This is a genomic window from Paraglaciecola sp. 25GB23A (genome assembly GCF_040012495.1).
Taxonomy (GTDB): Bacteria; Pseudomonadota; Gammaproteobacteria; order Enterobacterales; family Alteromonadaceae; genus Paraglaciecola.
The window spans coordinates 1-57,671 of sequence record NZ_JBDYKM010000012.1; the positions used below are offsets into that span (position 1 = coordinate 1).

Here is a 57,671-nt window from a genome sequence, read left to right on the forward strand (position 1 = left end):
GCGGGTAATATTTTTCAATAATTTGATAAAGAAGGGTTTGCTCTGGTTTATGACGTTCATACTTTACCGTCCCCTCTTTTCTGGCATCCTTTACAAGAGACATATATCACACCTATGCTGTAATTATATACAGTATAGGTGTGTTTTTTTTATTGTAGGTATGCTGATACTTTATAGCGCAAAAATATGGGCATTAACTGTTGAAAAACTAATTAGCCCACCGACCGCTTTTCGCTCAAAGCAGTCATAGCATAAAAACCCTCACAGTCCGCTTTTTACTAATTTCTGCCAGTTTAATAGAGCTTAATTGACTGCACTGAGATGTTAGAGCTTCGAGCTAAAAACGGAATCGTAGCTGTTTAATTCTTTAAGACGGATGAACATGTGATATTAAGAGTATATAATTTGTGACCTCTAAATATCCCAGAACAATACTGGGTGGGCAAATGGAACAACCTTGGTATAGAAATAAAACAGTTTATTTTCCGATGCTATCTGTCGTTGTCGTCGCTTTGCTCGCCGCCTATTTAGCTGAGTTGTACGACAACAAATATTATCATTTCATTTTTTTCTATTATTCAATATCGAGCCTTTTTGGTTATGACGCATATGAAACTGCATATTTAAATAAGCGTCATGAGTATCCGGTATTATGTTCAATAGCTTACGTCTTATTCTGGGTGCCAAAAAAGTTGCTCTTTATTTTTAAGTAATAGCCTCTCTTTTGACAACTAAATTTTGAATGTTGACCTTGAATTTTTCTGCGATCTCAGAAATTATATTAATTGCTTTTTGTTCGATTTCGATGAGCTTTTCTTCATCTAAATACTGAAGAAACATCGCTCTTTTTCTTTTTGAGACAGTTCCGCCACCTGATTAAGAAATGTGTAGCCTACTGGATTCATTTTTTATTTTATCTCAGTTAGATGCTATATTTTTAAAGCGAGATGATGCATATTGAGGCTCAAAGAGGCATAATCACATGTTAGTTATTCAGTATTTTCACTTACATTTCCAGATTTGACTTACAATTTCTGAAATCCACTTAAAAATCAAAATTTCACTTATAAATTCCAATTTCTAGTTATTAATCCAATAACTACTTATATGTCTTGCTTGTACTAAATCGAGCAACAATCTAAAATTTTTTTAGAAGTAATATTCGCTTCAATTATGATGACTAAAACCAATCTTCTTTTGTCTCACAACGCTTTGATATAAAGATACAGAGAATTTGGTCAGTCCTGTTACAACATAGTGTTTTAGGTGAGACGATTTTTTGTTTTGTGACAAGTGTTTGTCACAATGTCACAAAATAAAAAGTCAATAAAATCAATATATTGGGTCGTTTGATGCGCCAAGATCAGGATTGAAAATCCCCGTGTCGGTGGTTCGATTCCGCCTCCGGGCACCATTATACTTAAGGCCTACAAGAAATTGTGGGCCTTTTTGTTTTCTGATATTCAATAAAATTTAGTCTTTACAGACGGTGGGTCAGAATATGGGTGCCAGTGACTTAGCCAAGTGCTACTTTACATGAGGCGCTTAAAGCAAGTTTCACATTCATACTATCGAGGTAATAACCAAACTTAGTCGTATTTTCTATTAGTAACTGTGAGCCAAAAGGTGATTTACCCTTAGGTGAAAATTTTCGATTTACCGTTTTAATTTTGCTAAGCACCTAATTAAAAGGTGAAATTTGCTTAGCTTGGTGACTAAATAGTTGTTCAGCAAAGATTAGTCGTTATAATCTGATCCAGAATTTTGCTGGCGACGTTTTAACTACGTCAACTCTTATGGAGAGAATCGTGAAAATTAAAAGTTTGGTTTATATGTTTATTGGTTTGTCATTAGCCTTTACTGCACAATCTCAGGATGCGGCTAGCGATGATATTAAATCGCGTATTCAGCCATTAGGTAAAGTGCACATTGCAGGGGCTAAAGCTGAGACTGCGTCTACAGGGCCGCGTAGTGGTACACAAGTTTATAATAAAGCCTGTGTTGCCTGCCACAGTGTGGGTGTTTTAGGTGCGCCTAAACCCAATGATGCAGCGGCTTGGGCACCGCGTATCAGCCAAGGATTCGACACCATGTGGCAAAATGCAATTAAAGGATATAACGCCATGCCGCCAAAGGGCACATGTGGTGATTGTACTGATGATGAAATTAAAGCAGCAATAGAACATATGATTGAAGGTATTTAATTATAACCTGAGGCAGTTTATTGTTTAAATTAAGGCCACCTAGTGTGGCCTTTTTGATCTTTATAGTTTATTTTATGCTACTAATTTTTGCCAAAAAACTAACTATAAGTGCGTAAAAATCCATAGAATGGCTGATTCTAATATTACTGTAGAACTTTCTTTAGAAGAATTAAGAGAGCTGGTTCCGCAGTTACAACAGGTGACTGAAAAATATAAGCGTTCTGAAGCGATTCAGAAGGCCTTATTTGATATTTCAGAATTAGCTAGTTCAGTGAATGAACTTACCCGCTTATATCCAGCGATTCATGAAATTATCGCCGGTTTTATGCCGGCTAGAAATCTCTATGTTGCGTTTTATGAAGAAGAAAATGCCATTATAGATTTTGCCTATTTTGTTGATGAGTCTGAGGATTTAGTAGAACGGCAAGTACCCGCTGAAGAATTAAAAAACAGTTTAACTGGCTATGTTTTATCCAGTGGTCAGTATCTATTTTTAGTCAAAGAAAATTTTCAGCAACAAATTGATGATTTAAAAATTCAATATTTTGGCCCTCAACCAGTTGATTGGATTGGTATCCCATTAAAACGGGGAAATCAAATAATTGGTGCTTTAGTGGTGCAAAGCTATGACGAAGCAGTGCGTTATAAACAAGAAGATCTTGATGTACTCCTTTTTGTATCACAGCACATCGTAAACTGTTTGGATCGGGTTAAAAGTCGCGAACTCACTGAAAAAACGATTCGCCAGCGCACCAAGCAACTTCGTCAGATGAATGATGAGTTGCAAGAAGAAATTTCTGAGCGACAAAAAATTGAATCGCTGCAACAAGCCTTATTTGAAATCTCTGAATTATCAGCCTCGATCGAAAGTGATATGTCCTTATTTTATTCTGCCATTCACGATACGCTTTCACGTCTGATCGGTGCACCAAACTGCTATGTCGCTATTCTTGATAATCAGACTAACTTCTTAACTTTTCCTTATTTTAAAGATGAATTGAACACGCGAGCTAAACCACGACCTATGGGCTTGGGTTTAACCGAATATGTTATTCGTCAGGGGCGAGCCGCATTAATTGATTCGAGCAGAGTCAACCAGTTAACTGAAAACCATGAATTAGATCAAAAAGTCGCAACAGCTATGATTGCGTCAAATAATTCTTGGTTAGGCGCACCGCTGGTGATTGACGGCGATATATCTGGTGTGATTGCCGTGCAAAGTTACGGTGGTAGTCAAAAGTATTCGCTTAAAGATTTGGAATTTTTGCGTTTTGTATCACATCACATTGCTGTGGCACTGGGGCGTAAACGTTCTAGTGAAGCGATTCAAACCTATAATCAGCAACTGACCGAGAAGGTGAGGGAACGCACCGAAGAACTCAATCAAACCAATTTGTACCTGCAAAAGCAAATTGAACAAAGAAAACAAATCCAGCTTAAACTGGAGCATGACGCCCACCACGATGCGTTAACGGGGTTAGCCAATCGGGTGCTGTTTAATAATCGCTTAGAATTGGCCTTAGCGAATAAAATGCGTTATGCCCATAACAATTTTGCTGTGGTTTTTATTGATTTAGATCGCTTCAAACAAATTAATGATTCTCTTGGCCATCACGCTGGCGACTCCTTCTTAAAAGAGGTGTCACGACGGATTACTTCTTGTATTCGAGGACATGATTTACTTGCCCGCTTAGGCGGTGATGAGTTTGTTGTATTGTTTGATAATTTTGAATTGGCTAGTGATATAGAAGAAATATCTGCACGTATAATTAATGCCATTGCTGAGCCCTTTGTTATCGAGAAAAAAGAAGTCTATTCAGGTGCAAGTATTGGTATTGCTTATATTGAAAGCGGCTATCAAACCGCTGACGAAATTTTACGTGATGCCGATGCCGCAATGTATCAAGCGAAAAGTTCCGGACGGGGTTGTCACGTCATCTTTGATAAAACGATGCGTGAAAAACTGCTTGAAGAGCTTGAGATAGAAGCGGAGTTTAGACAAATGCTCAAAGCTGAGGCATTTGAATGTTACTCTCAACCTGCATTTAATTTATCTAGCGGTGAACGTATTTATGAAGAGTGTTACATCAGATGGGAGCATTCAAGTTTAGGTAAAATTAAACGCGAGCAGTATTGGCAAATCGCCGAACAAAGCGGCCTAACCGTGGAAATGGATAAATTCATGCTCGGTAAGGCCTGTCATATTCTTCAAGCTTGGGCCCAAAGTGAAACTGAGCAACAAAATTATCGATTAGCGATCAATTTGTCGATTCATCATCTGACTCAAACATCTCTTGCTAGCCAATTGGTTGATAAAATTAAAGATGCTGGCGTTGATCCAAAAAAATTGGTGATTGAATTTGATGAAAATGATCTTAATCGTCGTTCGCAATTTATGTTGCCGGCGATTAAGGTGCTGAAACGTGCAGGTATAACTTTAGTATTGGATAACTTTGGTAGTGGTTTGGCCTCCTTAAGTTATTTGTACTCGTATCCTTTTGACTTTGTCAAAGTTGACCATCGGTTTGTTAAAACCATTCCTCGCTCTGAACGTAATTTGAAATTAGTCCAGTCAGTCTTATCTATTTCTTCGCACCTGAAATTTCAATTAATAGCAGAAGGTATCGAAACTGAAGAACAATATCAGGCGCTAGTGGCAGTGGGCTGTGAATTTGGCCAAGGTAAGTATCTACATCCGGCTGCACCATTAGAGTTAGAGCAAAATTGTTCGTCTTTACCCTTTGGAAATGCCTCAGCTTAATCAAGAGGGAGGTATCATCGTTATTATTTTTTTGCCAACATATTGCGTAAATTAGCGATACCGACCTGGCCTTTCTGCTGACGCACGTCTGCACTGTCTTTGTTTTTCTTCTGTTCCCACAATACATCATCTTGTGGTAACTCATACAAAAAGCGACTGGGTTCAGGATTGATTAACTCGCCAAATTGACGACGTTCTTTGACTAGGGTAAAAAATAAATTACGCTGGGCTCGAGTTATGCCTACATATGCTAAACGTCTCTCTTCATCAATATTGTCTTCCTCTATGCTACTTTTATGTGGCAACAGGCCTTCTTCCATGCCCACCATAAAAACATAAGGAAATTCTAAGCCTTTGGAGGCGTGTAAAGTCATTAATTGCACTTGATCCGATTCATCTTGATCTTCGCCACGCTCCATCATATCCCGTAAAATAAGCCGATTAACCACCTCCTGCAAAGACATTGGCGGGTCAAGCTCTGTACCCTCGAGCATATCGCTTATCCAGCCGAAAAGAGTACTGATGTTGGCCATGGCCATTTCAGCGGCTTTAGGGCTCGTACTCGTTTCATACAGCCACTCTTCATAGCCCATGGTTTTAATCATGTCGCGCACAGTTGCAATGCCATCACCGCGATGAACCTGATCAGACAATTCGACTATCCAACGACTAAATTGCTCGATAGACACCAGTGCTTTGCCGCTCACATGTTCTTGTAATTGGGCGTCGAAAGCGGCGGCAAACATGGATAGTTTATTTTTATTGGCTAAATTACCCAGCTTTTCTAGGCTGACTCGTCCGATGCCACGAGTAGGCGTATTAATCACGCGCAGTAGAGCATTATCGTCGTCTTGGTTAACTAACAGACGTAAGTAGGCCATGATGTCTTTTACTTCGGTACGGCCAAAGAATGACATGCCTCCACTAATTTTATAGGGAATTCGGTTACTCATTAAAAACTTTTCAAAAACTCGAGATTGAAAGTTTCCTCGATACAAAATGGCGTAGTCTTTAAAGTGCGTCGCATTCATGAATTTGTGCGCTAACATTTCGGCTACCACTCGCTCTGCCTCATGTTCTTCATTTTTGGCAATGATGACTTTTAATGGCTCACCATAACTCAGTTCAGAAAAAAGCCGCTTTTCAAATACGTGGGGATTGTTTTGAATCAAGATATTAGCGCAGTGCAAAATTCTGCCTGAAGAGCGGTAGTTTTGTTCTAATTTAATGACTCTTAAACTTGGAAAGTCTTTTTGCAATAGTACTAAATTTTGTGGTCTGGCGCCGCGCCACGAATAGATAGATTGGTCATCGTCGCCTACCACAGTAAAACGCGCGCGTTCACCCGCTAATAAGCGCACTAGCTCGTATTGGCTAGTATTGGTATCTTGATATTCATCAACCAGCAAATAGCGGATCTTCATTTGCCATTTTTGTCTGACAGTTTCATTCGACTTTAATAATAAGGTGGGTAGTAAAATTAAATCATCAAAATCAAGGGCATTATAAGCCCGCAAGTTATTATGATAACGTTGATAAAACTCAGCAAATTCTCCATCACTGGCAGATAGACTGGTTTTTGCCAAATTTTCAGGAAGGATAAGATCGTTTTTCCAAGAAGAGATACGACTTTGCAATAAATTGAGTAGCTCTTTATCACCATCTAATTCAGTGGCGGTGAGATCTTTGAGTAAAGCTAAACTGTCCTTGTCATCAAACAGTGAAAACCCAGGTTTTATACCAAGGGTTTTTACTTCGGATTTAATAATATTCAAACCTAAAGTATGAAAAGTAGAAACTTTGAGCCCCCGCGCTTCTTTTTTACCGAGTGTTTGGCCCACCCGTTCTTTCATTTCACGGGCCGCTTTATTAGTAAATGTTACGGCAGCAATGTAGCGCGCAGGTACATCACATTGCCTGACTAAATAGGCAATTTTATTGGTAATAACGCGAGTCTTTCCGCTACCGGCACCTGCTAAGACTAAACAAGGCCCTGAAATGTAATTTACCGCCTCATTTTGGCCAGGATTGAGTTTCATGCTTGCTTGGCTCTTGCCTATTTACTTCTTGGGCTGGCGATTGTAAGAAATTATCATTGCCTTGACTATCAATACCCGAATTCTTTGCTCAATCAGCTGATCATAATGATGGTTTATACTTTCGCTTTGGTTACAATAAGTTTTTAACTAAAGGACAATACGCATGTTAAATCCCAAAAAATTGGAAGAAATAGCCAAGCAAATTTCTGATTCCGTCCCACAAGGTATGAAAGATATGGCGGAAGGCGCGGAAACACGAGTGAAACAAATTCTGCAAAGTCAAATTAGTCGGCTCGATTTTGTCAGCCGTGAAGAATTCGACGTGCAAACTCAAGTATTGATCCGCACCAGGGAAAAGCTAGCGGCGCTAGAAGCACGCATCGCCAGTTTAGAAAAGAGTTCTACTGGGGACTGAGCCAATATTGCAGCATTATTCCCAAAGCCATCACCAAGCCAAAATAATGATTATGTAAAAAGGCTGCAAAACAGGCTTCACGAACCCGATCTTTGATCAGGTATTGCTGGTATAAAAATAAGCCTAATCCGATGCTTAAAGCGGTGTAAACGGGCCAGTCAAAATGTAAATTGATACTGACCATCATCAATGCCGCTAGGGTGAGCAGCTGCAATATGAAAATAATAAGTTTGTCGAATTGACCAAACAGTATGGCGGTTGATTTAACCCCAATACGGATGTCATCATCGCGGTCGACTATGGCGTATTGGGTATCATAGGCGACGGTCCAACACAGGTTTGCCGCATACAGACACCAAGCAATCCAACTAACGTGGTGGGTTATTGCCATAAACGCCATAGGAATAGACCAACCAAATGCCGCGCCAAGTACCACTTGAGGAAGATGGGTATAACGCTTCATAAAGGGATAGAGAGTTGTTAAGGCCACGGCCCCCACAGATAATAAGATGGTTTGCCAATTCAGCCAAAGTACCAACAAAAAAGCGATAAACAACAATAGGAAGAAACAAGCTAATGCTTGTTTACCGCTAAGCTCCCCTGTCGCCAAGGGGCGCTGTGCAGTGCGCTTTACTGCGCCATCAACCTTCCTATCAGCAAAGTCGTTTATAACACAGCCAGCAGCCCGCATAACGACGACACCTAATACAAATACAAGTAATATGTCTAAGGGGGGAATACCTTCGGCTGCTATCCAAAGTGCCCAAATACAAGGCCACAGTAAAAGATAAATACCGATGGGCTTGTCCATTCGCATCAGGCGCCAATAGGCTGAAAACGACTTAATTTGCATTATGTGTACTCACTTGACTCAGTGCAGCATAGGCGGGTGATAAAGGTAAAAACAGTTCAGCTACTGACAATGCTAAACCGCCAAACTGAAATACAGAACGCCGCGCCCATAAGGAATGTTGACTAGGCAAGTTGAGGCTAGAGGTGATTGGATGGCTGGAACTAATTTGGGTGATTTGGAAGGGCATACGCTTAAAGCGCGGGTCATTAAAAATAAGTTTACCCAAGGGCTGGTTACCTAAACCGGCAAATTCTGCCCGACACATTTGTTCTGGAAGAATAGAACGGGCAAATACCCAAGGTTGATTGTTGCCCCATAACAATACTTCTCTGACCTGCCATTTTATATCCCTGCTGACAGCTGAAAAACGAGCTAACTGTTGGATTTCTTCAATACTGACTTCAGTTTGCCCTTGACCTAAGACTTGTACGCGAAAATCTCGACAATGTGACTGCAAACGTTCGGTGAGTGAGCCGGTATCTAGCAACCAGTTTTTCAGTTTTGCATCCGCTATGCCTTGCTTATCGGGCTCTTGCCAATTAGCCGCAAGTCCTATGGGAAATGAATTGCTCGTTTTCAAATTGCGTTCTTTTTAATATCTGTAACTTGCATAGTATCAAGTGCAAGGAAAAGACTAAATATAGTTTTATGTAAACTTAATAAGTTTGTTAAACTAGAATGCATATTTACCTAGGTAATTCAAAATCATATGTTTAAAAGTATGCCTAAAATCTGTTTATTGTTTGTGTTGTTACTTAGTGGACAAGGTCTGCTAAGCGCTCAACAAATGACTGGCAATAATTTTGCTTACTTCAGTCTTGAACCGGATATTGTTACCAATTATCTAGGCGCTAATGCGAGAAAATTAGGTTACGTGCGGGTAACGATAGAATTAATGTTAGAAGATGTTGAATATCTGGAAGCGGCTGAACATCATTCGCCCTTATTACGCGCCATCACCATCGAAATTATTGGACGTCAAACCGAAGAGCGAGTCAAGTCTTTGACAGGACGAGAAGATATTCGACGCGCATGCCTCGAAAATATGCGCCAAGTAATGAAAAAAGAAACTGGGCATGAAATGATAAAGGACGTTATTTTTACTAAATATCTTTATCAGGGCTAGGATTTTTTAACTGAAAACGGCTCAGTATTAACGCAAATAAACAGCCCGATATCAGCCCAGTAGTATGCGCAGTATTAGCCATATGCATGGGTAAAATGTCGGCAAAACCTACCACTAACCACAGCAATAAAAAAATAATAATGGGCTTAGGGAAACCGATGCCCCAATTTGGTTTTAACCACCCCAACCACCATACACAGCCCACAAGCCCATAAACCACACCAGAAAGCCCGCCAAAATTAGGTCCATCAATAATGAGTTGGGCAACATTTGAGGTAATGGCAGTAAACAAAAAGAGTAAGACTAAACTGCTTAAACCAAAGGTCTGTTCAATTTGCTTGCCCAACATCCACCACCACAATACATTAAAGACGATATGTAAGGTTGAAAAATGAATAAAAGCCGGCCCTAATAAGCGCCACCACTGGTGGTTATCAATTAGTGTTGGTAATGGCAAAATTCTTAGCCATTCATAAGGGCTTGAGATCCCTATCAAAGCTAAGGTGTAGGTCAGTAAACAGATGACTAGTACAAGTGATGTAAATGGTGATTGTCTAAGGGCATTAAAAATCACATCAACTGAAAACCAACTACTTGCTGGTAATGTGACCGTATTACCTGTTTGCCAAGCCGCTTCTTGATATTTTAGCGCTGTGGGATTGGCAATAAATTCATCCGCAATATTTTTAGCATTTTGCCAATGCTGGTATTCCAACAGTTCCACGCCATGGCGAGTACCTTCACTGACAACTATGTACTGGGCGTTAATTCCCTGACTTTGCAGATAATCCGCCAGTAATCTAGCGGGACGCTCTTTAGAAAAGGCGACTAATAGAGATGATTCTGAAATAGCTCTTTCCTTTCTAATTTATTAATTATTCAGCTTCACCTTGGGAGGTCGTTTGACTTAGGCTCCACGCGGCGAAGCCCCCATCTAAACTATACACTTCCTCAAAACCTTGATGGATCAGAAATTGAGCCGCTTGCTGGCTACTAATGCCATGATAACAACAAACAATCACGGGGGTAGAAAAATCCGTATCGGCGACAAATTGTTGCAGGGTGCCATTACTGAGGTGCTTGGCCTTGGGAATATGCGCTGTAACAAAAGAATGTTCATCGCGAATATCCACTACTTTAGCGGCGCCACTGTGTAATTTTTGCTGGGCATCTAGCACTGATATATGGGCGAACTGCTCCATCATAGTATGTTCCTACTCTGTCTTAGTCTGTAACTGATGGCATCGCCATCGCTCAACCTTACTATTGCCAATTGAGAATAACTTTACCTGATTGTCCCGACCCCATGGTTTCAAAACCTTGTTGAAACTCGTCTATTGAAAACTGGTGAGTAATAATCGGGCTTAAATCCAAACCACCTTGGATTAGGCTGGCCATTTTATACCAAGTTTCAAACATTTCACGACCATAAATGCCTTTTATTGTTAAACCTTTAAAAATAACTTGAGTCCAATCAATGGCTACATCGCTAGGAGGAATGCCTAACATTGCAATCTTACCGCCATTATTCATGTGGGCGAGCATATCCCGCAGAGCAGTGGGTACGCCAGACATTTCTAAGCCGACATCAAATCCCTCTGTCATACCGAGATCGCTCATTACTTCTTTTAAACTAGTGTGATTGATATTAATGGCTCGGGTGGCGCCCATCTTTTTTGCCAGTGCTAAGCGAAACTCATTGACATCAGTGATGACAACGTTACGCGCGCCAACATGTTTAGCAACGGCAGCTGCCATAATACCAATGGGACCAGCGCCAGTGATCAATACATCTTCGCCGACTAAATCAAAGGATAAGGCCGTATGCACAGCATTACCAAAGGGATCAAAAATGGCTGCTAAATCACTGGATATATTGTGTGGTATTTTAAAGGCGTTGAAGGCAGGAATCGCGAGGTATTCTGCAAAAGCGCCTTGGCGATTTACGCCAACACCAGTGGTGTTGCGACACAAATGTCTGCGTCCTGCTCTGCAGTTACGGCAATGCCCACAGGTTATATGACCTTCACCTGATACTCGGTCTCCGATGGTAAACCCCCTGACCTCTTGACCCAAAGCAACTACTTCTCCAACATATTCATGACCAACGACCATAGGCACGGGGATGGTCTTTTGCGACCATTCATCCCAATTATAAATATGCATATCAGTACCACAGATCGCGGTTTTATGGATTTTTATCAACAGGTCATTGTGGCCGACTTCGGGAATATCGCATTCGGTTAACCAAATGCCTTTTTCTTTATGTAATTTAGCTAAGGCCTTCATGCAATGACTCCTAATTCTTTGCCAACAGCAATAAATGCGTCTATCGCCTGGTCAACTTGTTCTAGACTATGGGCCGCCGACATTTGGGTACGAATTCGAGCTTGCTCTTTGGGGACCACTGGGAAGGAAAAACCCACCACATAAATGCCTCTTTGTAACATGCGCTCGGCCATCTCGCTAGCAAGTTTAGCATCGCCTAACATGACTGGAATGATTGCATGATCTTTCCCGGATAGACGAAAACCTGCATCACTCATGCGCTGTCTAAAATGGCTACTATTACGATTTAATTGAGCTCTCAAGGCTCGGCCATCACTCATCATATCAAAGACTTTGAGGGAGGCCGCGACAATAGGAGGTGCGACTGAATTAGAAAAAAGGTAGGGACGTGAACGCTGACGCAACCAACTGACGACTTCTTTTTTACCTGAAGTATAACCGCCAGAAGCGCCGCCTAATGCCTTACCTAGGGTGCCGGTTAATATATCAACTCGGCCCATGACATTACAATATTCGTGACTTCCTCGGCCATCTTCACCAACAAAGCCGGTAGCATGGCAGTCGTCGACCATAACCAGAGCTTGGTATTTGTCGGCTAGATCACATATCGCTTTTAAGTTGGCGATAACTCCATCCATAGAAAAAACACCATCAGTGGCGATAAGTTTAGTACGTGCACCGTCTGCGTCGGCCTGAATGAGCTGAGCTTCTAACTCTTGCATATTGTTATTGGCGTAACGGTAACGTTTGGCTTTAGACAAACGCACACCATCGATAATACTGGCGTGGTTTAATGCATCTGAAATTATGGCATCTTCGGCGTCTAAAATTGTTTCAAACAAGCCGCCATTGGCATCAAAACAAGAGGGGTACAAAATAGTATCTTCAGTGCCTAAAAAGTCACTAATTTTAGTTTCTAATTGTTTATGAATATCTTGGGTACCACAAATAAAGCGTACCGATGCCATACCAAAACCATGAGAGTCTAAGCCTTCTTTGGCAGCGGTAATTAAATCTGGATGATTAGCTAAACCCAAATAATTGTTAGCACAAAAATTAAGAACTTGTTGTGTGCCATTAACGGTAATGTCAGCTTGTTGACTAGAATTGATAACACGTTCAGTTTTATACAAACCTTGGGCTTTTGTATCCATGATCTGTTTTTGTAGTCGCTCAAAAAAATCTTGCTTCATCATGCTATCCGTCAAAGTGAAAGGGCAATATTCTACTGGTATTCGCCCAATATAAGCTAATCCAAGTTTAAAATTAATTCTTTAATTAAAAGCTCTACTGTCACTAGAATTTTACAAGGCATTGACTGATTCTATTTCGTTGTATTTGCATCAGTAAACCAAACTTCATGGTGTTGAGCATATCCAACTGTGCCTCGGTTTCTATGCAGTCTGCGATCAACTGCATACCGAGGTTATTTACCATGACGATAGTTGAGGAGCCGATTTTCATTTCAGCAACATTGTGCTACATCTTGCAAGTAAAACTGGCTAAAAGATAAATGAACCGCCACTTTTTGGCCGAGCATTGCAATCGAATCTAACTGTTCCAATATGATAACACCCTGTGCCAGTCCTCAGTATCCTGTGTTAATCGTACCTTATGGGTTTTCAATTACTGGATAAACTCACTGAGCGCAATGTTCTCGTTTTTGAGGCTAAGCCCCCTTCACAGTCGCAGGCAAGAGTTGCAGCCTAGTTAAGTACAAAAAACGAACTAAAAAATCCGCGTTTTTATCCATTTAAATGACACTCAAGTTTTTCGCATCAAGTCGTTCGACTTAAGCGATATAATCCAATAGTTATCCTGCGTTGAAATCTGTTAAAGTTTACCTTGGTTTCCTTGGCTCGCATTCATAGGTAAAGATTGATTAAATTAAGCATAAAAGAAGAACTTAGCCGCTATGTGTATTCATTTGTATGGCTATTATTATTGCCTGTTTTAGTCGTGAATGGGCTAATTAACTTTGCTAAATTTAACCGTGTGGTGGCTAAAGAATATTTGTCGCGTTTTGGTCTGGGTCATAAACACATCAAACAAGGTGGATTTTGGCTGCACTGTGCCTCGGTGGGTGAGGTCGTAGCAGCACAGCAATTGGTCGAGCGCTTGTTAGTCAGTCACCCTGAGGCTGCTATTACGATTAGCACCAATACGATGACAGGTCGTGAGCGGGTTAAACAATTATTTGGGCAAAAAGTGCAGCATCTTTATTTACCCTACGATTTTCCGCTATTCATCCACGTTTTATTAAAAAAAATACAACCCCGCATGATGCTTATTACTGAAATGGAACTGTGGCCCAATCTTTGTCATTATTGCTGGCGTAAACAAGTGCCTATCTTTTTGATCAATGGCCGCATGAGTGAAAAATCGACAAACTCCTATTTAAAACTTGCCTGGTTGATACAGCCCTTATTGCGCAAACTATCTGCAATTTGTGCCCAAGGCCAACGAGATCTAGACAACTACCTAAGGCTTGGGGCCAATGAAAAAAGCGTAATACTCACCAATAATATGAAGTTTGACTTGGCAATCAGCGCCAATGACCTTGCTGAAGCCACCAAGATCAGCAACAGGTTTCATCTGGAAAATCGTATACTTATTGTTGCTGGAAGTACCCACGAACCCGAAGAGCAACTAATGCTCGATGCCTTTCTGCCTTTAGCCAAACAGCAAGATAATTTATTATTAGTTATTGTTCCCCGTCACCCACAACGTTTCGCCGTCGTTAATGAAATGCTCGTAAAACAAAATATTGCTTTTGCTCGACTCAGTTCTGTAGCAGAGCTAGAGGGTGAAATGCCCCAAGTCCTATTGGCTGATCAAATGGGCGTTTTGCGCGCATTATACTCATTAGCTAAGATTGCTTTTGTGGGTGGTAGCATTGCCCCTCGTGGTGGACATAATGCTTTGGAGCCTGCGGCTTTAGGTGTGCCTGTATTAATGGGGCGGTCAATTTACAATAATCCACACATCTGTGAGACCCTGCAGCAAGCAGGGGCCTTAGTTTTGATCGACAATAGCAAAGAATTGCAAGAGCAATGTAAGCAGTGGCTGAATGATGAGTCTCAGCGTCAGCAGGCAGCTGAGGCTGGACAACGAGTAGTTAATCAAAATAAAGGCGCGATTGATAATACCCTAGCGATATTAGGTTTATTGTAGGGTACGAAAGTAATCAAGCAATCGTTGGGCCTCATGTTCAACCCCATATTGTTGTTCTACATTGCTTCTGCCATTGCGCCCAAGTTCTAACAACGTCTCAGGATCAGCCAGTAGTAGGTTCATTTTATCTATGACGGCTTGTGGGTCGTTAATCGGCACAATATAACCGTCAATGCCAGGACGAATAATATCTTCCCACGCACCTGCTTGAGTCGCTAATACTGCTGCGCCACTGCTCATGGCTTCTAATACGGTCAAGCCAAAACCTTCGTTATCACTTAATGCGCAAACCAGACTCAATGCACTGAATATTTTAGGGATTTCTTCAAAAGCAAGTTCATCGGTAAAGGTGATACGCTCGCTCAAACCAGCCGCCTCAATCTTAGTTTTCAGTTGGCTGACAAAGTCTTTATTGCTGCCAGAAATAGCCCCCACAATTACCGCATTATAATCGGGGTATTGTTTAAGCACAGCAATACAGCCCTCAACAAATAAATGGACCCCCTTTTGTTTACGCACTCGGCCCAGAATGCCTATACCGTATTTGCCACCAAAGCCGAGCGCTTGCCACGCCGCTAATTTATCATCAGCAGGCACGTAGTCGTTAATTTGCACACCATGGGGGTTGACCATGGCAGGGGGGTCTACTAAATAAGAGGCTGAGCGATTACTCACTGCAATAACGCCATCCATCTGACGTGTTAGCCACAAGGTTGAACCAGAGCGATGGCGTTGTGCTGCTGAGCTGAAAACCAGTTTTATTTTGGCTCTAAATAGATACTTAAGAATTACACCCTGAATCATTTCATCGACACGCCGCGCATGGAAAATTCGCCATTTTCCATTGCTCAGAGGTTTACGGCACATTAAGGCAGTTTGCCAAAAACTGATGGCCAAGGCCGGATCAGTTAAAAAATGCTTACCCATGACACGCAGCTTGATCATTTTGCGTTGATAAGACAAAACCTGCAGCATAGTGGAGGTAACACCTGAAAAGTTAGCATTCGAATTGCCAATAATTAATTCAACTTCGTCAGATGACGCTGCCCCGTGTTTTATTTCACTCATGTCGTATTATCCTGCTTATTGACCTAAGCCGAGTTCAGATGGTTTAAAATTTCCAGAAAATCGAGACTATTTTTGTCATTAATTTACAATAAGGCTCTTTTTATTGGGAATCTGCATAATAGCATGTCAAACATTGAGCAAAAAACTATTGGTGACAGTGTCTTACTGTTTGAACAAAATTTATTAACTAATGTTTCTATTGCTATGTTTAGTCCTCAATATTGGCAAGACCAACACAAAGTTATCGGTCAAGCTATGGGCCGCGGCGTAACAACATTTTTTCAAGAAAATGGCCGTGACTTTGTACTGCGCCATTATCGTCGTGGCGGTTTAATTGGCAAACTGTTAAGCAATCAATATCTCTACACCGGCTTGCATCACACCCGGGCTTGGCAAGAAATGCAACTTCTCAATACTATGTATAGTTGGGGCTTACCGGTACCTAGAGCGGCTGCAGCAAAGATAAACAAACGTGGGCTGGTGTATACAGCAGACATTATTTTAGAAAAAATTCCTGAGGCACAAGATGTCTTTAATGTGTTGAATGGCCAGCCACTGAGTTCAAGTATTTGGCAGCAGATTGGTGCTGTGATTAAACAACTGCACGACAAACAGGTTTTTCACCATGACCTGAACATTCACAATATTATGCTCGATAAATACAATAAGGTATGGTTAATCGATTTTGATAAATGCCAAATACAAGCTGGTGAGTCTTGGAAAGCGCAAAATTTGCAACGATTGCTGCGCTCTTTGCGTAAGGAAAAAAATAAAAACCCCAGTTTTTTTTGGCAGGAAACTCAATGGCAATGGTGTATGGAAGGGTATCATTCTATCAATCTGTAACAGAATTTTGGCAATTCAATTTAAATAAATTGGCTTAGTGGTAGGTCTTTAAGTTAGCCTAAAGGCTACTTATCGTTGTTAATAGTTTTTATATGCATACTAAAGCCATTTATCCAGGAACATTTGATCCCGTCACTAACGGCCACGCCGATTTAATTGAGCGTGCGGCCAATATGTTTACTCACGTCATTGTAGGTATTGCGGCTAATCCGAGTAAAAAACCTTTATTCACCCTTGATGAACGCGTTGCTCTGATTAAACAGGTTACTCATCACTTGCCTAATGTTGAAGTCATTGGCTTTAGAGGTTTATTGGCTGATTTTGCCGAAAACCAGGGTGCAACGGTTCTGATCAGAGGTTTACGCGCGGTATCTGATTTTGAATATGAGTTTCAATTAGCCAATATGAACCGCCGTTTAAATCCAAATTTGGAAAGTGTTTTTATGACTCCATCGGAGGAGAATTCTTTTATCTCGAGCACCCTAGTAAAAGAAGTGGCTCTGCATCGCGGCAAGGTTGAGCAATTTTGCCATCCTTGCGTTCAAGAGGCTTTGAGCAAAAAATTAAAAGGTTTACAGCAAAATATAGCTACAGACAATGTCACCTAAATCAGAGTAGTGATGTTTAAAAAGTGTGAATTGAGCTTTTGATGATTAAGGATTTAATACAAACTCATCTTTCCTAAAAAATAGGACATCACCAGAGGTGAATTGTTTGTGCAAAATATCAACAACATATTTTGACATGTGTTGGCAATCCATGGCGCTAGCATTCGACAGATTTAACTGATCTCGGAACTTGGTATTAATCGCACCAGGGCATAAACAATAAGCTTGGTAGTTATCATTTGCTAAACATTTAGTGAAGGTAATTACCGCCGCTTTTGACGCGCAATAGGCAGACCAGTCCGCATAAGCATTGAAGCCTGCTGTGGATGAAATGTTGATGATTATGGTTTTAGGATTGGCGTGTAGTGCCTGTTTCGATATTAAAAATGTACCGATAAGATTAACGTTTATATCATTAATCCATGCATCTATTTCAGCATCTAAAATCCGTTTAGGGTGAATACATCCGGCGTTATTAATCACTACGTCGAAATTTTTTCCCTTAAAAAAATGAGCCACACTTTGAGGATCGGTAACGTCAAGTTCCTGTCGACCCGCTGTGGTGATTGAGTATTCATGCCCGAAGTCTGTTTGAAAACTAGTTGCCCAGTCGCCTTGGCCCCCCGTAATTAGGATTTTAGTCATGTTTGATGACATCGGGGATAGAGTGTTTGTCAGATGAGCTAATTAATTCTTTATATTGTGTATAAATCTGTTTTTTAAGTTTGGTGCTACTCACACCTGAACCGTAAGGAAAATAAAATACTTTAACGCCCAACTCTCTCAAATAATCATATTTTCCTTTCCAATCATCGCCTATGACAAAAATATCTATATTAAGATCTTTGACTCTTTCCGTGTGCTCAAGTGAGCGTTGTGGGATAACTACATCCGGATATTTTAATGCCTCGATAATCGCTATACGCTCTTCAAAAGGGATAGAAGGAGGTTTTTTATACGAACAAACCAATTCATCGGTGCTTACTCCAACGATTAAAGTGTCGCCCAAGCCAGCACCATATTCGATCATTTTCAAATGATTTCTATGGAACAAATCAAAGGTTCCGGATACATATACAACAGTAGACATATAATTTTCCAACAAGAAACGATGCAGGTAAAAGAAAAGCGGTTTCTTTTTATTACAGCGTTAACACAACATGAGTTAATGAGTATTTAAAAATACGGCGAAAAACCCAGCCTTAACAATGAGTTTTTGGTTTATGAGCTCAACAGTAAACTACCATTTTCTTGTCTTTTGGCGCAAGGCAATAGTCAATTTGAGTCAGCGTCATTATTGTAGAACAACTGTGACACATGTAAATCTCTTGATATCAGCTTTATCTTTTTGCATGATGGCTTTCTGAACGACGAAGGAGCCTCGTTGCATTTATACGCCTCGTTATTTTAATGACTACGCTTTACTTTGACCTCCAGTTAACTTGCTTTAAGGAAATGCAGTGAATCATTATTTGTTTTACATTGGTCAAAACTATTCCTTTGAAATCCTTAGGCCGCTACAACAAGAAATTCGACAGCGAAATGGTAAAGTAGCTTGGTTTATAGAGGGCTCAGAAGTCGATAGTAGTAAATTTCACGCTGATGAAGTTTTACTATCTACAGTGCAAGAGGTCATTAATTTTGACCCTATCGCGGTATTTGTGCCCGGTAATACCGTTCCTCGCTTTATACCAGGGCTAAAAGTACAAGTTTTTCACGGCTTTGAATGGAAGAAAAAGGGCCACTACAAAATTCGAGATTGTTTTGATCTTTATTGTACGCAAGGGCCACAATTTACCGAAGAATTTAATAAAATCAGAGCGATAAGTAAAAATAAACATTACGAGATAAAGGAAACAGGTTGGCCTAAAATAGATGTACTGTTCAATGCGATAGCCTATCAATGGCCGTCGAAAAGACAAGTACCTACCTTGCTTTACGCCCCCACATTTTCGCCGGCTTTTACCTCTGCACCGGACTTATATGATGAAATTAAACGTTTGGCTAAAGAGACTAAGTGGCAATGGTTAATAAAATTCCACCCCAAAATGCCTCTCGAGTGGATAGAAAAATTCAGTGAGTTGAGCTCAGATAATATTCATATCGTCGATATAGAATCTCTTGCTTCGGTTTTGCAAGCGGCAGACGTGATTATTTCAGACACTTCATCGATTATTACTGAGTTTGCCTTACTTAACAGACCCGTTGTAACGTATAGGAACTCTGTTCCCGAAAACCACTTGATTGATATTCAGCAAGCGCACGATCTAGAAAAAGCAATTGAGCAAGCCTTAACACTCTCAGATGAACAGATGCAAAAAATTCAAGACAATGTGGCTAAGCTGCATCCTTATCGAGATGGCCGTTCAAGTGCGCGGTTGTTAGATGCAAGTTTGGAATTAATCGCTAAAGGCCTGTCGCATCTGGACCGCAAACCGACTAATTTTATTAGGGAGTTTAAAATGCGTATGAAGCTCTCATACTGGGGTTTTTAAGCTTTAAATACTGTGGATTTAAGACTGGCAGTGATCACAAAAGAAGGTATTACGCTGGCCAATGGTTACCGACTGAATGGGTTTTGTGCAATTAACGCAGGCTTGATTAAGGCGTCCATACACTTTAAGTTCTTGGGCAAAATAACCGGGCTTGCCATCTGCTTGGGCAAAATCTTTTAGGGTGGTACCGCCTTGCGCTATAGCATGTGCCAGTACTTGTTTGATGATTTGACCTAAGGCTAGATAGTCTTTTTTCTTGACTTTATCAGCACTTTTTCTAGGGTCGATACCCGCTATAAATAATGATTCATTAGCGTAAATATTACCCACGCCAACCACAATTTTATTGTCCATAATGAAGTTTTTCACTGCAACACTTTTACCTCTAGAGCGTTCATATAAGAGTGTGCCGTCAAAGTCGTCAGTAAGGGGTTCTGGCCCTAAGGTTTTAAACACACTCAAAGCAGGTTGACCAAGCCCTTGCCATAAACATGCGCCAAAACGTCGAGCGTCGTTGAGTCGTAGGCAGTAACCACTCGCTACCACAATATCTACGTGATCGTGCTTTTTAACCGGTGTATCACTGGGTAAAATATGCAATCTGCCCGACATGCCTAAATGAATAACAATGCTACCGAGTTCGGTATCGAGTAATAAATATTTGGCACGTCGGCGAATAGATTGAATAATCAAACCTTCAGCCAAATGAATATCCTGAGGAATGGGCCAGCGCAGTTGACGATGGCGCACGATAATTTTTTCAATCCGCTGATTTTCTAAATGAGGTGTAATGCCTAAGCGGCTAACTTCAACTTCAGGTAATTCAGGCATCGTTGTCACTATCAATAAATAAACGGCTAAAAGCAGTATTCGTAAGTTGATACAAACGTTGTTGGCTCAATACTAGGGTTTTATCCGCTACTTGAAATATTTCGAATTTAAGTGGGACTTGTTGCCCGACTAAATTAACTACAACACGGCGGCTATCTGTAGCCTGTGAAATACTGAGCTCAGTTTCTGCCGTATCTAACCTAGCGTCTATCCAAACCTGATTCAGCCTAATCAGTTGGTTTTCTGAAGCTTTAATTCCCAGAGCACGCCAACCTTGGCCAATACGTTCTACCTTAACATCATCAAACTCCAAACTTGCGATCACTCCACCTGTAGGAATTAAACCCTCTGGTTGTTCACTGTCTGCGCCACCAGTAAGAAAGTTTGATGTTGAGTTAAACAAAAAAATTAAAATCAACATACTGAATATGATGACGTTATTCCAGGCTTTACGTGACAATTTAACCATGATTTGGGGGTCTTAAGTGAATTTTACAGCGATTATGACATATTGCTAAAACGCAAAAAACCCAGCGATAGCTGGGTTTTTCAGGAGACAAAACCAGTAGAATTACTTAATTTTGGCTTCTTTGAACAAAACGTGCTGACGAATTTTAGGATCAAACTTTTTGATCTCCATTTTGCCAGGCATATTACGTTTGTTTTTATCGGTAGTGTAGTAGAACCCAGTACCTGCAGTAGAAACTAATTTAATTTTATCACGCATGATCTGATTCCTTAGATTTTAACGCCATTGGTACGCAGATCAGCCAAAACTGAATCAATACCTTTTTTATCAATAATACGCATACCTTTAGTAGATAAACGTAACTTCACGAAACGGTTTTCACTTTCAACCCAAAAACGGTGGGTTTGCAAGTTTGGCAAAAAGCGACGACGGGTCGCATTTTTAGCGTGCGAACGGTTGTTACCTACCGCTGGGCGCTTGCCAGTAACTACACATACTCTGGACATCGTATTGTCTCCAAACAATCTAAAATTTTAGCTCTGACAAGAAACAATAAGCAACATGCCAGCTAATTCACTATTAACAAGAGGGCGCATTTTATACAGCAATCCCCATATTAGATCAAGAATATTTGTAGAAAAACTAAACTTTTGCTATTCCATAGGGGGTTTTAGTGCACTTATTTAGTTTTGTTGCTTTTCTGATCAACAAATTGGCCTCTATCATAGTTTGTTCAACATATTCTCTGTTGTGGTCTAAATGTAAACAAATTGCTGAATATCTTATTTGCTTTGACCTTATGCCGAAGTTTTTAAGGCGCTCACCCAGCTCCCTATCTTCACCACCATATTGCATTCTTTCATCAAAACCGTTGACCGCAAAAATATCTTGGCGCCAACCCGAAGCATTGTGACCATTCCAAGTCGCTTTGGTCGGAGTTAATTGATTTAATAAAAATTGCTGCATGCCTCGCGCCTTTAATTTCATATTTTTGTGGCTTGATTTTAGGCCATGTTCTGCCAGCCAATTTATGTTAAAGGCATCGCCAGACGCAATATGCGAGGGTTTAATCGCCTGACTTGTTTTCATCGGCAGTTTAAAATAGCCACCTGAAAGAAATTTACCAAGCTCCCTATTTTTATGATGTACAGCGAGAAAGTCGCTACGAGGAATACAGTCCCCATCAGTAAACACTACATAGTCATATGCACATTGCGCGAGGGCCTTATTTAATATTTGGGTTTTTTGGAAGCCCTTATCCTCTTGCCAAATATGTTTAATGGGCATGCCTGTTTTTTTTGCAAAATGCTTAATGCAGGCGCGAGTTTCATCGCTGGAGCCGTCGTCAGCGATGATCAGTTCAAATTGGGTAAAGGTTTGGAAATAGAATCCCCATAGGACTTTTTCTAGCCACTGGGGAGAGTTATAGGTGGTGAATATCACTGACAATTTCATGGGGTAAAAATGCTCAATTCGATAGCTAGCATTAGTTTATCGCCCCAAAATTGACAAATTGATGACGTAAAAATGAACCTTTTACGGCATTAAATTAGCCCTCGTTGCGCGAAAGACACGGCTACACCATCACCGATCACAAAATGGTCGAGGACACGAATATCGACCAGTGCCATGGCATCTACAATACGCCGAGTGATATGTTGGTCAGCTTGACTGGGTTCCGCCACACCAGAAGGGTGGTTGTGCGCCAATATGACAGCAGCTGCGTTATCGTCTAAGGCTTGTTTCACTAAAACTCTCGGGTAGACACTGGCGCTGTCGATAGTGCCAAAAAACATCGGGCGATATTTAATCAAACGGTGTTGGCTATCGAGCATCAGCACGGCAAACACTTCTTGTTTTTGATCGCGTAATTTGGACAACAAAAAAGTTTGCGTTTGTTCGACCGAGTTTAGCGCATCGACTTTATCCATTTTTTCAGCAAGATAACGTTTAGACATTTCAATACTGGCTTGGAGTTGCACAAATTTAGCTTGACCTATTCCTTTGACTTGGCAAAACTCGGTTTGTGTTGCGCTAAGTAAACCGCGCAAACTACCAAAAGTGGATAATAAATTACGGGCTAAATCTACTGCGCTGCAGCCTTGAATACCGGTGCGTAAAAAGATGGCTAATAGTTCGGCATCAGATAAAGTTTCAGATCCTAGCTTGAGTAGTTTTTCTCGAGGTCTTTCATTAATGGGCCAATCGGTAATTTTCATGCATCCTTGCCTACTTGTTTGAATTGAGACTCAATTCACTATCTGGGTAAAATAAGCCTAGCAAAAGGTCACAGTTCCAGCCAATATTGTTAGCAGTTTTAGTGGTTAAACCAAGATAAGTTCCTTATGTCGATAAACAAGAAAAACATATTGCTTGGCGTTACCGGCGGTATTGCTGCCTATAAAGCGCCTGATTTAGTCAGAAAATTGGTAGCCTTAGGCGCCAACGTGCGGGTGGTATTGACAAAATCAGCCTTAGAGTTTGTCAGTCCCTTGGCCTTACAAGCTGTCTCGGGCCATCCCGTGTCTGACGATTTACTGGATAAAGACGCTGAAGCTGCAATGGGCCACATAGAACTAGCAAAATGGGCAGATATATTACTTATTGCCCCTGCCACGGCAAATTTCTTAGCTAAGCTCACACATGGTTTGGCTGATGACTTGTTGTCTACCTTGTGTCTGGCCACAGCCTCGCCTATCGTGGTTGCGCCAGCCATGAACCAGCAAATGTGGCATGCCCTTGCAACGCAACATAATTTGGCTGTTTTACAGCAGCGTAATATTCGATTTTTAGGGCCTGCTGCGGGTGAACAAGCTTGTGGTGATGTGGGACTGGGTAGAATGTTAGAGCCACAAGATATTGCTAACTCATTAGATGAAGTAATGCCGCAGCAGGTTTTGCAAGGTAAAAAAGTACTGATAACGGCAGGGCCAACGCAAGAAGCCATTGATCCGGTGCGTTATATTTCAAACCATAGTTCTGGCAAAATGGGTTATGCCCTCGCTAAAGCGGCTAAAGCCATGGGTGCCGAGGTTATTTTAGTCAGTGGCCCCACCAATCTTAAGCCACCTGCAAATGTCACGACACTCCCTGTGACAAGTGCGGCGCAAATGCACCAACAAGTTATGGCACAAGTCAGTACTTGCGATATATTTATCGCCTGCGCCGCGGTAGCTGACTATCGACCTGCACAGATTACACAGCAAAAAATTAAGAAAAATGACCAAGAGTTAACGCTTACTTTTGTGAAAAACCCTGATATCCTTAGCGATGTAGCACATTTGCAACATCCCCCTTTTACCTTAGGTTTTGCCGCAGAAACGCAAAATATAAGAGAGTATGCACTATCTAAGATGACGCGAAAGAAACTCAATATGATTGCCGCTAATGACGTGTCTGATAGCCGTATTGGCTTTAATAGCGAGCAAAATGCCTTAACGGTATTTTGGCCAGAGGGTGAAGTTAACTTGGCTATTGCCGATAAACAGCAACTGTCCATGCAATTATTGCAACTGGTGTCAGAACAACTTAAACCGTAAAACAACAGTCATGTAGTCAATGCGAGAGCTAATTAGGATCGAATAATGCCAGCAACAAAACGCCCAAATCGCCGAGCCCAAATACTTCAGGCCCTTGCCAGTATGTTACAAACTAACCCAGGGCAAAAAGTCACGACAGCCAAGCTGGCAGCACATGTGGGGGTTTCAGAAGCAGCCTTATATCGCCACTTTCCTAGTAAAGCGCGTATGTTTGAGGGACTCATTGAGTTTATTGAAGAAACCTTATTTTCTAGAATTAATAAAATACTGAATGAAGAAAAAGATACGGCGACCCGCTGCCAATTAATTTTGCATCTTATTTTAGGTTTTGCTGAAAAAAATCCTGGTATCACGCGCATTTTAAACGGCGACGCCTTAATGGGGGAGCAAGACAGGTTACGTGAACGTATCGCACAGTTATTTGAACGTCTTGAAACACAAATGAAACAGGTATTACGCGAGCGTAAATTGCGAGAAGGGAAAACATTGCCAGCCGACGAAGGCTTAATTGCTAATATGCTAATTTGTTATGCCGACGGCAGAATAAACCAGTTTATTCGCAGTGAGTTTACTCGGCGCCCTACCGAAGGTTTTGCAGAGCAGTGGGCGTTTATTAATAAGCAGTTTTTTAATTAGACGCTTTTTAATATACCTTCAGGCAAAAGCCCGCTAGTTCAGCGGGCTTTTTAATTTCAGCGCATAAAACAATTATTTAGAAAAAGTATCACCAAAAAAGTCATCTTTATTCCAGCTTGAGCGCTTCGCTTGATTCGCTAGGGTCAAACCAATTTGGTAATTTACTTCAGCAAATTTAGTCGCCGCCTTCCAATTAAAGGCCTGACTAAAGTCATCCCCAGGCTTGTGGTAATTGGTAGCAATAAATTTATTAAACTGCTCGCTACCATCAATATTTGGATCCGCAGACTGTAAACCCGGTACTAGGAACACAGAGGGAATCCCTTGTTTAACAAAACTATAGTGATCAGAGCGAGTAAATAAGGCTTGTTCTGGCCAAGGATCGGGGCTCAGGCTTAAACCGATATCTTGTGCAGCGCTAGCCACTGAAGCTTTTAAATCGCTGTGGTCTGCGCCAAAGGCAATAACATCGGCGAACTCGTAGGTGAGTATAGGCATATCTAGATTCACGTTGGCTACCAAAGAACTCAGTGGCACAGTCGGGTTTTGTGCAAAATAGTCAGAGCCCAATAAACCTTTTTCTTCCCCCGTGACAGCTACAAACAAAATAGACCGTTTAGGTTTGGTTTCAAGCTGGCTAAATAAACGCGCGGTTTCCAGTAATACTGATGTGCCGGTGGCGTTGTCCATTGCACCATTGTTTATTTTATCTTTTGCGACAGTTTTTGCAAAACCGATATGATCAGAGTGAGCTGAATAAACGATATACTGTTTTTTCAACTCTGGGTCAGAGCCCTCTAATATCGCTACAACATTGGGGCTTGAGATGGTTTTGTGCTCACTACGTGACTCAAGTTTTATGCTTAGAGGAATATTAAAACCCTTGGGCGATGCGTCTTCTTCCAATAAGGCATATATCTGTTCAAGATTTTGTGGGGCCTTAGCAAAAACCAATTCAGCCGCTTCCTTACTCAAGTAAGCGCTACCTTGTAGTTGTGGGAAAACACTGGCCGGTTGACCACTGGCATCTAACCAACGCACACTTGGGGTGTGCAAATAATTGAGTAAGTTTTGATAAGGTCGCACTTTTTCTGCTGTAGGAGTACTTACCGTGATAAAACCGATGGCACCGTGTTCAGTCGCGTGTTTTTGTTTTTCGAAACTAGAGCCAAAATGAGCGCCTTCTTCGCTGGGGAAAGACTTCGGTTTACCCGATAAAGCGACTACAACCTTACCTTCAACGTCTAAGCCTGAATAATCATCATGGCTCAGTTCAGGCGCGACAATACCGTAACCAACAAAGATGAGTTTACCTTCCAGTAATGCCTGTTCTGTAACCGGATTAGCCCCGCTTAAAAATTGTTTTGGATAAGATAATTCAATATCGCCTTCTTCACCGCTTAAGGTCAGGTGAATAGAAGATTGATCGACATGGGCCTGTCTAAAATTGATGCGTTGCATGTAGGTTCCGTCATCACCGCCCGGTTTCAAACCATACTTTTCAAATTCAGCAGCGATATACAAAGCAGCTATTTCATGGCCTCTAGAACCAGTATCGCGACCCTCTAATAAGTCGTCTGCTAAAAAGCGTAAATGGGATTTAATGCGCATTGGATCGGCATGTTGTTCGGTCTTTGGGATGTCAGCCTGACAGGCTGCTAGTATAATAGTGCCTGCTAATAGGCCCATATATCTGCGTAACGTCATCGTAGTACTCGCTATTATTATAGTTAAATTGATCGGGCTTACATTAAGTGAGTTTGGATCAAAATGCCATCTTGACAGAACAATTTACTCAGCTAACCTGTTGAGAACATTTGTTCTGAAATCAGATTTATTATGCCTCGTAAAGCGCAGTACGATGTGGATGCAGTATTAAGCCAAGCCATTGATGTTTTTCTTGAACATGGCTATCACGGTACGATCATGGATGAAATTATCGCTCGGGCTGAATTTAACCGCCGCGGCTTTTATCTTGAATTTGGCAGCAAGCAAAATTTTTTGTACCAAGTGCTGGCGCATTATCAGCAAACCTACCTTAAAACGATCATGCTGCATCTTGAAAGCAAGCAAGGTTTGGCGTCTATCACAGCCTTTTTTGCTGCCTATGTAAAACATGTTAAAGGTAAAGGCTGTTTATTAATTAACTGTGTGGCAGAGCTGGGCTTTGACGACCCTAAAATTCGAGAGATTGGGCGTCATTATCTGGACCGTTTACAAATTAATTTTATTGGCTGTTTAGAAAAAGCACAGAATCTTGAACAGTTACACCCACAAACCAATATTGAGTCCACTGCCTTGCAACTAACCAGTTATGTACAAGGTTTTGCTATTAACGCCATTTTGGCCGGTGATACCGATGAACTGCAGTTAGCCACAGAGGCCTTGTTAGGGCCCTTAGCAATCCATAATTCCATTTAATTCGTATATTTTGATTTTTTGTGAAGCTATTTTCATGTCTCGAATGTTTTTGGTTCTTGTATTAATTTGTTGCTGCGCTTGCACTGCTCAGCCAGTGCCATCCGAGGTCGACTTACCGGCACATCACAGCAAGACGGGTTTCACTAATCCATATATTGAGGAAGCTGACAAAAGTTTCTTTTCTTTTTTAACTATGCGTTTTTTTGGTGATGAGCAATGGGCTGACCATCAAGCCTTAGCCAATCAAGTACCAGTCCAGACGGTGCAACTTGAACGCATAGCTAGTCCGCAGAGTCAGTTGCAGCTTACCTGGCTCGGACATTCAATGTTTTTAATTCAATACCAAGGTAAAAATATCCTGACCGATCCGATTTTTTCTGATCGTGCTTCACCACTAAGCTTTGCCGGGCCGAAACGTTACATTCCCCATGTGATGGACTACAAAGATTTGCCGCCTATCGATGCAGTCGTTATCAGTCATAGCCATTATGATCATTTAGACCTAGAGGCGGTTGAGCAATTGGCTAAAAATAGTCATTTTTTTGTTCCGCTAAAATTAAAACAATGGTTTCTTGAGCAAGATATCAGCGCTGCAAAGGTGAGCGAATTGGATTGGTGGCAGTCGCAAGATTTTAATGGCATAAGCTTCCAAGCACTGCCATCACAACACTGGTCAGCGCGAGGCTTAGGTGACCGCTTTGCCACACTGTGGGCAAGCTGGTCGATTACTATCGGTGATAAACATCTGTGGTTTGCGGGTGATACGGGCTACAACCCAGTGCAATTTAGATTAATTGGTGAGCGGATTGCTGCCATTGACTTGGCTATGATACCTATTGGCGCGTATGCGCCTAGATGGTTTATGCAGCCGTATCACGTTAATCCACAAGAAGCGGTGCAAATTCATCAAGATGTCGGTGCCCGTAAAAGTATTGGTATGCATTGGGGTACATTCCCCTTAACCGCAGAAGAACCCGGTGAGCCACCTATCAAGTTGGAACAAGCCAAGCAGAGGAGTCAAATAGACCCGCAAGCATTTATAAGCATGGCAGTAGGTCAAACCTTAATTATTGACTGAATATAAATACTCTGGTGTTTAGCCCACTTATCGGTAAAATCCGCTGCCCTATCTATGTATCGAGAATGTTGTATGACCGCCAAAAAGCCGCTTTTTCGCATTCAGTTTATAAGTAACGGTGAGCGTTATGAACTTTTTGTGCGCGAGGTTTGCCAAGGCAATATGTTTGGTTTTATCGAAATAGGTGATTTTGTTTGGGATACCCACACAAGTTTAGTCCTTGACCCGAGTCACGAAAAACTCAAGACAGAATTTGCTGATGTGACAAGAACTTACGTGCCTATGCACAGTGTTTTGCGTATAGATGAAGTGCAAAAACAAGGCAGCTCTAAAATCAGCCAACTATCTGATAAAGTAATGGCCTTTCCTAGTCCAATTTACACCCCTAAACATACTCCAAAATAGCACGTGTTGATTTCATTACAGCAAAAAATCACTTATGCTTCGATGCAATTAAGTCGAAGTATTTAGGTTGTTTATGAAGTTTATTGTACCTCGCCTTGCTGTAGTTTTGGTTTTGCTCTGTTACGTTTTGAGCGCTATGGCCCGCTCAGCAGAACAAACGACAACTGCATTTAATGTTTTATTAGACGATATTTGGCAATATAAACTATCGGTGCAGCCTATTAGCGCCACGGGCTACGGTGTGCACGATTATGACGCTCAGCTAGCCGACATGTCGCCTCTTGGTCTGGCCGCTCAAGATCAACAATATCGTGTATTTTTATCTCGTTTAAGCCAACTAGATAGTCGCGAGCTAAATAGAAATGCTCAAATTACCCTGCAAATTCAGCAATATCACTTACAAAACGATATCGACCAGTACGCCTACCACGCTCATTATATGCCACTAACTTCAGAGTCAGGCTTTCATAGCGAATTGGCTTTTTTACCCGCTTCAATGCGTTTTAAAACCCTTGAAGATTATCAGCACTATTTGCAGCGTTTGAAGCAGTTTCCTCGCTATTTTACAGAGCAAATATACTGGATGAAACAGGGTATGAGTGCTGGAATAATGCAACCTAAAGCAGTGTTAATGGGTTTTGAAGAGTCTATTAAAGCGTTTATTAAGGCAAGCCCACAGGAAAGTCATTTTTATGAACCCTTTAGGCAACTTGGTGATAATCGTTTTACTACTGAAGAGAAGCAAGCGTTGCAACAACATGCTGCTGAAGTCATCGAAAGGCAGGTATTTCCGGCCTACCAACAATTTTATGATTTTTTTGTCAATGAATACCTGCCTAATAGCAAAAGCGATATCGCCGCTCAGTCCTGGCCAGATGGTAGAGCCTATTATCAAAATCGTAGTAACTATTACACCACTACCAATATGCCCGTGGATGATATTCATCAATTGGGTTTGAGCGAAGTAAAGCGCATTCGAAGTGAAATGCAAAAAGTGCTAGATGACTTAGATTATCAAGGTGATATCAATCAGTTTATTGCGTACTTACGCACTGACCCGCAGTTTTATGCTAAAACGCCAAATGAGTTACTCAAACAAGCCTCATTTATAGCTAAAAAAATGGACGCCCACTTACCACAATTATTTAATTTGTTACCCCGTATACCTTATGGTGTCGAGCCCGTTCCCGAATCGATTGCACCCAAGTACACAACGGGTCGTTATATTGCCCCCACGCGGGATGACCAGCCTGGTTATTTTTGGGTGAATACCTACGCCTTAGATAAACGTCCTTTGTATGCTTTGACTGCGTTAACATTACATGAAGCGGTGCCGGGTCATCATCTACAAATTTCTCTTGCTGCAGAGATGCAAGACTTACCTAACATCAGGCGTTATGGTTATCTATCGGCCTTTGGCGAAGGGTGGGGGCTATATGCTGAATTTCTGGGTAAAGAGGTCGGTATGTATAGTGACCCTTATGACGAATTTGGACGTTTAAGTTATGAAATGTGGCGAGCTTGTCGGTTAGTGGTTGATACAGGTATGCATGTTAAAGGCTGGTCAAGACAACAAGCCATAGACTATATGCTAGAGAATACCGCCTTGTCAGAGCACAATGTTAAAACCGAAATTGATCGTTATATTTCGTGGCCAGCTCAAGCTTTATCCTACAAAATAGGGGAGTTGAGTATTAAAAAGTTGCGGTTTAAAGCGCAAGATAAACTAGGCGAACGTTTTGATGTGCGCGCCTTTCATGATGCAGTATTAGCCTATGGCTCGATACCTTTATCTGTATTAGAAACCAATATTGAAGATTTTATAGCGAGTCAATTATGATGATGTTTGGAATTATAGGTTTGTTAGTTTTAGCCTTAATCTTTTTTGTAATGCGGGTGCAAAGCGTCCAGTTAGAGTTAAATAAAGTCAAGTTTGAACTCAAAACTTTACAAAAAAATACCAAGTTTTCCTTGGGCTCAATTATGTTGATGTCTAAACAATTAACCAACAGTTATCGCTTCAAGTTAGATGCAATGCGCCGCCATGGCACTCTGCATGGCGATGACTTGACTGTTGTACAGTTTCTTGTTGAAAACGTAGAGTTTGTTGTTATGCAATGCTGTGAAAAACAGGCCACAGTTGAAGAGGCAATTAAACAGGCCTTAGAAGGGTTTTCTATCGATATGGCTGCGGTACAACAATATATCGCTCGCCAACCCGTTGATGTCAGAGTGCCATGGAGCAAAAACACCCTAGATGGTTATTTAGCTGCGTGTAACAATCTACTAATGGCTAAGGGGAAAGTGACAGAGTCAGAACCAGTAGTCGAAGCAATAAGTCAGTAGAATGGTTAAATTGCAAAGTTCAACACTATTTGTTGGGTGAGTCTGCCAAGAGTTACTATTAATATCACTATTGATCTCAGTTTTTTACGCTCTGGGCCCAATAATAATGTTAACTAAGTTACCGTCATGAAATTCGAGAATTTTTATGAACTGACCTTTTTCGGGCACATAAGTGTAACGTTCAATATTGACATAACTATGATTGATTTTAGCTTGGCCGATATATTCCGCATCAAAGGGTTGGCCACATTTTAATTTTACTTCTATGCTAGTATCGCCTGTCCTAACCAGATCAGTTCCGCACCTCATGCTGTCAGCAAAAGTTGATCCAGAATATATCAGCATTAAGCCAGCTAAGGTTGAGCAGAGTTTAGCTTGCATGTGAGCCTCGTCAATATCGTGTAAATACCTTCAACATTGTCATAATCGTAGTGACATGGTCAAGCCAAGTTGCCTAAACTGGCCATTTTATTGGATACAAGTGTATTAGAAAAGGCGGGGTTGGTTTTTCACTCAGTGTCATCGCAAGCGTTTTGGGTTTTTGTCTGGCAAACCGCATGGATGACTGAAACCGATATAGCGGAATTAATGTCGGGCGATAAACGCTCAGCCGCCACCGATACGCTACTCCAGCCTTCACCGGTTTCGACCTGACCAATAATAAGGCTGAAGTAATCGTTATCATCTTCTCCGGTCTGTGCCGTGATCGCGCAGGCCTGTAATGCCTTCTTGATAGCGCCAAATTGGGCCTCGGTTTTTTTGAACGATGACCAAAAGCACTGGAAGCGAGCCTCGCTGACAATAGAATCGGGATCTTCTACCCGAGTAACGATAACCGAACAATTCGCCGCAGCTGCTAGTTGACGCTCGGTCATATACTCATCGCGGGTGTAATTAAAGCTCGTATTGTTCTGTAGCATCATCAGTTCGGGATCAGGCGGCAAGTTTTTTCGGGCACCTCTTAAATCGGCAAAATTTTTCTCGCTCGCTGCGATAGCATCTTTTAGGGTTAAGCAGTCTACGTCTTCAGCCTTAGCCCACGAAACGTTTAACAGTAATAAAGCAATGGTGATCTTGAGCTGAGATTTAAATATATTCATCGACGTCATTCTTGTATAGGACACATAGTTGTTATAGCACGGACGCGGCCAATTACGATAAGACATCCAATTAATTTTTGTTGATTAGGGAAAAATCAAAATTTGTTCTGACCCAAATAATATCTAAACCGATAACTGGTGTCATATCACTGACCACAGCATTTTTAAGCTTAGTGTGATCAATAGAAAGGCAAAGATCTTTTTTAATGTCGCTACAGGCAGATAATGAGATGCCCTTACCCCAAAAGGAGCGGTAAAAAAGCTTGATAAGGCAATCAATAAAAAAGCAGGTAGATAAACAAAACCTAAGGTGTACTCACTGCCTAGAGCAGCGCCCCAGCCATTGACTAAATAGCCGATTGTGCCAGCTAAAGAGATAGGTAAACCGATGGTGGCGGATGTTGCGATAGCATGTTTAATCGCCACATTTCTCGAGGTAAGATAGGGGACGGTTAATGCGCCGCCACCAATAGATACTAGCGCCGAGACAGCGCCAATACCAACAGCCGGGAGCAAGACACTACTAGTCGCTTCTGGTTTTGGTGTTGATTGTATTGTCGTTTTTTTGAGTAAGTTTAAAGCTGTTATCGACATAAATGTCGCAAAGAAAATCGCCAGATAAAATGAATTGAGGTAGGACGCAATAAAAGTCGAACAAAAAGTACCAATAATGATACCTACTGACATTTGTTTAACTAAATCCCAGCGAACAGCCCCTGTTTTGTTATGTGCGCGCATGCTTGAAATGGATGTCACTATTATGCAAGCCATGGAGGTGCCTAAGGCCAAATGCACCACATTATCAGGTGATACCCCCTGGAGTAAAAATAGCGATGTGAGGATAGGCACGAGTATTCCACCGCCCCCTACACCCAATAATCCAGCAATAAAGCCGACTATGCTGCCCAACACTAAAAAGGCTATTATCCATTCAAAACTGAGCATTTTTTGCCTCTAAAATGTAAAAACCATAGTATGCAAAATATCAACAACTAGCATATATACATAGTGATTATTTATATCGATTTTATACTAAATATGTGTGCTTCGAGAGTCATGCGACCAACTAAATATTGAGACAAACACTCTCTCCTCGCCGGTTTGAACAACAAGGTACGAATAAAATTGGGTTAGTAAGTTGATTGGAGAGCGGTTTTTCTTCGTTAGTTTTTGCAGTTGTTTGAAACAACTAACTGGCATGTCATTGACGACCAGTTATACCTGCAATGGATTGCGCTAGCGTAGCGATAATCTTGGGGGTCGCAGGGTATGCCTGTGAGGCAGATAATAAAAGCTTCGCGGCTAAAGCGGCTCCTACAAAAGATTATAGGTAATATTCAAACTTAGCCGTATTTTGTTTTACCTAGTTGCTGCTTTCAAAAGAATCAAAAACTCATTTTCGTTAACGGGCATTATCGATAAACGATGGCCCTTTTTCACTAAACCTATTTCGCTAATCGCTGGCATGTTTTTGATTTTTGTCAGTGGCAGTACTTTGCTAAATTTCTGCTTAAACTGCACATCTACCATCACCCAGCGCGGATTATCGGGGCTGGCTTTTGGATCAAAGTACTTCGATTCAGGATTAAATTGACTGTGGTCAGGGTAGGCTTCTTTTACCACTTCAGCAAGGCCGGCTATGCCAACCTCTTTGCAACTTGAATGGTAAAACAACACTTGGTCACCTTGTTTTACTTCATCGCGTAAATAGTTGCGAGCTTGATAGTTACGTATGCCGTCCCAGTGCTCAGTTTGTTTAGGTTTGGCGGCCAAGTCGTCGATGCTAAAGGCGTCGGGTTCAGATTTAAATAACCAGTATTGCATGAGCTTGTCAGAGTGGCTGAAATAGGTAATAGGAATTATGCGGGATTTTTAGCGGGATTTAAACGGTGAACGTATGTTAGATAAGCGCTTAAGAATACCCCTTTAGGGCGCTTTCTAGCTATTAGCATTTACTTTAACCAGCCTTGGGTTAAGTTGGCAATCACTCGGCCATTCACTAATTTAAAGTTTTGCTTGTCGCTGGGTATCAGGTTATGGCCGTCTTGCACTGCTGCGGATACTTCGCACCAGCGCTCTCACTTAATACTCAGTGTATTACTTGATGCACAACGTTTAAGTCAGATAACTCAAATCAAGTACGAAATTTCGCCATAAATTGCTCGTCGTTGGATTTATTGATAACTATTTATTTTTTAAGTAAATTATGGGAGCCTAGCTAAATAAAAATAACAAGGAAAGGGTATGGATGCTGATTTTTTTTCGTTTCTTTTTAACGCCTTTCTGTTTGTAGGCGTAGTTGTTGCCATCAAAGATCGGTCTCGCATCAATGGGTTACTGCTAAAACTAACGCACCTTCAAAAAGTCATTGATTTTCAAACCTCTCAAATTGAAAAGCTCAAAAAGGCTCTAAAAGAGTTGGCTCCGCCAGAAGAGTCTGTCAAGCAAAAAGCCCTGCTTGATGTTAGCGAAGCTGCCATTAAGGTTGATACGAATGAAACTAAACAAAATCCTAGTTTAGAAACAACGCAATTAAGTGAAATCTTTCAGCAAAATAGCGGTGAGCATACCGTTGAAAAGCCTGTTCAATCTTCGCAACACGCATTTAGTTTAGATTCATTATTGAAGGGCAATGGAATATTTTGGCTAGGAGGCCTTGTTTTAGCCATTGGTGGAGTGTTCTTAGCTAAATATTCAATAGAAGCAGGTTTATTACCGCCCAGCGTGAGAGTTATTTTAGGTGCTATTTTTGGTGTAACTTTGGTCGCCACTGCTGAAACGCTAAACCGCTTTAAAGATAAGTTTAAAATTAATACACCCTATATACCTGCTGCCTTAGCAAGTGGTGGCGTGATTACCTGTTTTGCAATGGCTTTGGTATCGTTTGATTTTTACCACTTCATTACTCCAAACCTCGCATTTATATTGTTGGCGTTAATATCGCTGGTAGCAACTTACTTAGCACTGAGGTTTGGGCCTGTGTTAGCTGGTATAGGTATAATTGGTTCTTATACTGTGCCAGCATTGGTTTCGACAGGGTCAAATAATGTAATGGCTTTGTTGCTGTATGTGTCATTTGTGTCTTTATCAGCCGTTTGGGTCGCTGAATATGTAAAACAAAAGTGGGTTTGGTGGTTGAGCTTTGCAGGTCATTTTATTTGGTTTGTAGGAGCAATTGTCATGGGTGGCAAAAGCGACTTTGCCGTCATAACACTTTTCACATTCGTATCGCTTTACCTCTATGTATTGGCAAGTCTATTGGGTTGGAAGCTCAATTTGGGCTTGCAGGTTGCTCTGTCAGTTAAAGAACTGTTGATGCCAAGAAAAGAGCAACTGGTGATCCTCTTATCATTGTGTTTGTTCGCTCTGTTTCTGACAATTTATCCTGAATTTATTCACCTTATCTGGGCTGCTTTGTTTATAGGGGTCTTGGCATTAGTGGTCTCGTATAGACACAGTGCATTAGATACTTGGCCTTTTCTAGCGTTGGCTTTTGTTTTATGTGCGTTTAGTTTGATGCCCGATAGCGTCGATTTTGCAAACAACCTTTTCCCTTTCAATGGTAAGTATCTTTTTGTTCAACTTGCAGTCGTTATTGGATCAGGGTTTAGTTTGTTTATGATCAAGCGTTTTGCAGATCGTGTGGCCTATTTGTTGCTGCTTGTGCTCACACCCCTAAGTTTATTTGGTATTAGTTACATTACTTCACCATCAGCAGCAGAGAATTTCTTATATCCCGTTTGGACATTTGAAATGTTGTTAATTGGAGCCGCTGCCTCATACGCCGCGATGAAATCTCAAATTGCTATTCAACAAGTTACCTTTTTGGTGTTGGCTAACTCAATGTTGACGCTGTGTTTTACCATGCTTCTCTCTGCCAGTACCCTTACATTAGCCATTGCAGCGCAGGTTGCTTCCATGAGTTATTTAAGTTGGAAGTTTAAGGTTAAAATCCCAGACTGGTTGTATAAAGTTGCGTTGCTAGTTGTTGTTACTCGCTTAACGCTGTCGCCTTGGTTAGCAGACTACAAAGATGAGTCAATCTTTGGCATGCACTGGACATTAGTCATTTACCCAGTGGTATTGGGCATCATTTGGTTTAGTTCCAAATTTAACCTATCGAAGATTTTGAATAGATGGTTTATGGGGGTATTCATCCACCTGATAGCTCTGCTGATAACAACCGAAACTAGCTATATTCTCGTTGGCGATTACCCAGATTTTTTTGACCTTTCATATAAAGAGGCAGTTTTGCTGTCGCTTAATTGGTTAATACTTTCTGTTGTGTATATGTGGCGCAGTAAATTGACATCAAGCTCCAAAAAAGTATACCAAATTGCAGGTATTGCCTTGCTGTTAGGCTTTGCCCTTATTCATCTTGATATATCTGTTGTGAATAATCCCTTTGTAGATAACCGTTTTGTAGGCCTAGGCTTTTTTAATTGGTTGTGGCTGCATTGGTTAATCCCAGCTGTTCTGTTTTACTTGTATATTGGATTTAAGTTATCTCGCGAAAAGTACCAAAATGCTATTTTTGCTGTCATTGCGTTATTTGGTTTGCTGTTTGTTAACGGTGAAATTCGTAACCTGTTTAACAATGGTTATATTTTCTGGGGCACGCCGTTAAAACAAGCAGAACTATATACGTACTCCATAGTGTGGCTCATCATTTCAACCACTGCCATTTTCTCAGCACAGCACTTTAACAACAGGCATTTGACCAATGTAGGGTTTATGGGTTTGTCTTTGGTGATATTAAAGGCATTTGTTATTGATATGTCCCATTTAGAAGGATTATTAAGAGCACTATCTTTTATTGGATTAGGAATATGTTTGGTTGGGATTGGTTGGTTGTTCCAGAAGATGCAAGGCAAACCAGCATTAAATGAAGCACAAAGTTAGGTTTAATTGCTTTACCAGACACAAGTAAGCAGTGACGATTTAAAAGTTAATAAAATCAAAGATTAGAGGCATTGGCTTGTTCAATTGGCAGGTTAAATATTGCTTTATTGAAAGCCGGAGTGAGTCTGTTTTGGTCGGCCATAACGTGAAAATTCTTTGACCTGGGTAGTACTAACTGCACCCGTTAATGCTTGTATCGTTAAACGCCAGCGAATGCTCCAAACTTCTAATTCAACTCCAATAAGTTGGCTTCCTGGTTTCTCATGTAGGCCTGATTCTCAGAGCGACTTAATCGAAGAGCCGCCATTCGCTGTTTGTTCACCTATCAACGTTGTACATAACAGATATTTTGCCAAACGATTTGCAAGGTCGATTTCCAACCCTGGTATAAATGACCTAAATTTCGTTTAGGCGTCTGGACTTAGCAATTTGGCTGTGGGCAAAACTTGCATCTGTCGCTAGTACAAATATACTGTATGTAAATACAGTATTTATTGTGCTTATGAACCCTATTCTTGAACATCTAAAAAATAAGAACCTTATTTGGCAAGCTAATCACACCAGTCAAATGGCGTGTGCCAATAGCACAGGTTTTAGAGAGTTAGATACACACTTACAAGGAGGTTTTCCACAAAGTGGCGTCATGGATATCGACAGTCCCATTGGCATTGGCGAGTTACGTTTACTGCTACCTGATTTGCTCACTAGGCAACAAAATGGCGATAGGCTGTTAGTGTTTATTGCGCCGCCAATGCATATAAATAGTGAAATGTTAGCGGAGTTTGGTTTTGAGTTGCAGCGGGTGTTAGTGCTGCAAGCAGCATCAAGTAAACAAGCGCTGTGGTGTGCTGAGCAATGCTTAGCCAGTGGTTGCTGCTATGGGGTGGTGTTGTGGCAGCAAGATATCGCGGTGAATCAGGTCAAACGCTTGCAACTTGCTGCGGATAAAGGGGATGCCTTACTGACTCTGTTACGTCAGCAAAAACAGGTACACATGGCTTTGCCTGTATCATTGGCGTTACGTTTACGGGCCTTACCTCAAGGTTTGCACATTGAAGTGACCAAACGTAAAGGTGGTTGGCCTAGCGCCGCTTTTACGGTGAACATGGGGGATAGTTGGCCTGAACTGAATAGCTTGCCTATGGCGGATAATATTTTGCATTTTCCTGCTCGACATTATCAAACCGCGTAAAGAGAGCAGAGATGTTGTGGTTGTATCTGCATTTTCCCAACCTACAGTTAGATGCTTTGCTTTCTCAGGCGCAAGGTGAGGAGATTGCTCCCTTGGTGATCCTCGATCAACATAGCCACAATATAGTGCAATTGAGTGCCAAAGCGGCGGCAACAGGCATTACTTTAAACATGGGCTTAGGTACCGCTGCCGCTCTTGCTCAAGACTTGCAAGTGGTGCCCTATGTGCCGCGTATTACCGAAGATAAATTGCATGAAATTGCTGAAGTATTATATCTAAGTACCAGCGATATTAGCTTTTTTGCGCCACAGGGCTTACTGCTTAGAATTCACAATATGTTAAGGCTTTACGGTGATTTAAGCTCCTACTGGCAGGTGCTTAAAAATCAATTAGCCCCGCTAAAACTTACCTATCACTATGCAACGGGGCACTCACCTTTAGCGGCCAATATATTGGCCAAAAAAGGCTGGAATACCATCAGTGATGATCTTGAGTTGTTACGGCGTACCATTGCGCAATGCCAACTGAGTGAAACGGATATTGCGCCAAAAACCCAACAACAATTAATGCGTGTCGGCGTGCGTAATGTACAAGATTTATTACGTATTTCATTTGCTGATATGGCCAAACGATTTGATATTAGTTTAGTCAATTACCTCGGTAGATTAAGCGGCGAATTTAAACATCCTATTGAATTTTATCATCCACCTGAGGTGTTCAAACGTTATATGGAATTATTGTTTGATGTTGATAATAGTCAGTTTTTACAAGGTCCTTTAGGCCATGTATTAAAGGTATTAGAGCAATTTTTAAAGCTACGCGATCGCTTAACTCAGAGCCTTATAATTCAATTTTATCAGCGTGATCATGAGCATATCGAATGGACGGTAGGCTCACAACAAGGCGAGTATTTAGCGAGTCGTTGGCATGCGTTAATTGCGATTAAACTAGAGCAGTTGAAATTAGATTCTGCCGTGTATGCCATTAGTTTAACCACCGGTAAAACTCAAATCAGAAGCCCTGACAAAGGTGATTTGTTCAGTGCTAAAAAAGGCAGCTTGTCACGTTTGCAATTGGTTTCTTTGCTGCAAGCTAAGTTAGGAGAGCAGGCAGTGGTGAGCCCTGCTATTAATAATGATTTTCGCCCTGAGCATGCTGCCAGTTACCATTCTCCGGCAGTGGCCAAAGAGTTAAATCACGACATGAGTCCTATGTTGCAGGCCATGCGACCGAGTTTTTTATTAAGTCCGCCACAACCTTTACGGGAAAAAGTCACTGTTTTATATGGGCCTGAGCGGCTCAATACCGGCTGGTGGGATAGTCGTCCGGTAATACGCGATTATTACATTGCACATAATGAGCAAGGGCAGTGGTATTGGGTGTTTAAAGGGCCAGATGGCGATTGGCATTTACACGGGGTTTTTAGTTAATGGGTTTGGCTGCTTATGCTGAACTTTTTTGCCAAAGTAATTTTTCTTTTTTGCAGGGCGCATCGCACCCACAAGAGCTAGTACAACGCGCTGATTTTCTGGCTTACCAAGCCATCGCCATTACTGATGAATGTTCAGTAGCTGGTGTAGTAAGAGCCTATACCGCGATTAAAGATCAGCAACTGAGTATTAAGTTAATCGTCGGTAGTCTATTTAAACTGAATGACGAGTTTAGTGTGATATTACTTTGTCCCAATCGCCAGGCCTACGCAGAGTTATGCCGGATCATCACGAATGCACGGCGACGTGCAGTGAAAGGTCAGTACCAGTTAGAAAGTTGGGATCTTAAAAGTAGTCAGCATTGTTTTGCCTTGTGGTTACCCAGCGGGCAAGTGGATAAGGACCACGCGGCGGCCAAGCAATTACAAGCTATTTTTAAACAGCGTTTATGGATCGGTGTGCAGCGGCAACTCACCGCCAATGAACATCGCTATATCCAGCATTGTCGTTACTTACAGCAGCAATACCAATTACCTATTACTGCTTGTGGTGGCGTACTGATGCATGATCCAGATCGCTTGATGTTACAGCATGCGCTAACCGCAATAGGGCAGGGTAAAAGCATTGCTAGTTTGGGGCGAGAGCTATTATCTAACAGCGAGCGTTCATTGCGTTGTTTAGAAAAAATTAATCGTTTATATCCACAACAGTGGTTGCAAGAGTCAGTGGAAATTGCACAGCGCTGTACCTTTGATATGAGCGAATTACGCTACGAATATCCGGCAGAACTGGTGCCACAAGGTAAAACGGCTACTCAGTATTTGCGAGAGTTGGTATTAGTGGGTATGCATAAGCGTTTTGCTGCGGACGGTAAACTGGCTTTTGCGATTAAGCGGATCATCGCCAAAGAGCTCAAACTTATCAGAGAAATGCAATACGAATACTTTTTTTTAACCATTTATGACATCGTCCAGTTTGCTAAATTACAACACATTCTCTACCAAGGTAGAGGCTCAGCTGCTAATTCTGTGGTGTGTTATTGCTTAGAAATTACCGCGGTTGATCCACGTCAGATAGATGTCTTGTTTGAACGTTTTATCTCTAAAGAACGCCAAGAAGAACCTGATATTGATGTTGACTTTGAACATCAGCGCCGAGAAGAAATTATTCAGTATATTTATCAAAAGTATGGACGGGAGCGTACCGCGATTGCTGCTACTGTGGTCACCTATCGGCAAAAAAGTGCGATTCGTGAAATAGGGAAAGCCATGGGAATTGATGAAAGTCAGTTGGCCTTTTTTATTAAAAACATTGACCGGCGTGATGTGCAAGTGGATTGGCAAGCGCAAATTGCGGAACTAGGCTTTGCCGCTGAATCACAACAAGGCAAACAATTTATTTATTTAGTGAATGAAATTAAGGGCTTTCCGCGGCATTTATCACAGCATGTGGGTGGCTTTATTATTTCTGCCGGGCCAATGTATCATCTTGTACCAATTGAGAATGCAGCGATGGCACAGCGCAGTATTATTCAATGGGATAAAGATGATCTTGGCAGTTTAGGTTTACTCAAAGTAGATATATTGGCGCTGGGGATGTTGAGCGCGATCCGCAAGGCTTTCGAGTTAGTTAATACTCACTATCAGCATGACTGGAGCATTGCCAAAATAACTAAGTTAGGTGATGACCCTCAGGTATTTAAGATGATCCAACAAGCCGACACCGTGGGCGTATTTCAAATCGAATCACGAGCACAAATGAGTATGTTGCCACGCCTTAAACCTAAGTGTTATTACGACTTGGTCGTGCAAATTGCCATTGTTAGGCCAGGGCCTATACAGGGTGATATGGTGCACCCTTATTTAAAAAGGCGTGATGGTGTTGAGAAGTTTGATCATCCTTCTAAAGCGGTTGAAGCGGTATTAAAACGCACTAATGGCGTACCGATTTTCCAAGAGCAAGTGATTAAAATGGCTATGGTAGCGGCAGGTTTTACCGGTGGCGAAGCGGATCAACTAAGGCGTGCCATGGCCTCATGGAAAAAAAATGGTGAGCTACTTAAATTCAGAGAAAAGCTTATCAACGGTATGCTGCAGCGAGGATATGAATTTGATTACGCCGAACGTATTTTTAATCAAATAAAAGGCTTTGGTGAATACGGATTTCCTGAGTCTCATTCAGCGTCGTTTGCGGTATTGGCTTATGTCTCTTCTTGGCTTAAATATTATTACCCGCAAGCATTTTATGTGGCCTTACTCAATAGCTGGCCCATGGGCTTTTATCCGCCCGCGCAATTAGTGCAAGATGCGCAACGCCACCAAATTCAGATATTGCCGGTGTGTATTAATGCTTCTGACTATGAGCATAAATTTGAATTTCATAACAATGACTGGGCTATTAGATTGGGTTTTAGTCTAGTTAAAGGACTAAAAGAAACGGCGTTAATCTCACTATTAAAGCATCGTCCTGAGCAGGGCTTTGAGCATGTCGCGCAAATCAAACAGCTTGGTTTAGCCCGTCATTATTTAGAAGCCTTAGCCAGCGCAAATGCTTTTAGTTGTATCAGTGACAATCGCTACGCTGCACGATGGTCTTTAATGGATAACGAAAGTGATCTCCCCTTATTTAGGCACTTAGCCGAACCAGCGGCAAACTATAGTGAGTCCTTAGTTGCCATTAAAAAACCGAGTGCCAGTGAGACCTTGATTGAGGATTATTCATCATTGAGTTTGACCCTGGGTAAACATCCTATTGCCTTGCTAAGAGAAGCAGGACTCTTACCTAAACATGTGCAAGCTAATCAATTGTATCAGCGAGAGCATCAAAAACCTTTAAGCGTAATTGGTGTCGTGGTTGGAAGGCAACGTCCTGGAACCTCAAAAGGGGTGACTTTTATTTCATTAGAAGATGATACGGGTTGTATGAATGTTATTGTTTGGCTGGCTACTGCTAGGGCGCAAAAACAAGCCTATTTAAAATCCAAAATATTAAAAGTAAATGGCATTCTGGAGCGAGGTGACGGCGGTGTCACCCATATCATTGCGGGTAAATTAGAAGATTTGAGTCATCTAATTAAACAACTTGATACTCGCTCCAGAGATTTTCACTGAATTTTATGTGTAGTGCGCACCTTAGTCATAAAAGGGCGAACGTATATCAGTCATATTTTTCAATTCTGCAGGCCTATTTAATTTCTGCCCACCATCGCGAGCAATAGGTACCCAAGGTATTTTACCTCTACCCTTCGCTGACTCAAGCACAAACAAATCGAAAGGAATTGATATATAAAACCCTTTGGTAAAACTACCTTCGCCATATTCTTCTGCGCTTACATTGGTAAAGGCTGCATAGGCACCCACGATAATGCCACTGTCAAAACGTTTGGCAAAATCGATATTGACCCCTTTATCCTTGGCTAAAAATTGCCCCACATTAAGAGTAAGTTGCGTATCTGGCATAAAGGAAGGACGCCAATATATGCTGGCATGACCGGTCAATACTTTATAATCCCTAAAGTCCCAGTCATTCTCAAATGAACGTTGTTGTACATAATTTAAGTCGACACCAAAGGCCACGTTACTATCTACTGGTTGATAAAGTATTTCAGCTCCAACACCGCCAAACATACCTTCCAAATAGCCCGCATAAGCTTGGGCATAGGTATTTTCAGCCACGCGATCAAACCAACTTAAATAAGCTGACTCCATAGTAATTTTGTTGCGTGTCACATATTCCCTAGCATAGGTTCTCACCCGAGGAAGTGGAGTTTGCTGGTTGTCCACCTTGTAATTAAATTTATCAAAATTCTCTACGATTGTGGCTTTAATGCTGCTTTGCATAGAAAAGTGACTATTAAAGGCATAGCCAGCTGTAATGAATAATCCACCTTGATATAAATAGAAATCTTCTGGGTTGCCAAAGGTTTGGATCCAAAAGCTCTCTGCCCCATAAAATAATCCAGAGGTAGTATTAGGTTGATAATTTGCAACGCTCTCTGCAGAGGGATCTCGGCGGGTATAACTTGCACCAATATCATTTTCTAATGATTCAAGACGTGCAGCAGCCTTAAAAGAATCAACATCAATCACTGTTTCAAGAACGGGGAGACTGCCCGCGTTTTCAACTATACGATACTCTTTAATATCATTAGGCAGTTCTGAAGCCGCAATTCGACCAACACGCTGAATAGCTTCATCTGTGTTGCGATAATTAAGCTGTGAGCCGTATAAGGTGATTTGCTCATCAGCTTGATAAGTGGATTTAAGAATAAAACCACCATCATTTAGCAAGTCATTATATAGTTTATTTCTATTCAATTCTTGCATTGAAGTGGCAGGTGTTGTGTTTAACAAAGAACGAGGAGGTCTATCAAATTTAACCTGCTTAGCTGTATGCATATTTAGCTTATAGGTCAGGCCAAAGCCAATAGTGTTACCTCGTTGATAGTTTAGGCTGAAATCAAAATCTTTCCATTGATAGACCGCACCTATATTCCAAAGACTGTCTTGGGCTAAGTTGCCTGCTCTGTCATTAATATAGTTCTTACCCTCATATTCGAGTTTGAGTCGCAAGCCTTCTATCGGCGTAACATATTCAACGCCACCAAATAAGGAGGTATTACCTTTGAAAAACTTACCAAATTCTACCGTGCCACCACGGCCGGAAAAACCGTCAGCGCGATCACAGAAGCGATCAGCAACCTCACAAAAAGGGTTTGGAAAATTATCTCCGGTTCCTAAATAACCCCAGCCTAAACCAAGGTGAAAGTCTAAGGGGCCAAAGGCTTTACTCGCAGTAATAAATTCACTATCGAAGAATCCTGTTCCACCGATATCCTTAAAACCAACCGTTACTTGTGGCAGGTAATAACTTTCTTGTAACAGACGAAATTTAACATCGATGCCCTTATCTTTAAGAGTTTGATTACCACTAAAATCAGGGTCAGAGCTATAAAGTCTTGTGCGCACATCGGTGTATCTTACGGTGGATTCCATCCACGGAAATAGTTGCAAGGTAGCAGACCAAAACCGATACTCTTCATTGTCAGTGTAACTAATACTTAAGTTGCCATCGGCGGCCATACGCGCCGTTGGTGTCTGCAATAATCCCACTCCACCTTGTACCATTTGTGAAGGTTGACTTAAGGTTGTTAACTCTTGAGCGCCAGCGAATAAACTAGCAGTAAATAATGCAAGACCGATGGACCCAATAATTGGCCTGGGCAAAAAGTAGATAGTACTGCTCATTACATTATCCTATTTAAGGCAAGCTCAACAATTTGTCGATTCAGTTCGCGATTATCACTGAAAAACTGGGATTCGTTTAAGGGGAGATATATTTGACTGCCGGGCATGATATCAACACAGCCCGTATTCCAGTATGCAATACCTATTTTATCTATCCGGCCATCAGCTGCGATAAGGTAAACAAAATCCTTATTTTCAAGCTGTGAAAACGCACTATTAATATAGTGATGGGCGCACATGTTGTCAGTTAAATCTATAACGACGGGCTGTCTAACAAGGCCAAATACAGTGAAGGAAGTGGGGCGTGTTACCAAGTCCAATTTATATTGCCCTTGCTCAAACTGGGGATTTAACTGTGGATTCGTTTGCGCTCGATCATAGTCAAGATTAATTAATATTCTGTCCGCTAATTGCCAACTATTAATCTGTTGTATTAGCTCATCTACTAATACTGCATTGTCATTATTCAGCGATAATTGCATAAATTTGAGTTTCGCAATAACCTTATTGCGAAGAGTAAGAATCTCATGGGTATCTGAGCGAAATAACCTAGCCGCTGGCCAGTACCAATTGTCTTGGTAAGCGATAGGAGACAATACTTCAGCAAGACGAGGAGAGGCGGTAAAATCAAATTTATGTTGATTTATCTGAATACTGACTTGTGCAGAACTAATGCTAGAGAACAGAATAAAACAGTAAAAAATGGTTGAACGCATCAAATCAAAACCCTTTGTTTGAAAAATAAACGTCATAGTCTGACGGCTCGACTGACATAAGTGAGATCAAAATAATAACCATCGGGTATTATTTTTTGCCTACTGCGCAATAATTTGCCCGTTTCTTTGTGTAACCAGAACTGATTAACCCAATGACTGTGCCCATATTCATGAGCCTCACTTGCAATTAAATCAACTTGCTCTTCAATTAACGTAGTCTCTATAATTTTATCTTGTATGGTCAGTGATTGATTAACTAATACGGTAAAAGTTGAGTTTAAGACAAGGCCATATTGGGCGGAGTTAAAGTCAATTTTTCTTTGCCAAGTCGTTGTATTGTCGATATTGCTGGGGGAAGCAAGAGGATCGCTAACATCAGAGGATATAAAATCTAAATTACTATCTAACGACAGTGTTTTGATAATTCGCCCGTCTTTTTCAATTAAGGCACCGTTATCAACAGATACCCACTTATATTGGCCACTTTCAATAAAAGCGAGGGCTAATACAACCGTGGCTAACTCATTTTTTTTCACATAAATTAAATCTGCCGGAGACTGTTTTATCTGCTCTGTTTCTAAGACTAAGCTTTGTGGTTCTGCTAAAGCGATACGCATACTTCTGATATATGCCTCATGGGTTGATGAGCACGCAGACAGAAAAGGTAACAAACCCACACATAAAATGAAGTAAAACCTACTGCTATGCATATTATTCAAACACCACAATGTGAAAAAAACAAATAAAAAAGCCGCCTAATGGCGGCTCTCAAATACGTTAGTAATTAACCAAAAAAATTAATTAACTACTGATGCTGGATAAGTAAACGTCACTGGAACAGTAATCGTTGTAGTACCTGTACCACTTGCAGTCACTGTTACTGTGGTAGCTGTACCGATACAAACGCCATCAACCGGTGGTTGATCACCTTCAGCACAAGTATAAACTGTCTCTATTGGAGTACACACGTTACCAACGAGTTCTTGGCCATCTGGACATTCGATAGGTCCTGGTGGACGTGTACCAACTTTACCATTACTGTTTGCTATAGCAGCTGCAGCGATTGCCGCTGCCGTCGCCGCAGCGGCGATTTGTGGTATTGTCATCTGGCCAATGCCATATTTAGATGAGTAAGTACCACCTGCATTTTCCTGAGCATAAAGATTACTAGAAATTAGCAATCCTGCTGTCAATATTGATATCGCGAATTTCTTCATAACTTTTTCCTTGAGATATAAACTAAGGCGCATTTTAATCGATGAGTAAACGGAATTCAATGAATTATTAGGTCATTATTAGAGTGAAAATAAAATACCTTAGTTTTGTTGAGTTATTGAGGCTAATTTTTTCAGGAAACGCCTTATTCCTTATTTAATATCGATACATTCACTTCTTTATTGTTCTTGTAAAGTTTCTAATCAGGGCTATAAACAAATTTTCATTTAACTAAATGAGCAATAGACTTTTTTGAGTACGACGAAACTCTCTAAATTTATTTGGTCGATGGAACCAACGATTAACATGATTCTGAGTAATTTTATTGGCATGATAGAGCCGTTTAAATTAAACAAACTCTTGTTTATACGGCAGTTAGTTAGGCGTTTTAAATTAATCCACCTGCTGTTATTTAATTTCAACTCAATTGCTTTAAGTTAAATCACTCTTAATTATGCCAATAATTGCTAAAAACTATGCTCATCAGATATGTGCGGCAAAGTCACTTGTGTTACATTTATTAAACAAGAAATTTCCAAAAATAATAATAAACTCAGGTAGTTACAATATTCTGAAATTGTTGTTGAAATAATACAATAGATACAACACTTTAGCTGAAAACCCTACAAACAGGATCACAATAATAATGACAGATTTTCGTCAACAAGCTCTCGATTATCATGCTTTGCCCGTACCCGGTAAGATTTGCATTGCACTTAGCAAACCTGCCGAGACTGTCACCGATCTAGCCTTGGCTTATAGTCCTGGTGTTGCTGAGCCAGTGCGTGAAATTGCCGCCAATCCTGACACTGTGTATAAATATACCGGCAAAGGTAATTTGGTGGCGGTCATTACCAATGGTACTGCCATTCTAGGTTTAGGTAATTTAGGCCCACTGGCATCTAAACCGGTAATGGAAGGTAAGGCTTTATTATTTAAACGATTTGCCGGCATAGACTCCATTGATATTGAGGTTAAACATCAGACCACTGAAGATTTTATTAACACAGTCGCTAACATTGCTGACACCTTTGGTGGGATCAATCTTGAAGATATCAAAGCGCCTGAATGTTTTGTTATCGAGAAAGAGTTAATTAAGCGCTGCAATATACCGGTATTTCACGATGACCAACATGGTACGGCAATAGTCACTGCTGCCGGTATGTTAAATGCGTTGGAAATCCAAGGAAAACTCATTAGCGAAGTAACTATTGTTTGCATGGGGGCAGGAGCCGCGGCCATTGCATGCATGCAATTGTTGATAAAATGTGGTGCTAAACGCGAGCGTATTTATATGCTGGATCGTCAAGGCGTTATTCATACCCGCCGTACTGATCTAACTGAATACAAGCAACTGTTTGCCAATAATACCGACAAGCGCACACTAGAGGATGCCTTAGACAATGCCGATGTATTTGTTGGAGTATCAGGGCCCGATGTTTTGCCCCCAGAAGCGCTTACACTAATGGCACCGAATCCGGTAATATTTGCTTGTTCCAACCCTGATCCTGAAATTAAGCCAGAGTTAGCCCATGGTGTTAGAAATGATTTAATTATGGCGACGGGTCGCTCTGATTATCCTAACCAAGTAAATAACGTATTGTGTTTTCCCTTTATTTTCAGAGGGGCCTTAGACGTTCGGGCTTCAAAAATTAATGATGAAATGAAGATAGCCGCGGTAAATGCCATTCGTAGTATCGCTAAAGAGCCTGTGCCAGCTTCAGTTCTTAAAGCCAGTAATGTGGACAGTCTGCACTTTGGCAAAGACTATATTATTCCTAAACCTATGGATCCTCGCTTACTTAAACGTGTGGCTAGAGCGGTTGCTTTGGCAGCGATTGAATCTGGCGTTGCTACCATCACGACCTTACCACCCGACTATATGTCTGAAGCATAATTGTTTACCTTGACTACCTTGCTGCAGAATTAGAGCAAGGTAGTTTGGTCATATCGGTTAAGTAAGTCCTTACAAACTAATCACTAATCCATTGTCACGAATGACAATGTCTTTAGGTTGAAGGCCAGGAAAAAGCTGGTTGATCTGCTTTACATCAAGCAAAAATATCATAGGTAGTTGCTGACCGATAACCTGTTTTAAAGAATCAATGGCGATTTCTGATTGCTCTATAGAATTATCCAATACCGTAAACTCAACTAAGCTCGGTTTGATGATTTCAATGACTTGCTGTTGTCTGTTGTAATAAACCTGTCCTTGCGCGCTGGCAATAGCCCGCAACTTTTGGCCATTTTGTTCAGCTAAGATAACACTCTTAAGCGCAATACTATTGGTGATGCTTATGAGGCTAACCTTGGGGTCTGAAAAAGTCAGATCAAAGCCCTGATAACTTTGTTTTACCGGAAAGCTGACGGCCAACATGCCATTGATTTGTTGTTCAGCTAAGGTAATTTCGAACGCTTTAACATTAAATCCGGTTAACGCGAGTATGCAAATTAAAGTGATGTGTTTAAGCAGTGCCATTGAGCCTCCAAGAATTAAGGCGCAATTCTACAGTCTTTATATCAAGTCCACATCGATATTTAATCGCTTGTTGCAATTAAATAAAAATCGGTTTTTTTATCAAAGAGTCATCAGTTAAGCGAACATTTAGCTCACTACTACTTATTAAAGCGAGCAAATATTCATAATTAAACTTATGTCATGATTTAGGTACGGCCATAACTACAAAGATGCGAATATTGGCTTAAATCAGATTTTAAAGTGGAATTATTATGAAAATTGCCTTAATGAACGAATTTAGCCAAGCGGGCAAAAATGCTGTGGTCTTACAACAACTGAACGATGTGGCGAGTGGTTTAGGTCACAGTGTTTTTAACGTCGGCATGAATGATGACAACGATCACCGTCTTACCTATATTCATCTGGGCATTATTGCCGCCCTGTTGTTGAATTCCAAAGCGGTAGATTTTGTGGTGGCGGGTTGCGGCACTGGGCAAGGTGCCTTGATGTCGCTTAATGCCTATCCGGGTGTGGCCTGCGGCTATTGTATCGATCCTGCAGATGCTTATTTATTTGCACAAATTAACAATGGTAATGCCCTATCTTTACCCTTTGCCAAAGGCTTTGGTTGGGGTGCAGAATTAAATGTGCGCTACATTTTTGAAAAAGCCTTTACCGGTGAAACAGGTATGGGTTATCCACCTGAGCGCCGCGAATCGCAAGTCACTAATGCTGGGATTTTAAGCAGTGTTAAAGTTGCCACCAGCAAACCCCTATTAGAAGGTTTAAGGGCATTGGATCCTGAGCTAATTAAAACCGCCGTAGGTGGAGAGCGCTTCCAAAGCTGTTTCTTTGAACACTGCCAAGACCAAGAATTAGCAGATTTTGTGAAGTCATTTACTGCTTAAATAACGTACTTAAAACTAAGCGGCAAAATCCAAAATAGGCCAGTTTTTTTGGCCTATTTTTTCAGCGCTTCAAAGCAAGAGATTATTAAGTAGAGTTACCCTTTATTGGCCTTTGATAAGCGACTCAAAATGTAAACCTTTCGCAGTACGTTTTGCAAAACCTGGCCAATAGCTATGTTCTGCTTTTGCTTTGCCTGCCTCATCCATGGCCCATACGCCATCATTAGAAGAGGGCACAAGCTCTAAATAGCGATTCATATTTGCATCATGTTTTAAATACTTATTTAGCCACACCGTAACAAAGTGCTGAGCAATATTATTCATACGGGTGTTGTCCCATACAGCATCAATATAATGTTCGCTAACATTAAAACCGAGTTCTTGACTAAAAACATAGGATTCTTGTGGTGCAGGCATCACTGCCCCCGCACTATGATTGGCATTGTCATAAGTGAGTAAAGAGCGATCGACGTTGCTAATACCTTGCCAAATTACTCGAACGCCATTCTCATAGCCAGATACATCATCTTGCGAACCTGCAATGAGTAGCATAGGAATACTGACATCTTGTAAGCTTTCAGCATTCCACATAGCGTAATTCATGCCCCAAGGTGCAAAGGCGATAACGGTTTTTAAGCGACTATCAACGGCCGGTTTTTTACCTGTTTGGTGCCGTGCTAAAGTGCCAAAAGGAGAGCCCAACCGGCTGTTGACGGCTTGCTCAGTCAAACCTGCACCGGCGTTAATGACAGCCCCATAACCGCCCATAGAATAACCAATTAAAGCACTGTTATTTGTATCAACTAGGTCATGTAAAAATGAGCTACTGTCTGCCGACATTTGCGCTATTTGCTCAAGAACAAATAACTGATCAACAGGGCGATTTACCAAGGTTGACGCAAACGCCGCTTTGCTGCGATAAGTTGAGTCGGTGTGATCAATAGAAACCACTACAAAACCTTTGGATGCAACATTTTCCCCTAAGTTTGCCAGTAAATAACGATTGCCTGGATAACCATGAGAAATGAGTACTAGGGGATAAGCCTGGGCACTGAGAGCTGGTTTTGCGTCACGCACTGCTTTGCCATGCAACTCAACCTGAGTTTTACCATCGCGTATGTAGGCATCTAAGGTTGTTTTGCCAGTACTCCCTTTGATAGCCGGATACCATACTTCCAAAGTGAGTGGTCGCTCGTAACGCGGCAAATTCGCGGGTTCATCTTTGCTAGGGTCAAGTTGTAGAATATCAATTTGTTGGGGGTTGCTTACATTAAGGGTTTTTACGCCAACGTCAAATGCACCGTAAGCAGCTAATTCAGGCGCATCAGGGCGTTGAGTATCAATACGATTTTCTGCGCCAGCATTGGACCAAACAAAAACAAGGGTAAAACAATACAAGGTAAAACGATGAGAAAACATAAACAACTCCACTATTAAAAACCACATTATGCACACAAATTTATGACATTCCGCTTAAAACTTAATTTGCGAATATCATCAATAGTGACATACCAATGGTGGGATTGATTTAGCTTAATGATGCAATGAGAGCATAGTAAAATCGAGGTAAAGGTAAAAAATCGATTGCTTTGTTAGCAAGTAATGACATTTTCGCAGAAATTAGAAGACCACTGCTTATGGGGCCCATAGTTGAGTGCTGGCAGTCATTCTCACGCACTGAGCGCTCACTTCGTATTTATTGCGGCAGCGGGTGAGCCTTAAAAAACGTCCAAATGAGTTCCGTGGCAACGATGTATTTATCGGTGGCGCCCAATCCATAACTTGCCAATTTGTCGGCTACTTTACTGCCCGGCCAGGTATGGCCGGCAGTGACTGATTGATAAAATACAACATCACCATAGTCCTGGCAATGGCTGTAAGTCAGCCGAGTGACTTGCTCTGCTAAATCAGTACTTTGTGCTTGTTTAGCACAATGGTTATTATCTAACCATCCCTTAATAGCGGGCTCGACTCCCATACGCCAATAAGGGGGTGAATTCTCACGTGCGACATAATGATTTACTCCGTCTTGTTTACCGTGGAAGGTAATGATGGGAACGGCTCTAGCTGGCTGGCAATCTTCTGGATAGCGCAGCCCAGCAACCGGACCAATGGCCGCAATCTGGTCGGATAAATCACAAGCCAGGCGACTACTCATTCTTGCACCACCGGAAAAACCCATGGCATAAATTCTCCTGTCGTCGATATTATATTGCTGTTTGAGCTGAGCAATCAGGCTTTTTACAAAAAATACATCGTCCACACCCAGGGGATCTTTGTCTACATTCCAAGTATTGGGCCCCTCAGGCTGACGGCGATAAACCGCAGCCGGCGACACCACAATAAAACCTTGTATTTCAGCCAATGTTTCAATGTCAGAAATTTCAACTTGTTGAGCGGGCGTACCTGAGGTGCCATGAAAGTTTAATACCAAGGGCATCGTTTTGCTTTTGTCATAGCCGGTGGGCACAAATAAACGATACTGTCTGTTTTGCTCACCTACAGTTATATCACTCAATTCAGTATTTTGTTGTGCGGCTATATGCCCGCTAAATGAAAACAAAATAATTATCATCAGGCCTAAGGCTAAGTTAACTAAAATAGCGGGTAACACTGGTTTCACGTCGTATCCTGAATTAAGGGGTTTGAATATTGTCATGCAGTAAAATGCATTTTTGTTAATTTAGCAACGCAAGGCCAATTTATCTTTTCTCTGCTTACATCCCTCCCACGGCATGATGAAACATCCCACAAGTTCAATCGTCGGTAGCACTTTCCTTTGTGTAACTTTGCAATCAAGTTTATTCATTGCCTTATGACTAGATGGCGCTTTCTTAGTGCAGTCTCGACCTTCTAGCTAAAGTCCTAGATATAGTTATTTTGTCGAGTAAAAAGTTTAAAATTGACAGTGTCAATATAAAATATATCATGTGGCCTTTCTATATTCGTTTGCGTGGTAGGGCTTATTAAAGCTGTGACTACAAACATACAGAGCCTCACAAAGAGTAAAATTATTTATGGATTCCCAGTTAAGCAGATATTGCGGCTTATATGCCTAAAATACTGACGCCAGAAGAAATATTGTGTTTCCGTAACCGCATGTGTGATCACGCCTTGACGTCTTTCGCCAAACACGGTGTCGAAGGTATATCGTTGCGCGGCCTCGCTGCAGATTTGAGCTGCAGCCGCACTACGCCTTATCGCTATTTTAAAAATAAGGCTGATATTTTAGCTGCCTTGCGACAGCGTGAGTTTGGGCGTATAGCGGATAAACTAGAAGGTGCCTTGCTGCAACAGTCAGATAGCAGTAAACAGTTACATGCCTTGTTCCGCGCCTATTTGCAGTTTGCCATTAGCTATCCAGATTCTTACCGGGTTATGTATAGCGTGGCTCAACCAGATTCGGACCACTATCCCGAACTCGAGGCAGCGATAGTGCGCAGTGGCGCGCCAATGCGTCAGGTTATCGTTGCACTAGTGGCCGCAGGTAAAATGTATGGTGAACCGGTTAAAATTTGTTATCTATTATGGGCCGGTTTACATGGTTTGATTTCATTACATTTGGCCCAATTGTTAGGCAATAAACACGAGTTAGAAGAATTGGCCGCGGTTATGGTGAGTTCACTGACAAGTGCAATAAGCACTGAGTCAGATTAGACAAGATCTGCGTAGTACATAATAAAATACCAATAAATAAACATGACAAATAAGGTAATAACGTGAGTAAAAGCATAGAAGCATTGTTTCGTTCATTCAGCCTCAAAGACTTATCACTGGCCAATCGAATTGTTATGGCACCGATGACTCGTCAGTTTTCGCCAGGCGGCGTGCCGACTGCAGAGGTGGCTGATTATTATCGTCGACGTGCAGAAGGTGGCACTGGCTTAATTATCACCGAAGGCACCACCATTAATGATCCGGTTGCCACGATGAGTGAACGCATTCCACAATTTCACGGCGAAACCGCACTGGCAGGTTGGCAAAATGTAGTTAAGGCAGTGCATGGTGCTGGTGGGAAGATCATGCCGCAACTATGGCATGTTGGTATGGCCCGTGTAGCCGCAAAAGCGCCGTTTCCAGAGTTGCCAAGTGTCGGCCCATCTGGCTTAGTTGCGCCAGGAAAACAAATCGCAGAACCAATGACTGCGGCGCAAATTGAAACCGTCATTAGTGGTTTTGCCAGTGCAGCGGCAGATGCTCAGCGAGTTGGTTTTGATGGCATTGAAATTCATGGTGCTCACGGTTATTTGATCGATCAGTTTTTTTGGAGCGCCACTAATCTGCGCACCGATGAATGGGGCGGCACTATGGCTAAACGTGGCCACTTAGCGGTAGAAATTATCAAACGGATCCGCGCTGCAACCACACCTGATTTCCCCATTATATTCCGCTTCTCACAGTGGAAACAGCAAGATTACAGCGCCAGATTGGCTGAAACCCCGCAATTACTTGAAGCGTTTTTAACGCCACTGAGTGAAGCGGGTGTGGATATTTTCCACTGTTCAACACGTCGCTACTGGGAAAGTGAGTTTGCAGATAATGGTTTGAATTTAGCCGGTTGGACTAAAAAGATCACAGGCAAACCCACTATCACAGTCGGTTCAGTGGGCCTTAATGAAGACTTTTTCACTGCCTTTGCCGGCAAAGGCTCGAGCACTCGTTCAATCGATGATTTGATTGAACGCATGGATAAAGGCGAGTTTGATTTAGTGGCGGTGGGTCGCGCCTTGTTGCAAGATCCAATCTGGGCAAATAAAATTCGCAACAGTAAGCTTGAAGAAATAGAGCAGTTCTCAGGAGAAGCGCTAGCGACGCTGTCGTAAGCCACAAGTTATGAGCCAATCCGACACTGCCAATGCTTCAGCCAAACGCATCTTATTGTTAGCAGCGGCAGCGATGGGATTTGCCCAAACCGTATTGTTTGCCATATTAGCCCCACTCGGACGGGAAGTGGGTTTGGTTGAAGTGCAAATTGGCGCCATCATATCTTCGTCGTCCTTAACTTTGTTTCTAGTTAGTCCGTTGTGGGGCCGTGCCAGTGACGTTTGGGGTAGAAGAAAGATCCTGTTAATTGGTTTATTCGGTTATTCTGCTGGTACGGTAATGTTCGCCGGTGTGTTTCAGGCAGCCTTACTCGGTTACCTTATTCCACTGACTGCCCTAATATTGTTAATTGTGACTCGAGTGGCCAACGCCACGGTAATGGCGGCAGTGGCACCCTCAGCCAATGCCTACATGGCTGATATTACCAGCTTACAAGATCGCGTTAAAGGGATGGGCGCTATAGGCGCAGCGGGTAATATTGGCTCCATAATGGGTCCTGCGGTCGGCGGTTTATTGGCGAGTATTAGTTTGCTCACTCCCTTATATTTCTCTGTCGTTTTAACCTTGGCAGCCGCCTTTTTGGCGGTGTTTGTTTTACCAGAGCTACCCAAACCTCAAGTCATTAAAAAGCCACAGAAACTGAAGTACACCGATCCACGGATTTTCCCCTTAGTGATTGCAGGTGTTCTATTGTTTATGGGGTTTGCCATCGTGCAACAAACTATCGCATTTCGTTTCCAAGATCAGTTAGGTTTGGATGGCACCCAAACGGCCAAAATTGTGGGCGTTAGTTTGATGTTTTCCGCCGCCGCAGCCCTTTTTGTGCAGTTGGTCGTGGTTCCGCGCCTCAAATTCAGGCCGTTTGCCCTCTTGCGAATATCTATGCCGATGATGATGGTTGCTTTTGCGATGATGGCCCTAGGCCATACTCAAGAAATGTATATATTAGCCATGTGTATATTAGGTTTAGGAATGGGATTAGCCGGGCCAGGCTTTATGGCCGGTGCGTCAGTTGCGGTGTCTTCTGAAGAGCAAGGTGCGGTAGCGGGATTAGCCGGCGCCTGTCCACCACTTGGTTTTACCGTCGGCCCCTTGTTAGGTACCTATTTATATTCAGTCGATGGCGCCTTACCATATTGGTTTGCCTTTGCGAGTTACTTCTTTTTGTTCCTCTTTACCCTTAGGTATAGAAGTACTAAATAATTTGAAGTCGGAACAAAAGCAACTTCAGTCAGACTGCCTTTGTTTCGACTATCAAAGTTTAGTCTAATGTTTACCAATACTCTGTGTAATGGTAAACCCAAGATTCACCTATTGACCAAAACGTTCAGCCGCAGCGGGTTTGTTTGCAACAATCGCTTCAATGCGTTCAATAACATCTGGCGTTAGCTTACCAACCACATCCATTGCGCTTAAGTTATCTTCTAACTGCGATAAACGCGACGCGCCTAAAATTACGGTACTGACATTAGGATTTTTTAAGCACCACGCAATGGATAAATGCGCCATTTTAATATCCAGCTCGTCTGCCAATTTGCTTAACTGGCGAATTTTTTCAAGTTTCTTTTTGCCGTCTTCACTGGTCCACAAATCACGTAACCATTCATAACCAGGTAGGGCTAAGCGGCTATCATCTGGAATACCAGCATTGTATTTACCGGTCAGCAAACCGCTGGCCAATGGCGACCAAATGGTGGTGCCCATGCCAAACTGCTCGTACAAGGAATTAAATTCTCCATCTACCTTATCGCGATGCAATAAATTATATTGGGGTTGCTCCATTGATGGCGCAGTTAAGTGCTCTTGCCTCGCAATAGCATGTGCTTGAGTAATTTGTTGAGCTGACCATTCTGACGTGCCCCAATACATGACCTTACCTTGCTGAATCAAGTTATGCATGGCGCGTACGGTCTCTTCAATCGGGGTATCAATATCTGGGCGATGACAAAAGTACAAATCTAAGTAATCAACCCGTAAGCGTTTTAATGCCGCATCACAAGCATCACGAACGTGCTTGGCACTGAGGCCTAACTGCATTTGTTTGTCTCCACCCCAAAACACTTTTGAAGACACGGCA

General features: G+C 41.7%; 53 protein-coding genes (1 of these 53 running past the window's edge). 24 read left to right on the forward strand and 29 right to left on the reverse strand.

The window, feature by feature from the left end:
* The first annotated feature begins 1,832 nt into the window (after positions 1-1,832).
* Both ABKW31_RS14905 and ABKW31_RS14910 read left to right on the forward strand, forming a co-directional pair.
* Complete coding sequence (locus ABKW31_RS14905; protein ID WP_348617452.1) at positions 1,833-2,204, forward strand: cytochrome c5 family protein; 372 nt, start codon at positions 1,833-1,835, stop codon at positions 2,202-2,204.
* Between the two features lie 127 nt (positions 2,205-2,331).
* Complete coding sequence (locus ABKW31_RS14910) at positions 2,332-4,965, forward strand: EAL domain-containing protein (protein WP_348617354.1); 2,634 nt, start codon at positions 2,332-2,334, stop codon at positions 4,963-4,965.
* Positions 4,966-4,988: 23 nt separating this feature from the next.
* Here the strand turns inward: ABKW31_RS14910 and rep are convergent, their stop codons facing one another.
* Positions 4,989-7,004 carry a DNA helicase Rep gene (rep, locus tag ABKW31_RS14915; protein ID WP_348617355.1) on the reverse strand — a complete coding sequence of 672 codons (2,016 nt, stop codon included), beginning with the start codon at positions 7,002-7,004 and terminating at the stop codon, positions 4,989-4,991.
* Positions 7,005-7,167: 163 nt separating this feature from the next.
* Between rep and ABKW31_RS14920 the strand changes: the two genes are divergently transcribed.
* Positions 7,168-7,419: an accessory factor UbiK family protein gene (locus ABKW31_RS14920; protein WP_348617356.1), complete on the forward strand. Its 252-nt coding sequence runs from the start codon at positions 7,168-7,170 to the stop codon at positions 7,417-7,419.
* On the opposite strand, the gene ubiA is transcribed toward ABKW31_RS14920, so the two are convergent.
* Positions 7,406-8,272, reverse strand: coding sequence for a 4-hydroxybenzoate octaprenyltransferase (gene ubiA / locus ABKW31_RS14925; protein ID WP_348617357.1), 867 nt, complete (start codon positions 8,270-8,272; stop codon positions 7,406-7,408). The genes ABKW31_RS14920 and ubiA overlap by 14 nt on opposite strands.
* Complete coding sequence (locus ABKW31_RS14930) at positions 8,262-8,852, reverse strand: chorismate lyase (RefSeq protein WP_348617358.1); 591 nt, start codon at positions 8,850-8,852, stop codon at positions 8,262-8,264. The genes ubiA and ABKW31_RS14930 overlap by 11 nt, the downstream gene beginning before the upstream one ends.
* Before the next feature lie 207 nt (positions 8,853-9,059).
* Here ABKW31_RS14930 and ABKW31_RS14935 point away from each other — a divergent pair, with 207 nt between their 5' ends.
* On the forward strand, positions 9,060-9,398 hold the full coding sequence (locus ABKW31_RS14935) for a flagellar basal body-associated protein FliL (RefSeq protein WP_348617453.1): 339 nt from the start codon (positions 9,060-9,062) through the stop codon (positions 9,396-9,398).
* On the opposite strand, the gene glpG is transcribed toward ABKW31_RS14935, so the two are convergent.
* The 4 genes from glpG to ABKW31_RS14955 all read right to left on the reverse strand — a co-directional run bounded on the left by glpG (position 9,376) and on the right by ABKW31_RS14955 (position 12,880).
* Positions 9,376-10,248, reverse strand: coding sequence for a rhomboid family intramembrane serine protease GlpG (gene glpG, locus ABKW31_RS14940; RefSeq protein WP_348617454.1), 873 nt, complete (start codon positions 10,246-10,248; stop codon positions 9,376-9,378). The genes ABKW31_RS14935 and glpG overlap by 23 nt on opposite strands.
* A gap of 25 nt (positions 10,249-10,273) precedes the next feature.
* Positions 10,274-10,600 (reverse strand): thiosulfate sulfurtransferase GlpE, encoded by a 327-nt coding sequence (gene glpE / locus ABKW31_RS14945; protein WP_348617455.1) that lies wholly within the window; start codon positions 10,598-10,600, stop codon positions 10,274-10,276.
* A 61-nt stretch (positions 10,601-10,661) separates the two neighbouring features.
* Positions 10,662-11,687 carry an L-threonine 3-dehydrogenase gene (gene tdh, locus ABKW31_RS14950; RefSeq protein WP_348617359.1) on the reverse strand — a complete coding sequence of 342 codons (1,026 nt, stop codon included), beginning with the start codon at positions 11,685-11,687 and terminating at the stop codon, positions 10,662-10,664.
* Complete coding sequence (locus ABKW31_RS14955; protein ID WP_348617456.1) at positions 11,684-12,880, reverse strand: glycine C-acetyltransferase; 1,197 nt, start codon at positions 12,878-12,880, stop codon at positions 11,684-11,686. Before ABKW31_RS14955 ends, tdh begins: the two co-directional genes overlap by 4 nt.
* 685 nt (positions 12,881-13,565) lie before the next feature.
* Here ABKW31_RS14955 and ABKW31_RS14960 point away from each other — a divergent pair.
* On the forward strand, positions 13,566-14,861 hold the full coding sequence (locus ABKW31_RS14960) for a 3-deoxy-D-manno-octulosonic acid transferase (protein WP_348617360.1): 1,296 nt from the start codon (positions 13,566-13,568) through the stop codon (positions 14,859-14,861).
* Here ABKW31_RS14960 and ABKW31_RS14965 read toward each other — a convergent pair.
* Complete coding sequence (locus ABKW31_RS14965; protein ID WP_348617361.1) at positions 14,853-15,929, reverse strand: glycosyltransferase family 4 protein; 1,077 nt, start codon at positions 15,927-15,929, stop codon at positions 14,853-14,855. The genes ABKW31_RS14960 and ABKW31_RS14965 overlap by 9 nt on opposite strands.
* 123 nt (positions 15,930-16,052) lie before the next feature.
* On the opposite strand from ABKW31_RS14965, the gene ABKW31_RS14970 reads away from it, so the two are divergent.
* Positions 16,053-16,775, forward strand: coding sequence for a 3-deoxy-D-manno-octulosonic acid kinase (locus ABKW31_RS14970; RefSeq protein ID WP_348617362.1), 723 nt, complete (start codon positions 16,053-16,055; stop codon positions 16,773-16,775).
* 92 nt (positions 16,776-16,867) lie between these two features.
* On the forward strand, positions 16,868-17,383 hold the full coding sequence (gene coaD, locus ABKW31_RS14975; RefSeq protein WP_348617363.1) for a pantetheine-phosphate adenylyltransferase: 516 nt from the start codon (positions 16,868-16,870) through the stop codon (positions 17,381-17,383).
* A 45-nt stretch (positions 17,384-17,428) separates the two neighbouring features.
* On the opposite strand, the gene ABKW31_RS14980 is transcribed toward coaD, so the two are convergent.
* A complete protein-coding gene (locus tag ABKW31_RS14980) occupies positions 17,429-18,028 on the reverse strand; it encodes an SDR family NAD(P)-dependent oxidoreductase (RefSeq protein ID WP_348617364.1) in 600 nt (199 codons plus the stop codon).
* Positions 18,021-18,473 (reverse strand): adenylyltransferase/cytidyltransferase family protein, encoded by a 453-nt coding sequence (locus ABKW31_RS14985; RefSeq protein WP_348617365.1) that lies wholly within the window; start codon positions 18,471-18,473, stop codon positions 18,021-18,023. Before ABKW31_RS14985 ends, ABKW31_RS14980 begins: the two co-directional genes overlap by 8 nt.
* A 370-nt stretch (positions 18,474-18,843) precedes the next feature.
* Here ABKW31_RS14985 and ABKW31_RS14990 point away from each other — a divergent pair, with 370 nt between their 5' ends.
* Positions 18,844-19,878: a CDP-glycerol glycerophosphotransferase family protein gene (locus tag ABKW31_RS14990; protein ID WP_348617366.1), complete on the forward strand. Its 1,035-nt coding sequence runs from the start codon at positions 18,844-18,846 to the stop codon at positions 19,876-19,878.
* Between the two features lie 18 nt (positions 19,879-19,896).
* On the opposite strand, the gene mutM is transcribed toward ABKW31_RS14990, so the two are convergent.
* The 6 genes from mutM to radC form a co-directional block, all read right to left on the reverse strand.
* On the reverse strand, positions 19,897-20,709 hold the full coding sequence (gene mutM, locus ABKW31_RS14995) for a bifunctional DNA-formamidopyrimidine glycosylase/DNA-(apurinic or apyrimidinic site) lyase (RefSeq protein WP_348617367.1): 813 nt from the start codon (positions 20,707-20,709) through the stop codon (positions 19,897-19,899).
* A complete protein-coding gene (locus ABKW31_RS15000; protein WP_348617368.1) occupies positions 20,702-21,178 on the reverse strand; it encodes a hypothetical protein in 477 nt (158 codons plus the stop codon). The genes mutM and ABKW31_RS15000 overlap by 8 nt, the downstream gene beginning before the upstream one ends.
* A 102-nt stretch (positions 21,179-21,280) precedes the next feature.
* The gene (gene rpmG, locus ABKW31_RS15005; protein ID WP_068372994.1) at positions 21,281-21,436 is read right to left on the reverse strand and encodes a 50S ribosomal protein L33; all 156 of its coding nucleotides are present in this window, start codon (positions 21,434-21,436) and stop codon (positions 21,281-21,283) included.
* An 11-nt stretch (positions 21,437-21,447) separates the two neighbouring features.
* Entirely contained in the window at positions 21,448-21,684 is a 237-nt protein-coding gene (rpmB, locus tag ABKW31_RS15010; protein ID WP_348617369.1) for a 50S ribosomal protein L28, read from the reverse strand.
* A gap of 136 nt (positions 21,685-21,820) precedes the next feature.
* Positions 21,821-22,633, reverse strand: coding sequence for a glycosyltransferase family 2 protein (locus ABKW31_RS15015; RefSeq protein WP_348617370.1), 813 nt, complete (start codon positions 22,631-22,633; stop codon positions 21,821-21,823).
* An 89-nt stretch (positions 22,634-22,722) separates the two neighbouring features.
* Positions 22,723-23,397: a DNA repair protein RadC gene (radC, locus tag ABKW31_RS15020; protein WP_348617371.1), complete on the reverse strand. Its 675-nt coding sequence runs from the start codon at positions 23,395-23,397 to the stop codon at positions 22,723-22,725.
* Between the two features lie 126 nt (positions 23,398-23,523).
* Between radC and coaBC the strand changes: the two genes are divergently transcribed.
* Positions 23,524-24,717 carry a bifunctional phosphopantothenoylcysteine decarboxylase/phosphopantothenate--cysteine ligase CoaBC gene (gene coaBC / locus ABKW31_RS15025; RefSeq protein ID WP_348617372.1) on the forward strand — a complete coding sequence of 398 codons (1,194 nt, stop codon included), beginning with the start codon at positions 23,524-23,526 and terminating at the stop codon, positions 24,715-24,717.
* Between the two features lie 45 nt (positions 24,718-24,762).
* Positions 24,763-25,353 carry a nucleoid occlusion factor SlmA gene (slmA, locus tag ABKW31_RS15030; RefSeq protein ID WP_348617373.1) on the forward strand — a complete coding sequence of 197 codons (591 nt, stop codon included), beginning with the start codon at positions 24,763-24,765 and terminating at the stop codon, positions 25,351-25,353.
* 72 nt (positions 25,354-25,425) lie between these two features.
* Here the strand turns inward: slmA and ABKW31_RS15035 are convergent, their stop codons facing one another.
* Positions 25,426-27,060, reverse strand: coding sequence for a M28 family peptidase (locus ABKW31_RS15035; RefSeq protein ID WP_348617374.1), 1,635 nt, complete (start codon positions 27,058-27,060; stop codon positions 25,426-25,428).
* Positions 27,061-27,192: 132 nt separating this feature from the next.
* On the opposite strand from ABKW31_RS15035, the gene ABKW31_RS15040 reads away from it, so the two are divergent.
* From ABKW31_RS15040 to ABKW31_RS15060, 5 genes are all read left to right on the forward strand, one after another.
* Positions 27,193-27,774, forward strand: a complete 582-nt coding sequence (locus ABKW31_RS15040) for a TetR/AcrR family transcriptional regulator (protein ID WP_348617375.1) — start codon at positions 27,193-27,195, stop codon at positions 27,772-27,774.
* 34 nt (positions 27,775-27,808) lie between these two features.
* Entirely contained in the window at positions 27,809-28,852 is a 1,044-nt protein-coding gene (locus ABKW31_RS15045) for an MBL fold metallo-hydrolase (protein ID WP_348617376.1), read from the forward strand.
* 72 nt (positions 28,853-28,924) lie between these two features.
* Entirely contained in the window at positions 28,925-29,257 is a 333-nt protein-coding gene (locus tag ABKW31_RS15050; RefSeq protein WP_348617378.1) for a DUF1820 family protein, read from the forward strand.
* A 136-nt stretch (positions 29,258-29,393) separates the two neighbouring features.
* Positions 29,394-31,097: a DUF885 domain-containing protein gene (locus tag ABKW31_RS15055; RefSeq protein ID WP_348617457.1), complete on the forward strand. Its 1,704-nt coding sequence runs from the start codon at positions 29,394-29,396 to the stop codon at positions 31,095-31,097.
* A complete protein-coding gene (locus ABKW31_RS15060; protein WP_348617379.1) occupies positions 31,094-31,603 on the forward strand; it encodes a hypothetical protein in 510 nt (169 codons plus the stop codon). Before ABKW31_RS15055 ends, ABKW31_RS15060 begins: the two co-directional genes overlap by 4 nt.
* Positions 31,604-31,687: 84 nt before the next feature.
* Here ABKW31_RS15060 and ABKW31_RS15065 read toward each other — a convergent pair whose 3' ends face one another.
* From ABKW31_RS15065 to ABKW31_RS15080, 4 genes are all read right to left on the reverse strand, one after another.
* A complete protein-coding gene (locus tag ABKW31_RS15065) occupies positions 31,688-31,984 on the reverse strand; it encodes a DUF2845 domain-containing protein (RefSeq protein ID WP_348617380.1) in 297 nt (98 codons plus the stop codon).
* A gap of 128 nt (positions 31,985-32,112) precedes the next feature.
* Positions 32,113-32,712: a hypothetical protein gene (locus tag ABKW31_RS15070; protein WP_348617381.1), complete on the reverse strand. Its 600-nt coding sequence runs from the start codon at positions 32,710-32,712 to the stop codon at positions 32,113-32,115.
* A 132-nt stretch (positions 32,713-32,844) separates the two neighbouring features.
* Positions 32,845-33,648 (reverse strand): sulfite exporter TauE/SafE family protein, encoded by an 804-nt coding sequence (locus ABKW31_RS15075; protein ID WP_348617382.1) that lies wholly within the window; start codon positions 33,646-33,648, stop codon positions 32,845-32,847.
* Positions 33,649-34,062: 414 nt separating this feature from the next.
* On the reverse strand, positions 34,063-34,527 hold the full coding sequence (locus ABKW31_RS15080; protein WP_348617383.1) for an EVE domain-containing protein: 465 nt from the start codon (positions 34,525-34,527) through the stop codon (positions 34,063-34,065).
* Between the two features lie 420 nt (positions 34,528-34,947).
* Between ABKW31_RS15080 and ABKW31_RS15085 the strand changes: the two genes are divergently transcribed.
* The 4 genes from ABKW31_RS15085 to ABKW31_RS15100 all read left to right on the forward strand — a co-directional run bounded on the left by ABKW31_RS15085 (position 34,948) and on the right by ABKW31_RS15100 (position 43,337).
* Complete coding sequence (locus tag ABKW31_RS15085; RefSeq protein ID WP_348617384.1) at positions 34,948-37,605, forward strand: DUF2339 domain-containing protein; 2,658 nt, start codon at positions 34,948-34,950, stop codon at positions 37,603-37,605.
* A gap of 502 nt (positions 37,606-38,107) precedes the next feature.
* Complete coding sequence (gene imuA / locus ABKW31_RS15090; RefSeq protein WP_348617385.1) at positions 38,108-38,797, forward strand: translesion DNA synthesis-associated protein ImuA; 690 nt, start codon at positions 38,108-38,110, stop codon at positions 38,795-38,797.
* A gap of 11 nt (positions 38,798-38,808) precedes the next feature.
* Positions 38,809-40,227, forward strand: a complete 1,419-nt coding sequence (locus ABKW31_RS15095) for a DNA polymerase Y family protein (RefSeq protein WP_348617386.1) — start codon at positions 38,809-38,811, stop codon at positions 40,225-40,227.
* The gene (locus ABKW31_RS15100) at positions 40,227-43,337 is read left to right on the forward strand and encodes an error-prone DNA polymerase (RefSeq protein ID WP_348617387.1); all 3,111 of its coding nucleotides are present in this window, start codon (positions 40,227-40,229) and stop codon (positions 43,335-43,337) included. The genes ABKW31_RS15095 and ABKW31_RS15100 overlap by 1 nt, the downstream gene beginning before the upstream one ends.
* A 21-nt stretch (positions 43,338-43,358) precedes the next feature.
* Here ABKW31_RS15100 and ABKW31_RS15105 read toward each other — a convergent pair whose 3' ends face one another.
* The 4 genes from ABKW31_RS15105 to ABKW31_RS15120 form a co-directional block, all read right to left on the reverse strand.
* Positions 43,359-45,473: a YjbH domain-containing protein gene (locus ABKW31_RS15105; RefSeq protein WP_348617388.1), complete on the reverse strand. Its 2,115-nt coding sequence runs from the start codon at positions 45,471-45,473 to the stop codon at positions 43,359-43,361.
* The gene (locus ABKW31_RS15110) at positions 45,473-46,225 is read right to left on the reverse strand and encodes a capsule biosynthesis GfcC family protein (protein ID WP_348617389.1); all 753 of its coding nucleotides are present in this window, start codon (positions 46,223-46,225) and stop codon (positions 45,473-45,475) included. The genes ABKW31_RS15105 and ABKW31_RS15110 overlap by 1 nt, the downstream gene beginning before the upstream one ends.
* The gene (locus tag ABKW31_RS15115; RefSeq protein WP_348617390.1) at positions 46,222-46,806 is read right to left on the reverse strand and encodes a YjbF family lipoprotein; all 585 of its coding nucleotides are present in this window, start codon (positions 46,804-46,806) and stop codon (positions 46,222-46,224) included. Before ABKW31_RS15115 ends, ABKW31_RS15110 begins: the two co-directional genes overlap by 4 nt.
* A 180-nt stretch (positions 46,807-46,986) precedes the next feature.
* Positions 46,987-47,406, reverse strand: coding sequence for a hypothetical protein (locus tag ABKW31_RS15120; protein ID WP_348617391.1), 420 nt, complete (start codon positions 47,404-47,406; stop codon positions 46,987-46,989).
* Between the two features lie 644 nt (positions 47,407-48,050).
* Between ABKW31_RS15120 and ABKW31_RS15125 the strand changes: the two genes are divergently transcribed.
* Positions 48,051-49,301 carry a malic enzyme-like NAD(P)-binding protein gene (locus ABKW31_RS15125; RefSeq protein WP_348617392.1) on the forward strand — a complete coding sequence of 417 codons (1,251 nt, stop codon included), beginning with the start codon at positions 48,051-48,053 and terminating at the stop codon, positions 49,299-49,301.
* Positions 49,302-49,370: 69 nt separating this feature from the next.
* On the opposite strand, the gene ABKW31_RS15130 is transcribed toward ABKW31_RS15125, so the two are convergent.
* Positions 49,371-49,883 (reverse strand): hypothetical protein, encoded by a 513-nt coding sequence (locus ABKW31_RS15130; RefSeq protein WP_348617393.1) that lies wholly within the window; start codon positions 49,881-49,883, stop codon positions 49,371-49,373.
* A gap of 251 nt (positions 49,884-50,134) precedes the next feature.
* Here ABKW31_RS15130 and ABKW31_RS15135 point away from each other — a divergent pair, with 251 nt between their 5' ends.
* A complete protein-coding gene (locus ABKW31_RS15135; RefSeq protein ID WP_348617394.1) occupies positions 50,135-50,770 on the forward strand; it encodes an RpiB/LacA/LacB family sugar-phosphate isomerase in 636 nt (211 codons plus the stop codon).
* 102 nt (positions 50,771-50,872) lie between these two features.
* Here ABKW31_RS15135 and ABKW31_RS15140 read toward each other — a convergent pair whose 3' ends face one another.
* Both ABKW31_RS15140 and ABKW31_RS15145 read right to left on the reverse strand, forming a co-directional pair.
* The gene (locus ABKW31_RS15140; protein WP_348617395.1) at positions 50,873-52,189 is read right to left on the reverse strand and encodes a dienelactone hydrolase; all 1,317 of its coding nucleotides are present in this window, start codon (positions 52,187-52,189) and stop codon (positions 50,873-50,875) included.
* Positions 52,190-52,466: 277 nt separating this feature from the next.
* On the reverse strand, positions 52,467-53,393 hold the full coding sequence (locus tag ABKW31_RS15145; protein WP_348617396.1) for a PHB depolymerase family esterase: 927 nt from the start codon (positions 53,391-53,393) through the stop codon (positions 52,467-52,469).
* Positions 53,394-53,821: 428 nt separating this feature from the next.
* Between ABKW31_RS15145 and ABKW31_RS15150 the strand changes: the two genes are divergently transcribed.
* From ABKW31_RS15150 to ABKW31_RS15160, 3 genes are all read left to right on the forward strand, one after another.
* The gene (locus ABKW31_RS15150; RefSeq protein ID WP_348617397.1) at positions 53,822-54,427 is read left to right on the forward strand and encodes a TetR/AcrR family transcriptional regulator; all 606 of its coding nucleotides are present in this window, start codon (positions 53,822-53,824) and stop codon (positions 54,425-54,427) included.
* Positions 54,428-54,489: 62 nt separating this feature from the next.
* Complete coding sequence (locus tag ABKW31_RS15155) at positions 54,490-55,593, forward strand: NADH:flavin oxidoreductase (RefSeq protein ID WP_348617398.1); 1,104 nt, start codon at positions 54,490-54,492, stop codon at positions 55,591-55,593.
* A 10-nt stretch (positions 55,594-55,603) separates the two neighbouring features.
* Positions 55,604-56,797 (forward strand): MFS transporter, encoded by a 1,194-nt coding sequence (locus tag ABKW31_RS15160; RefSeq protein ID WP_348617399.1) that lies wholly within the window; start codon positions 55,604-55,606, stop codon positions 56,795-56,797.
* Between the two features lie 108 nt (positions 56,798-56,905).
* Here the strand turns inward: ABKW31_RS15160 and ABKW31_RS15165 are convergent, their stop codons facing one another.
* On the reverse strand, positions 56,906-57,671 hold the 3' portion of the coding sequence (locus ABKW31_RS15165; RefSeq protein ID WP_348617400.1) for an aldo/keto reductase. The gene runs 230 nt beyond the window's last position; the window shows 766 of its 996 coding nt (coding positions 231-996); the start codon falls outside the window, past its right edge; its stop codon occupies positions 56,906-56,908.

What these genes read in the sequence shown, in the direction of transcription:
- rpmB (WP_348617369.1), bottom strand. Translation starts at nt 21,684, where the DNA reads ATGTCCAGAGTATGTGTAGTTACTGGCAAGCGCCCAGCGGTAGGTAAC.
- slmA (WP_348617373.1), top strand. Translation starts at nt 24,763, where the DNA reads ATGCCAGCAACAAAACGCCCAAATCGCCGAGCCCAAATACTTCAGGCC.
- ABKW31_RS15000 (WP_348617368.1), bottom strand. Translation starts at nt 21,178, where the DNA reads ATGGTTAAATTGTCACGTAAAGCCTGGAATAACGTCATCATATTCAGT.
- imuA (WP_348617385.1), top strand. Translation starts at nt 38,108, where the DNA reads ATGAACCCTATTCTTGAACATCTAAAAAATAAGAACCTTATTTGGCAA.
- ABKW31_RS15080 (WP_348617383.1), bottom strand. Translation starts at nt 34,527, where the DNA reads ATGCAATACTGGTTATTTAAATCTGAACCCGACGCCTTTAGCATCGAC.
- ABKW31_RS15070 (WP_348617381.1), bottom strand. Translation starts at nt 32,712, where the DNA reads ATGACGTCGATGAATATATTTAAATCTCAGCTCAAGATCACCATTGCT.
- ABKW31_RS15045 (WP_348617376.1), top strand. Translation starts at nt 27,809, where the DNA reads ATGTCTCGAATGTTTTTGGTTCTTGTATTAATTTGTTGCTGCGCTTGC.
- ABKW31_RS15140 (WP_348617395.1), bottom strand. Translation starts at nt 52,189, where the DNA reads ATGTTTTCTCATCGTTTTACCTTGTATTGTTTTACCCTTGTTTTTGTT.
- rep (WP_348617355.1), bottom strand. Translation starts at nt 7,004, where the DNA reads ATGAAACTCAATCCTGGCCAAAATGAGGCGGTAAATTACATTTCAGGG.
- ABKW31_RS15105 (WP_348617388.1), bottom strand. Translation starts at nt 45,473, where the DNA reads ATGAGCAGTACTATCTACTTTTTGCCCAGGCCAATTATTGGGTCCATC.
- ABKW31_RS15075 (WP_348617382.1), bottom strand. Translation starts at nt 33,648, where the DNA reads ATGCTCAGTTTTGAATGGATAATAGCCTTTTTAGTGTTGGGCAGCATA.
- ABKW31_RS14970 (WP_348617362.1), top strand. Translation starts at nt 16,053, where the DNA reads ATGTCAAACATTGAGCAAAAAACTATTGGTGACAGTGTCTTACTGTTT.
- ABKW31_RS15085 (WP_348617384.1), top strand. Translation starts at nt 34,948, where the DNA reads ATGGATGCTGATTTTTTTTCGTTTCTTTTTAACGCCTTTCTGTTTGTA.
- radC (WP_348617371.1), bottom strand. Translation starts at nt 23,397, where the DNA reads ATGAAAATTACCGATTGGCCCATTAATGAAAGACCTCGAGAAAAACTA.
- ABKW31_RS14935 (WP_348617453.1), top strand. Translation starts at nt 9,060, where the DNA reads ATGACTGGCAATAATTTTGCTTACTTCAGTCTTGAACCGGATATTGTT.
- ABKW31_RS15055 (WP_348617457.1), top strand. Translation starts at nt 29,394, where the DNA reads ATGGCCCGCTCAGCAGAACAAACGACAACTGCATTTAATGTTTTATTA.
- ubiA (WP_348617357.1), bottom strand. Translation starts at nt 8,272, where the DNA reads ATGCAAATTAAGTCGTTTTCAGCCTATTGGCGCCTGATGCGAATGGAC.
- ABKW31_RS15100 (WP_348617387.1), top strand. Translation starts at nt 40,227, where the DNA reads ATGGGTTTGGCTGCTTATGCTGAACTTTTTTGCCAAAGTAATTTTTCT.
- mutM (WP_348617367.1), bottom strand. Translation starts at nt 20,709, where the DNA reads ATGCCTGAATTACCTGAAGTTGAAGTTAGCCGCTTAGGCATTACACCT.
- ABKW31_RS14985 (WP_348617365.1), bottom strand. Translation starts at nt 18,473, where the DNA reads ATGTCTACTGTTGTATATGTATCCGGAACCTTTGATTTGTTCCATAGA.
- coaBC (WP_348617372.1), top strand. Translation starts at nt 23,524, where the DNA reads ATGTCGATAAACAAGAAAAACATATTGCTTGGCGTTACCGGCGGTATT.
- ABKW31_RS15150 (WP_348617397.1), top strand. Translation starts at nt 53,822, where the DNA reads ATGCCTAAAATACTGACGCCAGAAGAAATATTGTGTTTCCGTAACCGC.
- ABKW31_RS15035 (WP_348617374.1), bottom strand. Translation starts at nt 27,060, where the DNA reads ATGACGTTACGCAGATATATGGGCCTATTAGCAGGCACTATTATACTA.
- ABKW31_RS15095 (WP_348617386.1), top strand. Translation starts at nt 38,809, where the DNA reads ATGTTGTGGTTGTATCTGCATTTTCCCAACCTACAGTTAGATGCTTTG.
- ABKW31_RS15135 (WP_348617394.1), top strand. Translation starts at nt 50,135, where the DNA reads ATGAAAATTGCCTTAATGAACGAATTTAGCCAAGCGGGCAAAAATGCT.
- ABKW31_RS15125 (WP_348617392.1), top strand. Translation starts at nt 48,051, where the DNA reads ATGACAGATTTTCGTCAACAAGCTCTCGATTATCATGCTTTGCCCGTA.
- ABKW31_RS14965 (WP_348617361.1), bottom strand. Translation starts at nt 15,929, where the DNA reads ATGAGTGAAATAAAACACGGGGCAGCGTCATCTGACGAAGTTGAATTA.
- ABKW31_RS14905 (WP_348617452.1), top strand. Translation starts at nt 1,833, where the DNA reads ATGTTTATTGGTTTGTCATTAGCCTTTACTGCACAATCTCAGGATGCG.
- ABKW31_RS15040 (WP_348617375.1), top strand. Translation starts at nt 27,193, where the DNA reads ATGCCTCGTAAAGCGCAGTACGATGTGGATGCAGTATTAAGCCAAGCC.
- coaD (WP_348617363.1), top strand. Translation starts at nt 16,868, where the DNA reads ATGCATACTAAAGCCATTTATCCAGGAACATTTGATCCCGTCACTAAC.
- ABKW31_RS14920 (WP_348617356.1), top strand. Translation starts at nt 7,168, where the DNA reads ATGTTAAATCCCAAAAAATTGGAAGAAATAGCCAAGCAAATTTCTGAT.
- ABKW31_RS15160 (WP_348617399.1), top strand. Translation starts at nt 55,604, where the DNA reads ATGAGCCAATCCGACACTGCCAATGCTTCAGCCAAACGCATCTTATTG.
- glpE (WP_348617455.1), bottom strand. Translation starts at nt 10,600, where the DNA reads ATGGAGCAGTTCGCCCATATATCAGTGCTAGATGCCCAGCAAAAATTA.
- ABKW31_RS14910 (WP_348617354.1), top strand. Translation starts at nt 2,332, where the DNA reads ATGGCTGATTCTAATATTACTGTAGAACTTTCTTTAGAAGAATTAAGA.
- ABKW31_RS15065 (WP_348617380.1), bottom strand. Translation starts at nt 31,984, where the DNA reads ATGCAAGCTAAACTCTGCTCAACCTTAGCTGGCTTAATGCTGATATAT.
- ABKW31_RS15115 (WP_348617390.1), bottom strand. Translation starts at nt 46,806, where the DNA reads ATGCGTATCGCTTTAGCAGAACCACAAAGCTTAGTCTTAGAAACAGAG.
- ABKW31_RS14980 (WP_348617364.1), bottom strand. Translation starts at nt 18,028, where the DNA reads ATGACTAAAATCCTAATTACGGGGGGCCAAGGCGACTGGGCAACTAGT.
- rpmG (WP_068372994.1), bottom strand. Translation starts at nt 21,436, where the DNA reads ATGCGTGATAAAATTAAATTAGTTTCTACTGCAGGTACTGGGTTCTAC.
- ABKW31_RS15130 (WP_348617393.1), bottom strand. Translation starts at nt 49,883, where the DNA reads ATGGCACTGCTTAAACACATCACTTTAATTTGCATACTCGCGTTAACC.
- ABKW31_RS15120 (WP_348617391.1), bottom strand. Translation starts at nt 47,406, where the DNA reads ATGAAGAAATTCGCGATATCAATATTGACAGCAGGATTGCTAATTTCT.
- ABKW31_RS15050 (WP_348617378.1), top strand. Translation starts at nt 28,925, where the DNA reads ATGACCGCCAAAAAGCCGCTTTTTCGCATTCAGTTTATAAGTAACGGT.
- tdh (WP_348617359.1), bottom strand. Translation starts at nt 11,687, where the DNA reads ATGAAGGCCTTAGCTAAATTACATAAAGAAAAAGGCATTTGGTTAACC.
- ABKW31_RS14955 (WP_348617456.1), bottom strand. Translation starts at nt 12,880, where the DNA reads ATGAAGCAAGATTTTTTTGAGCGACTACAAAAACAGATCATGGATACA.
- ABKW31_RS15110 (WP_348617389.1), bottom strand. Translation starts at nt 46,225, where the DNA reads ATGACGTTTATTTTTCAAACAAAGGGTTTTGATTTGATGCGTTCAACC.
- ABKW31_RS15015 (WP_348617370.1), bottom strand. Translation starts at nt 22,633, where the DNA reads ATGAAATTGTCAGTGATATTCACCACCTATAACTCTCCCCAGTGGCTA.
- ABKW31_RS15060 (WP_348617379.1), top strand. Translation starts at nt 31,094, where the DNA reads ATGATGATGTTTGGAATTATAGGTTTGTTAGTTTTAGCCTTAATCTTT.